We start from the raw sequence: 49,088 nt of genomic DNA on the forward strand, positions 1-49,088 counted from the left end.
CTCAGACAATGCTTGAAGTCGCGGATAACAGCGGTGCGCGTCAGGTGATGTGCATCAAGGTCCTGGGCGGTTCACACAGGCGTTATGCTGCTATCGGGGATATTATCAAGGTGACCGTTAAGGAAGCCATCCCCCGCGGTAAAGTGAAAAAAGGCCAGGTACTGAAGGCTGTAGTAGTGCGGACCCGCAAAGGTGTGCGTCGTCCCGATGGGTCGTTGATCCGTTTCGACGGTAATGCGGCTGTACTTCTGAACCCTCAGGACGCACCTATTGGTACCCGTATCTTCGGACCGGTTACCCGTGAACTGCGTAATGAAAAGTTCATGAAAATTATCTCACTGGCACCCGAAGTACTTTAAAGGACCAGAGGCCGGTTATGAAAAAGATCAAACGAGATGACGAAGTAATCGTCACTACGGGGAAAGACAAAGGCAAACGTGGTAAAGTCCTGAAGGTTCAGGACGACGGTCGGGTGATTGTTTCTGGCATCAATATGATGAAGAAGCACACCAAACCGAACCCGATGCTGGGCACCCAAGGTGGCATCGTCGAGAAAGAAGCACCTATTCAGGCTTCCAACGTGGCTATTTTTAATCCGCAGACCGGCAAAGCCGATCGTGTCGGCTTCCAGAACAAGGAAGACGGTTCAAAAGTGCGGATCTTCAAAGCTACGAAAGAAGCTGTCGATAACCAGTAAGCGGTGGTGGTTACGATGCTTAATATGAAAGAGCAGTACAGCAAGGAAGTGGTACCCGCCCTGCAGAAAGAGTTCAGCTACAAGAACATCATGCAGGTGCCGCGTATCGAAAAGATTACCCTGAATATGGGTGTCGGCGAAGCCGTTGGCGACAAAAAGCTGATTGAGAACGCAGTGGCGGATTTAGAACGCCTGGCGGGTCAAAAAGTGGTCGTTACCACGGCGCGTAAATCTGTAGCGGGCTTTAAAATCCGTGAAGGTTGGCCGATTGGTTGCAAAGTTACCCTGCGCGGTGAGCGCATGTGGGATTTCTTTGATCGCCTGGTTCACATTGCGGTTCCCCGCATTCGTGACTTTCGTGGTCTGAATCCCAAGTCCTTTGATGGGCGCGGTAACTACAGCATGGGTGTGCGTGAGCAGATTATCTTCCCTGAGATCGAATACGACAAAGTCGACAAGATCCGTGGGCTGGATATCACCATTACCACCAGTGCCGATACCGACGATGAAGGTCGTGAGCTTTTAAAAGCTTTCGGTTTTCCGTTCAAGAAATAAAGGAACGAGTGTAATGGCTAAGGTTTCCATGAAAAACCGTGAGTTGAAGCGCGAGAAAGTTGTTGCGAAGTATGCAGCGAAGCGTGCAGAACTCAAGGCGATTATCAAAAACCCGAATACCAGCGATGATGACCGTTGGGATGCGCAGATGAAGCTACAGCAGCTTCCTCGCGATGCGTCTCCTTCGCGTCTTCGTAATCGTTGCCAGGTGACTGGTCGTCCCCATGGCGTTCTTCGCAAGTTCGAACTTTCACGGATTAAACTTCGTGAGTACGGCATGCGCGGTGACGTTCCGGGCCTGACTAAAGCAAGCTGGTAAGATAGGCCGCCTGACCAAGGTCAGGTGCCTGTTGGTAAGCGGTGCGGCAAGCCGCTGCACAACTAAAAAGATCAGGAGCCTCATACCAATGAGTATGCAAGATACGCTTGCGGATATGGTAACCCGTATACGCAACGCCCAGATGGCATCTAAAACAGACGTTACGATGCCGTCTTCAAAGATGAAGATCTCAGTAGCCCAGGTCCTGAAGGACGAAGGCTATGTTGGGGAGTTTTCCGTTTCAGCCGACGTAAAGCCCGAGCTGACGATCAACCTCAAATACTTCGGTGGCAAGCCGGTTATTGAGCAGATCAAGCGGGTTAGCCGTCCAAGTCTGCGCCAATATAAAGGTGCTGGGGAACTGCCGAAAGTATCCGGTGGTTTGGGAGTCGCGATTGTTTCTACGTCCAAGGGCGTAATGACAGACCGCGCCGCACGAGCTGCTGGCGTGGGTGGCGAAGTCATCTGCACCGTATTCTAGGAGAATCACATGTCCAGGGTTGCCAATAATCCTGTCGTGCTGCCTTCCGGTGTTGAGGTTAAGCTGAACGGACAGGAAATTAGTGTTAAGGGCTCCAAAGGAGCGCTTGAGTTTTCAATTCATCAGGCGGTGGAAGTAAAGCAGGACGAAAACGTTCTTCGCTTTACTGCCCGTGATGGTGCCCAACAGTCCCGCGCTCTTGCCGGCACAACCCGCGCGCTGGTCGGTAACATGGTGACCGGCGTATCCGCAGGCTTCGAGCGCAAGCTCCAGCTGATCGGTGTAGGTTATCGGGCCCAGGCGCAAGGTAAGAAGCTCAATCTCACGCTGGGTTTTTCTCACCCGGTCGAGTATGAGCTGCCCGAGGGGATTACCGCAGAAACTCCGTCAAATACGGAAGTTGTCATTCGCGGTATCGACAAGCAACAGGTTGGCCACGTCGCTGCGGAAATCCGCGCGTTCCGTCCACCCGAGCCTTATAAAGGCAAAGGTGTACGTTATGCGGATGAGCAGGTAAGACGCAAAGAAGCCAAGAAGAAATAAGGCGGGACTATGAGCGCGAATAACGAAAGATTGCGTCGCGCACGCAAAGTGCGCATGAAGATCCGTGAACTGGGTACGACACGCTTGTGCGTTCACCGCACCCCGCGTCATATGTACGCCCAGGTTACGACAGCAGATGGCAGCCAGGTAATTGCCACTGCCTCCACGTTGGATAAGGAATTGCGCCAGGGTGCAACCGGTAACGTGGACGCCGCTAAAAAGGTTGGGCAGCTAATCGCTGAACGTGCCAAGGCGGCAGGTGTTGAGCAGGTCGCTTTCGACCGCTCCGGTTACCGTTATCATGGTCGCGTACAGGCTTTGGCCGATGCAGCCCGCGAAGCTGGCTTGCAATTCTAAGAGGTGGAGAAAATGAGCGTTAACGATCAAAAAGCGCCTGAGCTCCAGGAAAAGCTGGTTCAGGTGAATCGCGTCGCCAAGGTGGTTAAAGGTGGTCGCGTATTCGCGTTCACTGCACTGAGCGTTGTAGGTGACGGCAAGGGACGCGTTGGCTTCGGTCGCGGCAAAGCACGTGAAGTGCCTGTTGCTATCCAGAAGTCGATGGAAGCTGCACGTAAGAACATGGTTGATGTGCCTCTCGACGGTACAACCCTGCAGTATGCTGTTAAAGCCCAGCACGGTGGCTCCAAGGTATATATGCAGCCCGCTTCTGAAGGTACAGGCATCATCGCCGGTGGCGCGATGCGTGCGGTACTCGAGGTCGCCGGTGTTCAGAACGTACTGTCGAAGTGTTACGGGTCTACCAACCCGGTAAACGTGGTGCGTTCCACCATCAAGGGTCTTCAGGCTACTCAAGCACCTGAAGATATTGCAGCCAAGCGCGGTAAATCCGTCGAAGAGATTCTGGGTTGAAGTCATGGCGAACGCAAAAATGATCAAAGTAACTCTGACCCGCAGCCCGATCGGCTGCCAGCCTAAGCACAAGCTTTGTGTAAAGGGCTTGGGTCTTCGTAAAATCGGTCATACCGTGGAGGTGGAAGATACGCCTTCTATGCGCGGCATGATCAACCGGGTGAACTACCTGGTTCGGGTAGAGGAGAACTAAGATGCGTCTGAACGAACTTAGTCCAGAGCTCGGTTCACGTCCTGCAGCCAAGCGCGTTGGTCGTGGTATCGGTAGCGGCATCGGTAAAACCGGTGGTCGCGGTCACAAGGGTCTGAAATCCCGTTCCGGTGGCAGTGTTGCCCCTGGTTTCGAGGGTGGTCAGCAGCCTTTGGCTCGTCGTTTGCCGAAATTCGGCTTCACATCGCGCCAGCAGCGTTATGTGGCTGAAATTCGTCTGAATGAACTGGCGAAGGTTGAAGGTGATACCGTGGATCTTGCGGCACTTAAAAAGGCCGATATCGTCCGCGAGGAAATTCGCGAAGCCAAGGTTATTCTGTCGGGCGAGATCGATCGTGCAGTAACCGTGAAAGGACTTCGGGTAACCAAAGGCGCGCGCGAGGCAATTTCTGCCGCGGGTGGCAAAGTCGAAGACTAAGGCGAGTCGAGGACTAAATGGCCAAGAACGCATCATTGCCTGCGGGCGCGGGAAAAGGACTGGCAGAGCTGCGATCGCGGCTCTGGTTTGTCTTCCTGGCATTGCTGGTGTACCGAATTGGTGCCCACATTCCGGTGCCGGGCATTAACCCAGATCGTCTGGCAGCACTGTTCGAGCAAAATCAGGGCACGATCCTGAGTATGTTCAACATGTTTTCAGGTGGTGCGCTTGAGCGCATGAGTATCTTAGCACTCGGTATCATGCCGTATATCTCTGCCTCGATTATCATGCAGCTCATGACTGCGGTCAGTCCGCAGCTTGAGCAGTTGAAAAAAGAGGGTGAGGCTGGGCGTCGAAAGATAAGCCAGTACACTCGGTATGGTACGGTTGTCCTGGCCCTTGTTCAGGGTTTTGGTATTTCTGTTGGCCTGGCTTCTCAGGGCGTTACCTTCAACGATAGTTTCAGCTTCCACTTTGTGGCGGTTGTTTCCTTTGTGAGTGGTGCGGTCTTCATGATGTGGCTGGGCGAACAGATTACTGAGCGAGGTGTCGGCAACGGCATCTCCCTGCTGATTTTCGCAGGTATTGTCGCCGGGCTTCCCGGCGCAATTGGTCAGACTCTGGAGCAGGCCCGTAACGGTGAAATGAGCCTGTTGCTTGTTCTGGGTATTGGCATTCTTGCGGTTGCGATAGTTGGCTTCGTGGTGTTCATGGAGCGTGGTCAGCGTAGGCTCACCATTAATTATGCAAAGCGACAGCAAGGGCGCCGTGTGTTTGCCCAGCAGTCCAGCCACTTACCTTTGAAGGTAAATATGGCCGGTGTGATTCCGCCCATATTTGCGTCTTCCATACTGCTTTTCCCGGCATCACTCGGGCAGTGGTTTGGCCAGGGTGAGGGTATGGAGTGGCTCAGTGACGTTTCCCAGGCACTGGCTCCAAGTCAGCCGTTGTACATAATTCTGTTCGCTGCGGCAGTGATATTTTTCTGCTTCTTCTATACAGCGCTTATGTACAACCCGAAGGAAGTTGCGGATAACCTCAAGCGCTCTGGCGCCTTTATTCCGGGCATTCGTCCGGGCGATCAGACCGCCAAGTATATCGACGGTGTTCTGACTCGCTTGACCCTGTTCGGTGCAATGTACATTGCAGCGGTCTCCCTGTTTCCTCAGTTTCTGATGGTTGCCGGGAATGTGCCTTTCTATTTGGGTGGCACATCACTGCTGATTGTTGTAGTCGTGGTGATGGATTTCATGGCCCAGGTTCAGTCGCACCTGATGTCACATCAGTATGAGTCACTGATGAAGAAGTCCAATCTCAAGGGCTATAGTCGGAACGGTTAACCCCGTTCCCCTTGAAAACTGGAGTCGACAATGAAAGTACGCGCTTCGGTAAAGAAAATTTGCCGTAACTGCAAAGTAATTCGTCGCAATGGCTCGGTACGAGTCATTTGCTCGGAGCCTCGCCATAAGCAGCGTCAAGGCTGATTCCTAAGGGAAGCATCTTGCACTGCCATAAGGGGTAAGAATACTAGCGCTTGACTCAGTAGCGGGTCAGGCGCTATTATTTCGCGCCCGTATTTAGTGGCGGAAAATTCACACAGCATAGCTTTGAACGCGGAGTAATTTGGATGGCACGTATAGCCGGTGTCAATATACCCGATCACAAACATGCTGTTATCTCGCTGACCTACCTTTTCGGTGTTGGTAAGACGACAGCTCAGAAGCTTTGCGATGCAACCGGCGTTAAGCCGGACGTCAAGGTTAAAGACCTTTCAGACGAGCAGCTTGAATCACTTCGTACTGAAGTGGGTAAGGCGATCGTTGAAGGCGATCTGCGTCGTGAAGTACAGATGAACATTAAGCGTTTGAAGGATCTCGGATGTCACCGTGGTCTGCGCCACCGTCACGGGCTTCCAGTCCGCGGCCAGCGCACAAAGACCAACGCGCGCACCCGTAAAGGTCCACGCAAACCTATTCGCAGGTAACAGGTAGGCAAACATGGCAAAGCCAGGTACACGTACCCGTAAAAAGGTGAAAAAGACCGTTGTTGATGGCGTCGCGCACGTTCACGCGTCCTTCAACAACACTATCGTGACCATTTCTGACCGTCAGGGCAACGTCCTGTCTTGGGCTACCTCTGGTGGTTCCGGTTTCCGTGGGTCACGCAAGAGTACACCTTTTGCTGCGCAGGTAGCAGCTGAAAGAGCCGGTAACGCGGCTGCTGAATACGGCCTTAAAAACCTGGACGTAGAGGTTAAGGGTCCCGGGCCCGGACGTGAGTCTGCAGTTCGCGCTCTTAATGGGTGTGGCTACAAGATCACTAACATCACAGATGTGACGCCGATTCCCCATAACGGTTGTCGTCCGCCCAAAAAGCGCCGCGTCTAACACAGGAGACAGTGAAATATGGCTCGTTATATAGGCCCGAAGTGCAAGCTGTCTCGTCGTGAAGGGACAGACCTCTTTCTGAAGAGCGGTGTTCGCGCACTGGATTCAAAGTGCAACATCGAGACTCCGCCAGGTATGCATGGCGCGCGTCGCAGTCGTCTGTCCGAGTACGGCGTACAGCTTCGTGAAAAACAGAAAGTCCGTCGTATTTACGGCGTTCTTGAAAAGCAGTTCCGCAACTACTACAAAGAGGCGGCTCGCCTGAAAGGTGCAACCGGTGAAAACCTGCTGCAACTTCTCGAGACGCGTCTTGACAACGTTGTATATCGCATGGGATTCGGTTCTACCCGTGCAGAGTCCCGTCAGCTCGTCTCTCACAAGGCGATCCTGGTTAACGACAAAGTAGTGAATATTGCTTCCTACAAAGTTAAGCCGGGTGACGTTGTGGGTGTACGTGAAAAGGCCAGAAACCAGTTGCGTGTTAAAGGCGCTCTGGACCTGTCTGCAAGCCGTGCACCGGTGAGCTGGGTAGAGGTCGACGCCACCAAGATGTCCGGCGTTTACAAATCAGTGCCTGAGCGGACTGAATTGCCGGCCGACATCAATGAGAACCTCATCGTCGAGCTTTACTCCAAGTAAAGCCTGATTTGCAACGTAAGTAGCAACGATAGCAGATAGGGGCGTCTATGCAGCGTTCAGTTCAAGAGTTATTGACACCTCGTACGATTGATGTAAAGGAATCGAGCGAAGTGCGTGCCAAGGTAACGCTTGAGCCCTTGGAAAGGGGCTTTGGCCACACTCTGGGTAGCGCGTTGCGCCGTATTCTTTTGTCTTCGATGCCGGGTTGCGCCGTAACTGAAGTGCAGATTGATGGTGTTTTGCACGAATACAGCGCCATTGAGGGTGTCCAGGAAGACGTCATTGAGATTCTTCTGAATCTTAAGGGCGTTGCGGTCAAGATGAACGGTCGGGATGACACTGAGCTCACGCTCACCAAGAAAGGCCCGGGCGTAGTGACAGCCGGTGATATCAAGCTGGATCATGACGTTGAGATTTCCAATCCGGACCATGTGATCTGTCACCTGAGTGAGAACGGTGAAGTGAACATGCGCCTGCGCATTGGACGCGGTCGCGGCTATGAGCCAGCGGACCAGCGCGGTCTCGAGGAAGATGAAACCCGCGCCATCGGACGTCTGCAACTGGATGCAACCTTCAGCCCGGTTCGCCGTGTAGCCTATTCCGTGGAAAGCGCGCGAGTAGAGCAGCGTACCGACCTGGACAAGCTGGTTATTGATTTGGAGACAAACGGCACAATTGATCCGGAAGAAGCAATTCGCCGGGCAGCCACCATTCTCCAGCAGCAACTGGCAGTATTTGTCGATTTCGATCATGAGAAAGAGCCTGAGCGTGTAGAGGAAGAGGAGGAAATCGATCCTATTCTGCTGCGCCCGGTGGATGATCTGGAATTGACAGTGCGTTCAGCTAACTGCTTGAAGGCTGAAAACATTTACTACATCGGCGATCTTATCCAGCGCACAGAAGTTGAGCTGTTGAAGACGCCTAACCTTGGTAAGAAGTCGCTCACTGAGATCAAGGACGTTTTGGCGTCCCGCGGTTTATCTCTTGGTATGCGCCTTGATAACTGGCCACCGGCTAGCCTTCGTGGCGACGACCGGGTGTTGGGCGGTTGATTGCCGATTAGTTTAAGGTAAGGAATCAGAGCAATGCGTCATCGTAAGAGTGGTCGTAAGTTTGGTAGGACCAGTGCGCATCGCAAGGCCATGTTTCGTAACATGACTGCGTCACTGGTTGGTCATGAGCTGATCAAGACAACGCTACCGAGGGCGAAGGAACTTCGCCGCGTAGCCGAGCCTTTGATTACGCTCGCCAAAAAAGATTCGGTTGCGAATCGTCGTCTGGCGTTTTCCCGCCTGCGCGACGAAGCAGCGGTTGCCAAGCTGTTTGATGAGCTTGGCCCCCGTTACAGCGAGCGCCCGGGTGGTTACCTTCGTCTTCTGAAGTGTGGCTTCCGTGCAGGCGACAATGCGCCTATGGCCTTTGTTGAGCTTGTGGGTCGTCCGTTGGACATCGAAGCTGAAGAAGTAGACGAAGACGGCAAGTAATATTGCTGTTGAGTTGAAAAAACCGGAGCCGGAAACGGCTCCGGTTTTTTTGTGCCGGTTAACCCTGCAGTATAGGCTTTAAGTACCGACCTGTGTGCGAGGCCGGGTTTCTGGCTATATCCTCTGGCGTGCCCTCGGCAATAATGTAGCCACCGCCCGAACCGCCCTCCGGGCCTAGGTCGATGACCCAGTCTGCGGTCTTGATGACATCCAGGTTGTGCTCAATCACGACCACGGTGTTGCCGTGATCTCTCAGGCGCTGAAGCACGTTCAGCAGTTGCTGGATATCGTAAAAATGCAGCCCGGTAGTGGGCTCATCAAGGATATACAAGGTTTGCCCGGTGTCTCGCTTGGATAGCTCCTTGGCAAGCTTTACCCTCTGCGCTTCGCCGCCAGACAGAGTGACGGCGCTCTGGCCAAGGCGGATGTATGAAAGCCCCACATCGATCAGTGTTTGCAGTTTTCTGGCGAGAAACGGCACAGCGTCAAAAAATTCTCGACCTTCCTCCACAGTCATGCCCAGCACTTCATTGATGTTCTTTCCTTTGTAGCGCACCTCGAGGGTTTCCCTGTTATAGCGCTTGGCTTTACACACATCGCAGGGAACGTACACGTCTGGCAAAAAGTGCATTTCCACCTTGATCATACCATCGCCCTGGCATGCTTCGCACCTGCCGCCCTTGACGTTGAAAGAGAAACGGCCGGGCTTGTATCCTCGCGAACGTGCTTCCTGAGTGCCCGCAAACAACTCCCTGATTGGCGTGAATAAACCAGTATAGGTCGCTGGATTGGAGCGAGGGGTTCGACCGATTGGGCTTTGATCTATGTCGATGACTTTATCGAGCTGATCGAGGCCTTTCAGTGCGGCGTGGGGGGAGGCGGTCAGACTGGTGGCTTTGTTGAGTTTGGCCGCAGCTACGGGGTACAGGGTGCTGTTTATCAGAGTGGATTTTCCGGAGCCGGAAACGCCGGTGATGCAGGTCATGATCCCCAGGGGTAATGTCAGGGTCACATCTTGCAGGTTGTTGCCCGTGGCGCCGGTGAGGGTTATGTTCTGACCTTTCCCCTGGTTTCTTGTGTTCGGGATAGCTATTTCTTTGACACCACTGAGATATTGACCTGTTAGCGAGTTCGGGTTTTGAAGAATCTGGTCAGGAGTGCCCTGGGCAATGATTTCGCCGCCGTGGACGCCGGCTCCAGGGCCTATATCAATCACGTGATCAGCTGCCCGAATTGCGTCTTCGTCGTGCTCAACGACGATGACCGTATTGCCCAAATCGCGCAAATGGGTAAGGGTGCTCAGCAAGCGGTCGTTATCCCGTTGATGAAGGCCAATGGAGGGTTCGTCCAGAATATACATAACCCCCACAAGGCCCGCACCTATCTGGCTGGCCAGCCGTATTCTCTGCGCTTCACCGCCGGATAGCGTGTCGGCGCTGCGCTCAAGAGTTAGATACTCCAATCCTACATTGACCAGAAATTGCAGCCGTTGCCGCACTTCCTTGGTGATTTTTTCAGCGATCTCACCTTTTCGCCCGGGCAGTTCCAGCGTATCGAAATAGCTATATGCCTCACCGATGGGAAGATTGGTCAGTTCCGGCAGGTTGTGCTTATCGATGAACACGTGGCGGGCGCTGCGTCTCAGGCGCGAGCCATGGCACTCCTTGCAGGCTTGGGTGCTGAGATTACGCGCCAGTTCTTCGCGCATACTCTGGGATTCTGTTTCCCGGTAACGACGCTCCAGGTTAGGAATAATGCCCTCGAAGGAGTGGGACCGTTCCATAATATGGCCGCGGGAGTTGACGTAGTTAAACGTTATTTTTTCCGTGCCGGAACCGAAAAGAAGCGTGGTTCGAAATTCCTCCGGCAGGTCTTCCCAAGGGGTTTCCAGATCAATGTTGTAGTGCTCGGCTACGCTGCCAAGTAGCTGGAAATAATATACCGCGCGGCGATCCCAGCCTTTTATGGCTCCGGCGGCCAGAGTGGCTTCCGGGTGCTGTATGATTTTGTCTGAATCGAAAAACTGCTTTACTCCCAGGCCGTCGCAGGTAGGGCAGGCGCCGGCGGGGCTGTTAAAGGAGAAAAGCTTTGGCTCCAGTTCGCTCAGAGCATAGCCGCATTGCGTACACGCGTATTTTGCGGAAAAGGTGTGCTCCTCACCGTCGCTCGCGGTATCCCCCTCCATTGGTGCGACCAGTGCGATGCCGTCAGCAAGACCCAGGGCGGTCTCGAAACTTTCGGCAAGCCGTTGCTCCTGGCCAGGTTTTGCCTTGAAGCGATCAACCACAACGTCTATCTGATGTTTGCGCTTCTTGTCGAGCGCCGGTATGTCGTCTATGTCGTAAACTGTGCCGTCCACCCTTAGCCGGATAAAGCCCTGGCTGCGCATGGTCTCAATGATCTGCAGGTGTTCACCTTTTCGGTCCCGAATAACCGGCGCCAGGATCATCAACTTGCTGTCTTCGGGCATTGCGAGCACTTGGTCGACCATTTGGCTTACCGTTTGTGCCGACAACGGCAGATCGTGGTCCGGGCATCGAGGCTCGCCCGCTCGCGCAAACAGGAGTCGCAGGTAATCGTAGATTTCGGTGATGGTGCCAACTGTCGAGCGCGGGTTGTGGGATGTGGATTTCTGCTCAATAGATATCGCAGGAGACAGACCCTCAATGTGATCAATGTCGGGCTTTTCCATCATGGAAAGGAACTGGCGGGCATAGGTGGATAACGATTCCACATAGCGCCTCTGACCTTCAGCATAGAGCGTATCAAATGCCAGGGAGGATTTACCGGAACCGGACAGGCCGGTTATGACAATCAGCTTGTCCCTAGGGATATCCAGGTCGATGTTCTTAAGGTTGTGGGTCCGTGCCCCTTTGATCTGGATATGGTCCATAACACCTCGCTTGGGAAAAAAACGTAAATTATACCGTGTTACGCCGGCTGCGGCGAAAGTGTAGATAAAGTTGTAGCTGTGCCCCGCTGGATGACCTTCTGTTACAATGCGCCGCCCGCGGAAAATATGCTCTTTCGCCCGGCGACACTTTCACACCCGGCAAAGGAGCCAACGACCATGAATACCCTGGAAAAACGCTCCGTCTTTGCGTTGGCATCGGTCTATGCCATGCGCATGCTCGGGCTTTTTATGGTGATGCCGGTATTCGTGCTGCTGGGCGATGGGCTCGAAGGTGCAACCCCGGCACTGCTCGGCTTCGCTATTGGCGCCTACGGGCTAAGCCAGGCTCTGCTACAAATACCCTTCGGTTTGCTCTCAGACCGGGTTGGTCGCAAGCGCATGATTTATATTGGCCTGGTCCTTTTTGCTGCGGGTAGCATACTGGCTGGCTCCGCAGAGTCTATATACGTGGTGATTGCCGGTCGGATCCTTCAGGGGGCAGGGGCGATCGCGAGTGTGCTTATGGCACTGCTTAGTGATTTGACCCGAGAGGAAGAGCGTACCAAGGCTATGGCAACGGTGGGCATCTCCATAGGTCTTTCATTCTCCGTGTCGTTGGTGCTGGGGCCGCTGCTGGGTTCTATATGGGGACTGTCCGGAATTTTTTATGCCACCGCCATACTGGCTATGTTCGCGTTGCTCGTTGTCAGCCGTGTTGTGCCTACGCCGCACCACAAAAAAACCAGCGCCGACACCCATCCAGCGAAAGACATGCTAGGGCGAGTGTTGTCTGACAAACGTCTGTTGCGGCTGGATTTCGGAATTTTTGCCCTGCATCTGGTGCTGACGTCGCTCTTTTTGGTGTTCCCTTCTGTGCTGCAGGATCAGTTGGGGCTGGCGAGTAGCTCACACTGGTGGTTTTATCTGAGTGTGATGGTCACCTCGTTTTTTGCCATGGTGCCGTTTATTATTGTTGGCGAGAAAAAGCGCAGAATGAAGCCGGTACTGTGCGGTGCGATTGCGCTGCTCACGTTGGCTGCAGCGGCGCTGTCTGGCGTATCGGGCAGCCTGGTTTTTGCCTGGGTTGTGCTGTTTTTCTTTTTTATGGCCTTTAATCTGCTTGAAGCCAGTCTGCCATCTCTGATCAGTAAGGAAGCGCCGGCTGCAAGCAAGGGAACGGCCATGGGTGTGTATTCTACCTCCCAGTTCATGGGCGCATTTCTGGGCGGGGCCCTGGGTGGCTTCTTGCTGCAGCAAGTGGGAATTGCAGGTGTTGTGTGGTTTATGGTGACTGTTCTCGGGCTTTGGCTGTTGATAGCCTTAACTATGCCAGCGCCAGGCTACACCTCGGGTTTCGTGGTACAGTTGCGGGATATGGTCGGTGTTCAGTACGGCGATGTGGATGGCAGCCTGCGCCGTTTGCCGGGTGTGCAGGATGTGGTCATTGTTGAAAACGCTGCCACCGCCTATCTCAAGGTGGATCGACAGCACTTTGATGAGGCGTTACTCGCGGATTTTCCGTTTGTCCGGCAGAGTAGCAGTTCTTGAAATCCGGAGGTTTGCAGGGAATGCAGGCGTCCATGAAAACAGAATCGGGAGCAGAACATGGCAAGAGGCGTAAACAAAGTTATTCTTATCGGGAATCTCGGGCAAGATCCGGATACCCGTTACACTCCCAACGGCAATGCCGTAGTTAACCTGAATATTGCTACCGACGAGAGTTATAAAGATCGCCAGACGGGCCAGTTGGTTCCTAAAACGGAATGGCACCGGATCGTTATGTTCGGCAAGATTGCCGAGATAGCGGGGCAGTACCTGCGTAAGGGATCCAAGGTTTATATTGAGGGCAAGCTACAAACCCGTAAGTGGCAGAACAAAGAAGGCCAAGATGTTTACACGACGGAAGTTGTGGTGGACATTAATGGCCAGATGCAAATGCTTGACAGTCGCGGCGACGGCGGCGGCGCCAGCCAGGGTGCACCTGCAGGGCGGCCGCAACAGCAGACTGCGCCGGCAGCTCAACCCCGGAACAACCCGCCGTCTCAGCCTTCCGGGGGCTATAATCAGGGTCAGCCAGCGCAGGGCGGCAGCATGCCCGAGCCGGTTGACGACTTTGATGACGATATACCGTTTTAGAATCTGATTTATGTAAACTGTAACGTTTATTCGTTACGTTTATCTCAAAAGCCCCACTGATGCGGGGCTTTTGTGTGTGGAAGCGTGTCGCCCGCAGTTGGCCCTATTGCGTAATGTCTATGCCCAGCTCATTAATCTTGCGTGTCAGTGTGTTCCGCCCCCAGCCAAGCAAAATCGATGCGTCCCGGCGGCGTCCTGCCGTATGTTTGAGGGCAGCCTCGATCATGATTTTTTCAAACTCCGGCATGGTTGACTCGAGAATTGCCTTTTCTCCTCTTTTAAGCGCCTGATCTGCCCAGCTTCTCAGTCCTTCTTGCCAGGTGGATCCCAGAGCGGGGGTGTCGCTTTCATTGCGGCGTAACTCCGGGGGCAAGTCTTCAATATGAATCTCTCTGCCACTTGCCATCACGGTGAGCCATCGACAGGTGTTTTCAAGCTGCCGCACATTGCCGGGCCAGGGCAGGGTGTTGAGGTAGTTCTCAGCCTCTGGTCGCAGGTTTTTGGGCTCAACTGCCAGTTCTCCCGCAGCCTTATTGAGAAAGTGCTGCATCAGTCGGGGTATATCCTCGCGGCGCTCGGAGAGCTTTGGCAGGTGCACGCGGATGACGTTCAGCCGGTGGAAGAGATCCTCCCTGAACAAGCCGGATTGAACAAGATTCTCCAGATTCTGATGGGTGGCCGCGATGATGCGCACGTCCACAGTTATAGGGGTGGTGCCGCCAACCCGGTAAAATTCGCCATCAGCCAGAACACGCAGTAGCCGGGTTTGAGTAGCTTCAGGCATGTCGCCAATCTCATCAAGAAACAGGGTGCCATCGTTGGCTTGCTCAAAGCGGCCTTGGCGCACTGCACTTGCACCAGTAAAGGCGCCTTTTTCGTGGCCAAAAAGTTCCGACTCGATAAGGTCTTTGGGAATCGCCGCCATATTCAGGGCAATAAACGGCTTCTTGGCCCGGGGGCTGTGATTATGAAGTGCCTGAGCCACTAGCTCCTTGCCGGTGCCGCTGTCGCCGTTGATCAGTACGGTAATGTTGGAGTGTGAAAGTCGGCCGATAGCGCGAAAGACCTCCTGCATGGCGGGGGCTTCGCCGATTATGTCAGTGCTGTGCAGAAGAGGTTCTGCTTCCGGTTGATAGGTCGACCGCTTTTCACGGCTGTGGGCGACGGCCCGTTTAACCAGGGTGACAGCGTCGTCTACGTCAAAAGGCTTCGGCAGATACTCGAAAGCACCGGCCTGATAACTGGTTACAGCGCTTTCCAGATCAGAGTGCGCGGTCATGATTATGACCGGAACATCCGGGTAGGTCTCAACTATCTGTGACAGCAGTGTGATGCCGTCTACACCAGGCATGCGGATATCGCTGATGATAGCCTCCGGGTGTTCATGCTCTAACCGTTCCATGATGTGTTCGCCGCTTTCGAAGGCGGTAGGTAGCATGTTCGCCTGGGTCAGGGCACGGTCCAGCACCCAGCGTATGCTGCGGTCGTCGTCAATAATCCAGATTTTGGCGGGCTTTTCGCTCATGGCGTGCACTCCAGGGGCAGTAAAATGATGAAGGTGGTTTTGCCAGGCTCACTCTCACACTCAACCAGTCCGCTGTGCTGGCCTACGATGCTCTGGGTGATAGATAGGCCGAGCCCGTTACCGTTAGCACGGCCGCTGACCATAGGGTAGAAAATGTTCTGACGCAGTTCCGGGGAGATGCCGGGGCCGTTGTCGATGATGTCTATCCGGCATCCAAGCCGGTGGCGTTTGGGGCCGATAGTGACCTGCCGCATTGCACGTGTGCGAAACGTTATACTGGGCATTTCTGCCTGTTTGCTGTTGCTCGTCCGGTGTTCAAAAGCTGCCTCCATGGCATTGCGTGCAATATTCAAAAAAGCCTGAATTAACAGCGACTTGTCGCCAAAAAGTTCTGGCAGGCTGGGGTCGTAGTCGCGCTTGAACAGCACCTGGTCTTTACTCTCTGCCTCCAGCAGGGTGCGTACCCGCTCAAGGATTTCATGAATGTTGGTGAGCGCCGGTTTAGGTGCCTTGTTGGGGCCCAGCATACGATCTACCAAATCGCGCAGGCGATCCGCTTCTTCAATAATAACTCGCGTGTATTCCCGTTGGTCGGCGCTGCCCAGTTCACGATCAAGCAGTTGAGCCGCACCTCGAATGCCGCCGAGTGGATTTTTAATTTCGTGGGCCATGCCGCGTACCAGGGTTCGCGTGGTTTCCTGCTGGGCGATAAGATCTTCTTCCCGGCTTATCCGTAGCAGGTGATCCCTGGGTTGCATTTCAATCAACAGTGTCGCCGGGTGCTGCTCAAGGAGAGAGACAGAATAATCCACGGTTCTGCGTGAACCGCTAATAAGCAAAAACTCGGATTCGCGGCGCGTATAAGGCTGCCCGGTTTCAGCGGCTTTACGTAAAGTTTTGAGGGCGCCGTCAGAGTCCAGCAGTATGTCGTTGAGCGCCAGGCCGGTACTGCGTGCCATACTGGTTTCAAACAGGCTTTCGGCCGCCGGGTTCAGGTAGCGGATGGCCAGATCTTCCCCCAGCACAGCAACGGCTGTGGCGAGATTATCCAGCATATTTTTGTATGTGCCTGCCTGGGCCGATGTGAACGCCATGGGTATTTCCTGTTGGTTGTCACAGGATTGAGCAAAAACCGAACCAGCCTTGGTGCGTTGGCTGTCTGTCGGCAGGATGGGCTGCAAACGTTCGGGCAACAAGCGTGCCCTTAAGGTTCTGCTGCGGAGCGGGCAGCGTGAGACAACCGGACAGCCCAGGCTTTTTTAGCCCTTGCTGTCCGTATTGTTGCACTTTTGTGGTGCGAGCGCACTAATTTGGTGCGTCGGTGGGAGGTGTCAGTTCTGGGTTGACGGGCGGTGAACGGTAAAGCGAACAGGGCTGCCGGTTTTAATTTGCACGCCATTGCTGTCGACAATATGAATACCGGCTTCGTGGGTGCCGCGATAAACGTTGTTAACTGTGACTGTGCCCGACGTACTCTGGCCTACCGGTTGGCCGTCGAGAGTTACCTCGTATTTATGGCCCGATTCAAGCCCGGGGGTGCTGCGCATTTCAAAGCGCACATCGCCACTGCCACTATGGAATGCCTGCTCATCCTCAGGGTGGGTAAACGAGACGCTTTCATAGACTGACCCTTCCCGTTTAACGTCTTCGCGAAGCTTGTCGGTTTCCCTGACATTTTTCGGCTTGGGGAGAGTAACAGTGGTAACAGGCTTTACCTTTACCGTTTCTGCGCCTTTGGATGGCTCGTCAGAGAAGGTTACATTGCCCTGTGCATCCACATTGCGGTAGACCTCGGCGGTAACCGGCCCTGCGATCAGGAGTAATAGCCCTGCGGTGATTCCAAGCCTTGGGTTCATAAGTAAAACCTGCAGTAATGTTTAATGTAATTATCAATGGCCGGGCAGGCCTTTTCAATGTGGCAGAGTAGAGATGATGGTTACATATCGTTAACGGCGCATAAAAAAGCCCCGCTCGACGGGAGTGGGGCTTCTGGTATTGCCAAGGCGGCTTTTAGCAGGAGTAGTAAAGTTCGAACTCTACCGGGTGGGTGGTCATGTTGATCTGCTCAACCTCGCCACGTTTCAAGTCGATGTAGCCCTGGATCATGTCCTCGGTGAACACCCCGCCGCGGGTCAGGAACTCGTGATCTTCTGCCAGGCAGTCCAGAGCTTCTTGCAGGGTTTCGGCTACCTTTGGAATGCTCAGGGCTTCTTCTTTTGGCAGATCGTACAAGTCCTTGTCCATGGCATCGCCAGGGTGAATCTTGTTCTGGATGCCATCAAGACCCGCCATCATCAGCGCTGCGAATGCCAGGTACGGGTTGGCAGCGGCATCCGGGAAACGTACTTCAACACGGCGAGCCTTGGGGCTGGTTACGTATGGGATGCGAATGGATGCAGAACGGTTACGGGCAGAATATGCCAGCATCACCGGAGCTTCGTAGCCCGGAACCAGGCGTTTGTAGCTGTTAGTGGCCGGGTTGGTAAAGGCGTTAATGGCTTTTGAGTGTTTGATAATGCCACCAATATAAAACAGGGCCATTTCGCTCAGGCCAGCATAGCTGTCGCCGGAAAACAGGTTCTTGCCATCTTTGTTGAGGCTCATGTGTACGTGCATGCCAGAGCCGTTGTCCCCGACAACCGGCTTGGGCATGAAGGTGGCGGTTTTTCCGTAGGCGTGAGCCACATTGTGTACGCAGTATTTGAGAATCTGTACCTCGTCGGCCTTTTTGGTTAGCGGGTTGGGGCCAACACCAATTTCACACTGGCCGGCGGTACCTACTTCGTGGTGGTGCACTTCAATGTCCAGCCCCATGGACTCCATAGCGGCGCACATGGCTCCCCGCAGGTCGTGCAGGCTGTCTACCGGTGGTACCGGGAAATAACCGCCTTTAACGCCCGGGCGGTGGCCAATGTTGTTACGGTTAAAGTCGTCTCCGGAAACCCAGGCGGCCTCTTCAGAATAGAGCTCATACATAGAGCCCTGCATGTCTGTTTTCCATTTTACGGAGTCGAACACAAAGAATTCAGGCTCCGGGCCAAACAATGCGCCATCTGCGATGCCTGTGGATTTCAAATACTCCTCAGCCCGGCGCGCCACAGAGCGGGGGTCCCGCTCGTAACCTTGCATGGTAGAAGGCTCGACAATGTCGCAGGTGATATTAATGGTGCTTTCTTCGGTGAACGGATCAAGCACAGAGCTGCTGTCATCGGGCATCAAAATCATGTCGGATTCGTTGATGCCTTTCCAGCCAGAGATAGAGGAGCCGTCAAACATCTTGCCTTCAGTGAAAAAATCCTCATCTACCACGGTGGCAGGCAGAGTCACGTGCTGCTCTTTACCTCTGCTATCGGTGAAGCGCAGGTCAACCCATCTGACCTCGTGCTCTTTGATCAAATCAACTGTCTTGGACATTGTGCGTGCTCCTTAAGTAGTCCCGCGCCGCGGGTGCATTCGTGATCTGTGATCCGGGTGATTCCTGGAGGCCGAATTCCGGTCTGTTATACAGGTCTGCGCAGCTTAGCAAAAGCCGGTGATCCTTACCTTCATATTTCGGCTGCATAAGTGGCTAGAAGCCTGATGTGTATATCAAAGCAAGGTGCTTGCCAGTTTTGGTTGCCGGCTTTGTGGCGGGCAGGCATCTGGCGGGGCAAAGGGGGCTGTCGCAGGCTTGCCGGGAAGATTGGCAAAAGAATGCAGCTGTGAAAGTGGGAAAATGCACCAAGTTGGTGCGCTGTTGTCAGATGGCTTCCAATGTCGCGTTAAAGTGGTGCGTTGGGACTGGCCGGCGAAAATTGTTTAAGAAATAGACGGTCTTCCTCGTATAAACGGTGCTGGGTTTTCGATATACTGCGCGCCGCTTCATTTTTCTCCTCATGCGTCCGGGTTATCGATCTGGTTGGCGCATGTGAGGCTCCGGGCCGCCAGGCTCTGGTGGATGAGTTCATTTTACAGAGTTGAGATGGCGTTGTCGGTGTTGGCCTTTAACCCGCTGTCTCAGGTCATTGAGTGCATTTCGCAGGAATAATTTTGTGATTGAAAAACTTCGTAATATCGCCATTATCGCCCACGTTGACCATGGTAAAACCACGCTTGTAGACAAGCTGTTACGTCTATCTGGCACGCTGGATCGCAAAGAGCTCGAGAACGAGCGCGTTATGGACTCCAACGATCAGGAAAAAGAGCGGGGCATTACCATTCTTGCCAAAAATACCGCTCTTAAATGGAACGGATACGATATTAATATCGTAGACACCCCAGGCCACGCAGATTTTGGCGGCGAAGTAGAGCGGGTCATGAGCATGGTCGATTGCGTGCTGCTGGTGGTTGATTCCATCGACGGCCCCATGCCACAGACCCGGTTTGTAACCCAGAAAGCCTTTGCGGCAGGGTTGCGCCCCATTGTGGTCGTGAACAAAATTGACCGCCCGGGTGCTCGCCCGGATTGGGTTGTGGAACAGGTTTTTGATCTGTTTGACAGCCTTGGTGCCACCGACGACCAGCTGGATTTCCCGATTGTTTACGCCAGTGCTCTTAACGGCGTTGCTGGCCTTGAGCACGAGGAACTTGACGACAACATGGATGCTGTATTCCAGGCCATCGTTGATCACGTACCTGCGCCTTCCGTGGACCCTGAAGGCCCCTTCCAGATGCAGATTTCCCAGCTCGATTACAGCAGCTTTCTTGGGGTAATTGGCATTGGTCGCATCGCCCGCGGCAAAGTGAAAACCAACTCGCCAGTGGTTGCCATTGGCGCCGACGGTAAAAAACGCCAGGGTCGGATTCTCAAGATCATGGGGCATTCCGGTTTACAGCGTGTAGAAGTCGATGAAGCCCAGGCTGGTGATATTATTTGTGTCAGTGGCCTGGATAGACTGTTTATCTCGGATACCCTTTGCGATATGAACAATGTGGAGGCTTTGCCTGCCCTAACGGTAGACGAGCCCACAGTATCCATGACCTTCCAGGTTAATGATTCACCGTTCTGTGGTAAGGAAGGCAAGTTCATAACCAGCCGGAACATTAAAGAGCGCCTGGAAAAAGAGCTGCTGCACAACGTAGCTCTGCGGGTTGAAGACGGCGAAACCATGGACAAGTTTAAAGTGTCTGGCCGTGGTGAACTGCACCTGTCGGTTCTGATCGAAAACATGCGCCGTGAAAACTTCGAGCTGGCGGTGGGTCGCCCTGAAGTGGTTATCAGAGAAGTGGACGGCGAAAAGCAGGAGCCCTACGAAAACGTCATTGTCGACATTGAAGAGCAGCATCAAGGCCCTCTGATGGAGCAAATGGGGTTGCGTAAAGGCGAGCTTACCAACATGGTTCCGGATGGCAAAGGCCGTATGCGGCTTGAGTACACGATTCCTGCCCGTGGTTTGATTGGCTTCCGTAACAGCTTCCTGACCATGACATCTGGCACAGGTATTCTTACCTCAACCTTTAGTCATTACGGGCCCATCAAGGGAGGTGACGTAACCAGTCGTCAGAACGGCGTGCTGATCTCCATGGCAACGGGTACAGCCTTGACCTACTCTTTGGAAACACTCCAGAGCCGCGGCAAGCTTTTCCTCGACCCGGGTCAGGAAGTCTACGAAGGGCAACTTTGTGGTATTCACAGCCGTGACAGCGACCTCGTGATCAACCCCACCAAGGGCAAAAAGCTCGATAACATGCGTGCGTCCGGTAAGGATGAAGTCATTGCGCTGGTGCCGCCCATCAAGTTCACCCTTGAGCAAGCGCTGGAATTTATCGACGACGAGGAGCTGGTGGAAGTAACACCCAAGTCTATTCGTCTGCGTAAGAAGCACCTTACTGAAAACGATCGCAAGCGCGCGAACAAGAAGTAAGGTTCCCGCTTGAAATGAGGCCGGCGCTGGTGACAGCCCCGGCCTTTTTTGGGTTTGGATTTTCTCTGAAGACGACTCCCCCCTTTGGCAACTCCGCTACAATGTTATACAACCTTACCCGAACTGCGGAGTAGCCCATGCTCACCTTGTATCCAGAAATTAAGCCCTACGCTACACACAGGTTGGCGGTGGAAGATCCCCACGAACTGTATGTGGAAGAAAGCGGCAACCCGGAAGGCATACCGGTTTTGTTCGTACATGGCGGGCCTGGTGGAGGATGTGAGGGGTATCATCGCCGCTTCTTCGATGCCGAGCGTTTTCGAATCATTTTGATGGATCAGCGTGGAGCCGGCCGCTCAACACCTCTGGCTGAGTTATCGGGCAACAGCACCGACAAGTTGATTGGCGACATGGAAACCATTCGTTTATTTCTGGGCGTTGATCGCTGGCTGTTATTCGGTGGCAGTTGGGGTTCGACGCTTAGCTTGGCTTACGCTCAAGCGCATACCGAACGGGTGCTGGGCCTTGTGCTTAGGGGCATTTTTCTGTGTCGTTCGCGGGATATTTCCTGGTTTTACCAGGATGGCGCAAGCCGAATTTTTCCGGATTATTGGCAAGACTTTGAGGCGCAGATTCCCGAGGGTGAGCGTGGCGAGATGGTAAGCGCGTACTATCGCAAGCTGACCAGTAGCAACGACCTGGAGCAGATTCAGGCAGCAAAAGCCTGGTCCATTTGGGAAGGGCGCTGTGCAACGTTGCAACCGAATCCGCGGGTGGTAGAGCATTTTGGCCACCCACACGTCGCAATTGCGCTGGCGCGAATTGAGTGCCATTACTTCATGAACGCCGCGTTTCTTGAGGATAATCAAATCGTGAGAGATGCCCATAGGCTTCGCGACATACCCAGCATTATTGTGCATGGTCGTTACGATATGGTGTGTCCGTTGGATAATGCCCTGGCACTCAGCCGGGCTTGGCCAGAAGCGGACTTACGGATTATTCGCGACGCCGGGCATTCGGCGTCTGAGCCCGCCATTGTAGATGCGCTCATACGAGGCGTTGAGGAAGTTGTTGCAAAAGCTGAAAAAAACGCCAGCTAACACAAGCTACCAAGGGAGGGTTGCTAGAAGTTGCCCGCATGGATACACTCTTGCCTGATTTTAATTCTCATTTGGCCAGGGTTTCCAGAAAAGCGAATGAAAGGGCTTGTACAGCGGGTGTCGGGCGCGAGCGTAGACGTTGGTGGTTGCGAAATATCGCGTATAGAAGCCGGCATCTTACTGTTTTTGGGTATAGAGAATGGAGACGGACAAAGTGAGGTCAGAGAGCTTTGCCGAAGAGTTCTTTCATATCGTATCTTCCCCGACAATGCAGGTCGCATGAATCTGAGTGTGCTCGATACAGGCGGTGCGCTGCTTGTTGTTCCCCAATTCACTCTCGCAGCCGATACTTCTTCTGGTGCCCGCCCCGGCTTCTCCCGGGCAGCAGCGCCGAAAGCGGCAAAAAACCTATACCTCGATTTTCTTGAGCTTGCACGCGCAAATGCAGGCGCAGAAAGAGTGAGAGAAGGGCGTTTTGGTGCAGACATGAAGGTGAATCTGATCAATGACGGGCCGGTAACGTTCATGCTTTCAGCCGGGCAAGGCCAGTGATTCAGTTGTCGCGATCTGAGCGTTAATGCGCCTGTTGCCGGCCTTGAAGGGCGCGGTAAATAGAATTCGGGAATAAGGGTTTATGCCTCTGTTACCAAAAGAGCTAAAAACGCAACATTAAAATATTGCAAAATAAGCGTTCCTGTATTACAACATAGACATGATGCAGCACTTTAAGAGATAACCGTAAGTGGCTGAACTATAAAGATCCCGCAAAGCGTGGATCTCAATAATAAGAAAAGTTGCCGGCATGTCACAGGTTTGACATGTGGCGACCCTAAAATCGGAGCCATCCAGTTGAACTGGGGCACCAAACAGAAATCGGGATTAACCCGTTGTTAAAATCTGAAAAAAACTCGCAAAAGGACATACAACATGAAAAAAACACTCATCGCGACGGCTATCGCTGCAGTTGCTTTCTCCGGTTCAGCATTCGCTGCTGAGGGTGATCTGTCCGCTTCTGAGCTGGCGGCGAAGATGGATTCCATGCCGCAGGTGTACGGCAACATTCAGTACGCTCTGATTTACAACGATGTCAAAGATGGTGATCATGAATTCAACCATCGCGATAACGGCACAACCCTGGGCTTCAAGCATGATCATGAAATTGCGCCTGGAATCACTGGCTTCCTGAAAATCGAGCTGGAAGGCATTGGTGCAAACAACAAGGCTGGCAGCAGCGGCATTGACAGCCTGGATGAAGCCTACATTGGTGTTAGGGGCGATAACTTCGGTCAGATCTGGATTGGTTCAGACGACTCCACTTATGAGTCCGCCATCGATACCATCGCAAACTTCTACGAAGCTGCGGATCTGAGCATCGGTGGATCTTACAGCACAGGTGAAGGCGACCTGATTCAGTATATGTCTCCATCATTTGGTGGCTTGACTCTGGGTGCAGCTGTACAGGTCAATGGCGACAGCACTGAAGGTGGCAAGTCTTACCCGTACCAGTTGGCGGCCATCTACGCCGTAGATAGTCTGGAGCTGGCGGTCGCTATGGACTCCAATGACGGCACTACTGGATACTCCAGTAATGATGCTGGCATCGACAACGAAAACACCTATGGCTTGCGTGCCACCTACGCTGTTGACAGCCTGAGCCTGACCGGTGAGTACCAGACTCGCAAAGACTTTGGCGACACTTACGGTGTTCAGGGCGTTTACACACTGGGCGCTAACCAGTTTGCCCTGTCATACGAAATGTTCAGTGCTGATGCTGATGATTCTGACCGGAATACCGTTACTCTTCAGGCGTTGCACAACCTGTCTGATCACATGTACGTGTATGTTGAAGGCTATCTTGGTGGTGGCGACGACAACGTTTGGACCTACGAAGATGAAGACGGAAACGTCACTTCGGCCTCTGACGAGCGCTCTGTCGCTGCAGTTGGCGCAGTATACTACTTCTGATCAGCTAACCAGCTAATCAGTTAGTACTGAAAACCGGTGGCCCTTTGGGTCATCGGTTTTTGTTTTTGGGGTTTGTAAAATGTAGAGGTGCGAGCAGTATGGCGGAAGAGCTGGAAATCAAGCTGAGTCTTGAGTCTAACGGTTTGGCAAGTGCTTTAAGCTGGTTACAGGCTCAGCCCGGAGCGACAAATGGCGGCAGGAAAACCCTGGTAAACCGCTATTACGATACCCCTGCCGCCGAACTGAACCAGCAGCGTGCCGCTCTGCGTGTTCGGCAGGCTGGTGACAGGTACATCCAGACACTGAAAACCCAGGGCGAGCTTGTTAATGGCGCACATCGACGCCAGGAGTGGGAATGGCCGCTTTCAGGGCCTTCACTTTCGCTCGGCCTGTTGGCGGATACACCTCTGGCAGATGGCATTAATCTGGCACAGCTCTCGCCAGTTTTTGAAACCAACTTTACCCGGCAAGTCGTGATGCTGGACGATGGCGAAGCCGTCATTGAGTGTGCATTGGATAACGGAGTAATTGCCGCGGGTGAGCAAGAAATACCGCTTCATGAAGTGGAGTTCGAACTCAAGACTGGCGACGCTTCCCGCTTGCTTGTTTGGGCAGAAGAACTGGCCCGGCAGTGCCCGGTTTTTCTGAATCTGATCAGTAAGGCAGAGCAGGGCTATTATCTGGCCGGCATGCACGAATCTGGCGATAGTGCAGGCAGCACCGCCAGTGAGTACGACGATCTTGACCAGCTATTGCACCAGCTTAGCAAGGCATGGTTAGAGCAAAGAGTGGTTGAGCTTGAAGGTATCGATATTCAGTCGCTTAACGCTCAGGCGAAAATCAGTGGGTTAGAGCAGGTGTTTTCTACGCTGATTGAGCGTTTGACTCAGGGAGAGTCCCCCAGCCAGTTGCTGGGAGAGCCAGAGCTTGGCCAGTGCCAGCTTGGTTTGCTGGCTAGCCGTGAAAGGCAGCCTTTCGGCTAGGGCGCTAAGGCCCTAAAATTGCCGATGCGATTGTGAAATAGATCATTACACCGCTTACGTCGGCAATGGTGGTGATAAGCGGTATGCTCGCCGCCGCCGGGTCAACCCCCAACCGGTTAAGCAGCAGTGGCAGCAAGATACCTATCAGGCCGCCTGCAAGCACAACCGCAATCATGGTTATGGCTACAGTGGTGGCAATGGCGATCTCTGTGCGGAACATACCCACCACCCACACGGTCAGTGCCATGGTAAGGCCGAGGGCCGTTGCTACCAGCAACTCCTTATTAAACAGCCGAAGCCAATCGCTGTTTACCACGTCGCCCGTGGCAATACCACGCACCACCAGCGTGGCGGACTGGGCGCCGGCGTTGCCTGCACTGGCCACCAGCAGTGGCATAAAGAACAGAAGGGCCAGGTGGGCGCCAATAATATGCTCAAAATGTGCGATGCCTGCGCCGGTAAAAATGTTGGCAAACACCAGAATAACCAGCCATTGAATCCGAGATCGGTATAGTGAGAACGGGGAGGCTGTGGTAATGCCGTATTCCAGATTACTGACCGAGCCGCCTTTATGAATATCTTCCGTTGCCTCGGCCTCAATGACGTCCATGGCGTCGTCGTATGTGATAATCCCAACAAGATGGTCGTTGTCATCCAGCACAGGCAGAGCGAGCAAATCGTACTTGGCGATCAATCGGGCCACGTCGTCCTGGGAAGTGTCCGTATGAGTCGACACAAGGCCGGTGGCAAGTAGCGAGTCAATAACCGTGTCTGGCTTGGCTATGATCAGGCGGCGCAGGGATACCACGCCAATGAGCACCTCATCCTCGTCAATCACGTAAGACTGGTAAATCGTTTCCTTGTCTTCTGCTGTTTTGCGCAGAATATCAATGGCTGCGCTGGCTGTGATGCCAGAATCAAAGACCGCGTAATCTGTGCTCATCAAGGAGCCGGCGGTGCCCTTGTCGTAAGCGAGCAGCGCCGTTAAATCGGCTCTGTCATCCTCGTTGAGCTGCCTGATGAGCTGTTTCTGGCGGGGCTGCTCCAGCAGATTAAAAAAACCAACCCGATCATCAGACGGCATTTCTGCTGTCAGCAGCGCCAGCTCACCCAGAGGTGTTGTCTGCGTTAGCAGAAGTTGTGTCTCGGGATTCGTATAGCCCAGAACCTTTGCGCGCAGGGCCAGGGGGAGGTTCTGAAATAGCGACGGCCCGGTTTCATTTTCCAGGTTTTGCTCTATAAATTCGGCAAGATCCGCAGCATTGAATAGATTAGCTGCGTCGACAGCGGCCTGGGGCTGGCCGGATGCAAGTGCATCCACCAATGGCTGGAAAAGTACGGATTCCATAGACGATGCCTGGTAAAAATGTTCAGTGGGCAGTGTTGCCTGGAGCGTCAGGTAGGGCCGCATCATCCTGCAAGCCCCGCCATTTCTCAAGAAACGTACGATAGCGATCTAATGCATCTGTGACCACTTCAAGATCTGGCGGTTCGTTTGATTTAACCAGCACGATAAGTCCTTTTCCCTCGATCTCATCGGTCACAGGTGGGTGGCAGATAACATCGTCGTTATCATCAATATACGCCAGTGCGGTTCCTATGCCGTGGCGGATCAGTGCGCTGACAATATCAGCCCAGTTCAGGTCGTCAAGCACCAGATCGTAGCGGTGTGGGTGATCGTGCTCATAATTGAACATGTCCTCCAGTACTTTTTCTGATCCGGGGGCTACCACAGAGCGCACCATAATCTCCGGGTAGGTGCGAACCGGGCGGATGGTGGCGCGCATGCCCAGAGTTTTGAAGCGGCTGCGATTGGCATCCGTAACACACTCAACGGTGGTTTTATGGGCAAGATTGAGCTCACTTAGCCGGTGGGAAATATCGAAAGTCAGGCTGTCTGAATGCGGGTCGGCTTCGTTAGCCGCCAGCACCACAATGTGGCGTGCGCTCCCGGCATGCACTGCTTTCAGCGCATCCGGATCAAACCCCGACCCATGAAAATGCACCAGGCCCAGATCAGACAGCTCAACCGGAAGGCCGCCCGGGAACTCCCGCGTAAGCAGCATGATAGGGATGGTATCATACCCCTGTATAGCGCGTACCTGTGTGGCAAAACGCATGAAGTAGGTCATGCCGCCATTTTTTGGGGTATTTATGATGACAATGTGATCGTTCATCTTGTAAATCCAGCGTCCGGTGAGAATACGTTCCCGGCGGTAAAACCGGTATTCAATGAAATCGCTGACAATCAGCGTCAGCAAAGTGATTGCGCCCACAAACATGATCAGGATAGTACTGATCCGGCCAACGTAGGTTACGGGCGCGTAGTCGCCGTAGCCTACGGTAGCGATTGTGGTCATTGTCATCCACAGAGACTCAAACAGCGTTAGTTCTTCGACTCCCCAAATAATAAGCACCTGGGTGATCAGTAGCGCTAACAGAATCAAAAACAGGCGCTTTGCCCGCTTCCGGATCATCCCGCCCATGGGCAGTTGGCTTGCCTGGTGTTCCGGGTTAAGGGGAAGGCGATTTCTCAGCATCCGGCGTTGGCCTGTTCAGTCTCGGTTAAGTTCGTTATACAGTAGCGGAAATATAACAGAGAAACAGGGGTTTGCCTTATGTCCGAGCCATGGAGTTGTCTTCCGTTGCCGCTCGCAGACGATGTTGCTGGCCATTGGGCGTCGGTTTTCCCGGAAGGGGTGCCCGATTGGCTGCTTGAGGATGACCAGGTTTCGGCTGCAGTCGTTGCCCAGGCGATGGCACGGAGCCCGTTTTTAACCCAGACCCTTGAACGACACCCGGCGCAGGTGCAAGTCTTGCTGGAGTCCCGGGCTTTGAGTGAGCCAACGACACCGGATTACCTTCAGGTCCGTTGCGGTGAGTATCTTGCTAATGTAACTAACGAGCCAAGCCTGCACACGGCATTGCGTCGTTTCCGCAGAGAAGTGCAGTTTCGCATTATCTGGCGGGATCTGATGCGCTGGGCCGATCTATCTGAAACCATAGCCGCAACCAGTTCGTTTGCAGAGGTGTGCATTCAGGCCGCACTAGACTGGCTGCACCAGGCGGCCTGCGAGCAGTATGGCACGCCATGGGGTGTTGATCCGGTATCAGGTGCGGAGGCACCGCAATCGATGATTGTTATAGGCATGGGGAAGCTGGGCGGGCGCGAGCTGAACGTGTCGTCGGATATTGACCTTATTTTCGCCTTTCCCGGAAAAGGTGAAACAAGAGACGGGCGGCGCTCACTTGATAACCAGCAATTTTTTATCCGGCTGGGCCAAAGGCTGATTCAGGCTCTGGACCAGATTACCGCAGATGGCTTTGTGTTTCGCGTGGACATGCGACTGCGCCCCTACGGCCAAAGCGGTGCCCTTGCACTGAGCTTCGCGGCCCTGGAAACCTATTATCAGGACCAGGGACGGGATTGGGAGCGCTATGCCATGGTGAAGTCCAGGGTGGTGGCCGGAAATCCTGAAGCAGGGCAGGTTCTCATGGAGAGCCTCCGCCCGTTTGTGTATCGCAGATACATCGATTTCAGTGCATTCGAGTCGTTGCGCAATATGAAAGCGATGATCAGCCGCGAGGTGCGCAGGCAGGGGTTGGAGAACAATATCAAGCTCGGCAGCGGGGGTATCCGGGAGATCGAGTTTGTGGTTCAGGCATTCCAGCTTATTCGCGGTGGCCGTGACAGGGAACTGCAGCAGCGGGAGCTGTTGGTTATTTTGAATGAGCTTGAGGCGCTTGAGCTTCTACCCTCGCCAGTCGTGAACGAGCTCCGGGAAGCCTATGTTTTTTTGCGTAATCTGGAGCACGCACTACAGGGGATGGAAGACAAACAGACCCAGTTATTGCCGGAGGATGAGCTTTCGAGAGCCCGGGTTGCGCTGATTATGGGTTATGACAACTGGCCAAGCTGCCAGGAAACTCTGGCGCAACACCGGAAAAACGTAGCCACCCATTTTGCCAATATTATTGCCACAGAAGAAAGTGACGAGAGCGCCCAGGCGGCACTGGACGAGGGGTGGTGTGAGCTTTGGCTGGCAGAAATAGATGAGGTCTCCGGTGCCCAGTGGCTTGAAACCCAGGGTTATGAAGACCCGGCTGCCAGCTTGAAGTTGCTCGCCAGCTTGCGAGATAGTCGTACCATTCAAACTATGCAAACCCAGGGGCGTAAACGGCTGAACCAGTTTATGCCGGTATTACTGGAAGCTCTGACCGAGGTGGAGAACCCGTCTGAAACCCTGTCCCGAGTGCTGCTTCTGATTGAGGCCATTTTGCGCCGAACCGCATACATGGTGTTACTGCTGGAAAACCCCGGCGCGCGCGCGCAACTGGTCAACCTGTGCAGTGAAAGCCCCTGGATTGCTCGCCAGCTTGCAGAAACGCCACTGTTGCTAGACGAACTACTGAATGCCGAGAGCCTTTATCACCCGCCTGCCAAGGACGAGTTACAGGACGATTTGCGCCAGCAAATGCTGAGAATTCCCTATGATGATTTAGAAAATCAGATGGAATCGCTGCGGCATTTCAAAAAGGCTCACACGCTCCGGGTGGCTGCGTCTGAGCTGAAGGGCACCTTGCCTTTAATGAAGGTGAGTGATTATTTAACGTGGATTGCCGAAGTTGTGCTTGATCACGTGGTCGATGTCGCGTTTTCCAACCTGGTTGCTCGCCATGGGTATCCGGGCCACGCTGGCGGCTCTACCAGTGAAACCGGCTTTGCGGTAATTGGCTACGGCAAGCTCGGGGGGATTGAGCTTGGTTATATCTCGGATCTCGATTTGGTGTTTGTTCATACCGCAGACCCTGAGCTGGCAACCGATGGTGACAAATCTATTGATAACGCCGTTTTTTACACGCGTTTAGGGCAACGAATTGTCCATATACTGAATGCCCAAACCCCTTCGGGCCAACTGTATGAAGTTGATATGCGGTTGCGGCCATCAGGCAACTCCGGCCTGCTGGTGAGCACACTACACGCATTTGAAAAATACCAGCGCAACGATGCCTGGACCTGGGAGCATCAGGCTCTTGCCCGGGCCCGAGGGGTCGCGGGAAGTCCAAAAACGCTTGCCAGCTTCGAGACAGTGCGCCACAACCTGCTTTGCCAGAGCCGTAACAAAGAGTTGTTGCGGCAAGAAGTTGTAGAGATGCGTGAAAAAATGAGAGCCAATCTGGGCACGCCGGAAAGCCGGCGTGAAGAAACCTTTCATATCAAGCACGATGCAGGTGGCATTGTGGATATGGAATTTATGGTGCAATACCTGGTGCTGGCGTGGAGTGAATCGCATCCCGAACTGACCGGGTGGTCTGATAATATCCGGCAAATGGAGGAACTGGGCCGGGCTGGCGTGTTGCCGGTGGAAGAAGCTGAGCAGCTGCGGAAAGCTTATATTGCGCTTCGCTCAAGTATCCATCGAAGAGCTTTGCAAAACCTTAATGACCAAGTTGCGGGAGATACATTTTTAGACGAGAGGCGTTACATACAATCTGTCTGGCAACAAATCATGGCCCGGTAGTGTGTTGGGTTCGTACCGTTAAAAATTCCTGCTAGAATGCATTATCCTCAAAAACCGCATTCTAGGAGCAACGAAACATGTCGATGGCTGACCGCGATGGCGTTATCTGGCTGGATGGTGAAATGGTTCCCTGGCGGGAAGCCAAAACCCACGTCCTGACCCACACCCTGCATTATGGCATGGGCTGTTTTGAAGGAGTGCGCGCCTACAACACTGCGAACGGCCCGGCTATTTTCCGCCTGAAGGATCACACTGATCGCTTGTTCCGGTCTGCTCACATCCTGAACATGAAAATGCCGTTCACCAAGGAAGAGCTGAACGATGCCCAGTGTGCGGCTGTCCGTGATAACAAACTGGATGAAGCCTATCTGCGCCCGATGGCTTTTTTGGGCTCCGAAGGCATGGGTCTGCGCGCAGACAACCTGAAAGTCCACGCGATGGTGGCTGCCTGGAGCTGGCCTTCGTATATGTCGCCAGAGGCTAAAGAAATGGGCATCAAGGTGCGCACCTCGTCTTATACCCGCCACCACGTTAACATCACCATGTGTAAGGCCAAGGCGAACGGCAACTATATCAACTCCATGTTGGCGCTGAATGAAGCCATTGCCAGTGGTTGTGAGGAAGCGCTGTTGCTGGATAACGAGGGCTATGTAGCTGAAGGCTCAGGCGAGAACATATTCATCATGCGCAATGGCGTTCTGCATACGCCAGAGCTGACCTCTTGCCTGGAAGGCATTACCCGCCAGACTATTCTGGATTTTGCCGCCGAGTTGAACATCCCCGTCAAAGAGCGCCGTATTACTCGCGATGAAGTCTACGTTGCCGATGAGGCGTTCTTCACAGGCACGGCGGCAGAAGTACTGCCGATTCGTGAACTGGATGGTCGCGCGATCGGCGCAGGCAAGCGTGGGCCGGTTACCGAGAAACTGCAGGCTATGTATTTTGATGCGGTGCAAGGGAAGCTGCCCCAACACAGTGATTGGCTGACGCTGGTTTAAAGCTGGGATTGACAGTTTTATAGCCGTCCTCTGCTATCCGGCAGCAGGGCGGTTTCGTTTGTATTCACATTCATCAAATTGACAGGTACAAAAAATGGCAGATGTCATTAAAGTTCCGGTTTCTTTCGGCGAAGTCCTCGACAAGATTACCATCCTTGAAATTAAATCCGAACGTATCAAGGATGAGGCCAAGGTTCGAAATGTCCAGCTGGAACTGAACGAACTCAGTGCAACCTGGAACGATGCCGTTAAAGACCAAAGCGCCATTGCAGATCTGCGCAAACAGCTGAAGGCTGTGAATGAAGAGCTTTGGGTTATCGAGGACGATATTCGCGACGAAGAGGCCGCGCAGGATTTTGGTTCAAGGTTTATTGAGCTGGCTCGTGCTGTTTACGTGACTAATGATAAGCGAGCGGCGCTCAAGAAAGACATCAACCTGGCACTTGGGTCGCGGTTTGTAGAAGAGAAGTCTTACCAGGACTATACTGCCAGAAACTAAACCGGCTTCCGCTGCTCGCAATTAAGCGACTTACCCGGGCCTCAGCCGTAATTCCCTCTCCCCTCGCGGGAGAGGGCTAGGGAGAGGGGGAGAGTCACTCTGTGTGCTCAACCACCCACAGATCCAACATCCTTGTCGCATCCTCAACCGTAACCATCTCCATAGCCCCTTCGAACTCCGCTTTGGCCCCCCAGCGAGCTTCAGCCACTGTTTTGCCGGTAAATTTTTGCAGTGCCTCAGGGTATCGATTAACGCACCACTTGAGCGAGTTATACGGGCCAGACCGGTTTGGATTGCTGGCGGCAAATATGCCCAGCACGTCTGTACCCGCTGCGCTGGCGATATGAGCAGGACCCGTGTCTGGCGCAACAACAAGATCAGCGCCAGACATAAGTGCGGTTAATTGTTTCAGTGTATCCTTGCCACAAATGTTGTGAGCCTCTTTCGTCATTGCGGCTTCAATGGCCGCGCAATACTCAGCCTCAAACGGAGCCGGGCTGCCAACTAGAATCACCTTCATTCTATGCATGCTGGCCGCGTGATCCGCGAGTTGCGCATAACGCTCTGGTGGCCAGTTTCGCAGCATGTGGCTCGCGCAGGGGCTTATGACCAAGTTTTTTCGTTCTGAGGCGAGGTGTTTGCGGGCGAACTCGTGGTCACTCTGAGCCAGTGGGATCAGCCATTTTGGTGGTGCTGTTTGTAAGCCTAAGGGTTCAAGGAAACTGGCCAGGCAATCACGAACGTGCTGTTCTGCAGCAGGCTTAATACGGCGATTGATGAAAAGGCTGTGGAGGTCTTTGCTGCGAGCTTTGTCATAGCCGACTTTGATCTCCGCCGGAATAAGCGCAGCAGCCAAGTTTGCCCGCAGTGCTACTTGCATGTGTAATAGAGCATCAAACCTCCGGCCCTTCATGCTTTTTCGAAGGTTCGCGTAAGCTTTTCGGCCCCCTTGCTTGTCGAAGGTGATGAATTCCACGCCGGGTAAGTTACCAACGAGTTTTGCTTCTGTTTTCCCTATGACCCAGGTTATCTTTATTTCTGGGGTTTGTTCCTGGAGGCTGAGTATCACAGGGATTGCATGGGTTACGTCGCCAATGGCGGATAGGCGAAGAATGCAGATAGACTTCATCTATTGATAATCCGTTACAGTTTGAAAAAAACAGCTAGTGGAGCTTTGCGGCTATTCATTGATAAACTAATGCCTATCCTATCTGAATTGCGCGTCGCCGTCCTGCGGGCTGCACGAGTGTATGGGTAGCTTCTCATTGCTGTTCCAGGGGTTACATGGCCGAGTCTGAAATTTGTAAGCGTGAAAATAGCTCTTTTTTTCTTGTTAACTCTGACTTCAGGGGAGACGTGACATCGGACTGGTTTGTGCCGGAATACTGGGGAAGTGACGCTGCGCCCGTGGACAGTGGCGGCCGTGGTGGCGCTTGGTTTATCAATACTCATGGCCGGCAACTTGTTTTACGTAAGTACTTGCGCGGAGGGCTTGTCTCTCGCGTTTCCCGGAAAACCTACCTCTATACTAACGAGCACAATGTTCGGTCGTTTTCAGAGTTTCGAGTTCTTAGCCGTTTAAATTCGCTGTCCTTGCCTGTGCCCACGCCTATAGCTGCCTGGTATCGAAAAGTCTCTCCCCTTCAATACCAGGCCGCGATCATTGTTGAGCGCATACAGAATGCAGTCCCCTTGGCAGACCGGATCAGCACACTCAATGATGCTGACTGGCATGAGCTTGGGCAGACAATTCGTTGCTTTCATGACACCGGAGTGCGACACGCAGATTTGAACTGCTTTAATGTTTTGGTTGTGGGGAGCGACTTTTTCCTGATTGATTTTGACAAAGGGTGTTTTATGCCGCCAAGCTCACGGCCTCTCTGGAAAAATGATAATCTGAATCGTTTTGCACGCTCGTTGAAAAAGGTTGCGGGTGATGCGGCATTGAATCAAGTTTGGGGCGCATTTTTGAACGGATATGAAGGGAGCATGGTCTCTTGAACGATCAAACTGAACAGCGGAAAATGCCAGCAATTTTATGCTTGACGGATGCCTGCGATCGCCCCGAGAGCGAGCTCTTCATCGGCCTCAAAAATGCTGGGTTCGACGTAGATGTTATGTGTAACCCAAAAGGCCGAAACTATCAGCGCCTGGATGATGAGGGTTTGGTGGCGCAGTCCATGGCACTTAAAAGCCGGTTTGATAAAGAAGGTACTTCTGCGATCAGAGCGCAGCTGGAGAGCAAGAGCTACGATATCATACACGCATACAATCCGAGGGCATTGGCTTGTGCTCTTCGGGCTTCAAAAGGAACCGATATCAGCATCGTGGCGTATCGAGGTGTCATCGGTAATATCAGCTTTCTGAACCCGGAGTCGTGGATTACTTTTTTGCATCCGAGAGTAAGCAAAATTGTTTGCGTGGCAGATGCTATCAAAGACTATCTGGCGAGCCTGAAGTTTCTTTGGATGCACGTTCCGGGTGAGAAGCTCACGCGCATCTACAAAGGTCACGATCTTGGGTGGTATCAGTCGGTGCCTACGAGCCTTGAGCCCTTTGGAGTGCCTGCCGGAGCCTTCGTTGTGTGCAGCACCGGGCGCAACAGTCCCAGAAAGGGATATGATGACCTGATTGAGGCGATGAGTCGCTTGCCGGATGACGTAAATGCACACTTGGTGTTAGTTGGTGACGCAATCGATAATGAAGAGCTGAAAACTCAGGTTACGCAGTCAAAACACCCTGAGCGCATCCATTTCACCGGGTATCAAAATGACGCACCGGCCATAGCCGCGGCAAGTAATGTATTCGTCCTGCCTTCAAAGGATCGGGAGGGTTTGCCCAGAGCCGTTATTGAAGCAATGGCTTATGGAGTGACGCCAGTGGTCACCAATGTCGGCGGGATGCCCGAGTTGGTTGAGGATGGTGTCAGTGGCTTAGTGGTCCCTTCGAAGAATTCTGTAGCCCTGTCTTCGGCGGTTGAGCGCTTATACCGTGACAAAAAATTGCTCGATCAGTTAGGATCTGCAGCCAGGGAACGAATTGCGAGCAATTTTCACACGTCGCAAACGGTCCGCGAGACCGGTGAGCTCTATAAAACACTGACGAGTAAACATTGAATGCGTCGGTACCTGTTTTTCGTTAACCAGCCATATTCCTACTCCATTCTGCGCCCTCTCCAGGATGAAATCCGCCGTCGTGGCGATGAAGCTGCCTGGTTTGTCGCCGGCTGTTCTACGGCACCTTTGCGCACAGATGAACAGCACCTGAAAACGGTGCGAGACGTAATGGACTACAAAGCGGACGCTACTTTCGTCCCAGGCGACTGGGTGCCCTATTTCTTTCCGGGTATCAAAGTAGAGGTTTTCCACGGCATGGCGCGAAACAAGCGTGGCCACAGCAGTGAAGACGAGAGCGATCATTACCGTATACGGGGGTGGTTCGATCTCTACTGTACACAAGCTGCAAGTGATACTGCAAAGTTTCAGGAGCTTGCGAAGCAGCATCAACACTTTGCTGTGGCTCACACCGGTTGGCCGAAACTCGATCCTCTTTTCTCTCAGCCGCATGAGGACAGGCGTCACCGCGCTGAAGGTGACCTGCCTGTTATTTTTTACGCATCAACTTTCAGCCGCTCTGTAACTTCTGCGCCCGTTCTTGTTGATAAAATCGCTGAGTTGGCGGCGAGCGGGCGCTGGAAATTTATTGTTACCCTGCATCCGAAAATGGATCCCTTGGTGGTTCACCAGTACCGGCGCCTGAAGGGAGACAACCTGCGGTTTGTCGAGAGTGATGAAGACCTGCTCCCAATCCTGCCCGAGGCCGACGTGATGTTATGCGACACCTCGTCAATCATGTTCGAGTTCATGTTTTTGGATCGACCAGTGGTTACCTTCAGAACCAGGATGCCCGGACCTTACCTGATTGATGTGAATAGGGTGGAGGAGTTGGAGCCAGCTTTGGCAAAAGCTTTGGAGTATCCTGATCCCTTGATGTCTGCTGCAAGGAATCTTTGTGATGATTTGCACAGCTTTCGCGATGGTTGCTCCAGTGCCCGTATTCTTGATGCGGTAGATGACTTTCAGGCAAACAAGAAACTTGGGTTGCGCAGCAAGCCGCTCAATCTAATTAGAAAGTTAAAGGTGAGGAGGCGCTTGCGTAGGGAGTTGCGAAAGCCCTGAACAGATTCTCATAATCAGTCGTCTCAGATATTACCATTGCTATAATCCATGCGCAGTTTTTTTACCTGTTCACAGAGTTTTCTGGTTATCTCTTCTACTTTTGCGTCTGAGCTCAGTGTTGTTTTTGCTTCCGTATCTAGGGATTTTAATGCTAAGACTAAACGGCTTACTTCGGTGCTAGAGGCTGCTCTAAAGGATACGGGTAAGTCTTTCCATTTTTTAGTTTTTGAAACGAAGCTAGGAGTGCTTCTTTTAATATAGTTTTCAAAAGATCTGTAGAAGGGTGGCCGCTTTTGGTAAACGGTAGGGAGAGTATGAAGCTTGAGATTAATGTCTAACGCCTCACTCCAATCTAGCCATTTTTCGTCGTTGAAGTTAGGTGCGAACCGTGTTCCTACCCAAGGTATTCGGAAAGCGTCAGCGGCAATAGCGCCATGCATGGCTTCAGAGATTACTTTTTCGCAGCGACGAATTTTTGAAATGAATGTATCGACAGGCTGGCGTGTTGATATGAACTTGAGGCCTGCGGCATCACAAATCGTTTCCCAGTCGACGTATTGTTCACTTCGATGATGAGGTATGAAAGCTGTTTTGAGGTTTTTCTCTGAGGGGCCTAACTTTAGGGTCCTGAGAAGATAGGCGCCATCACCCACAACAAACTCTTCCGGAATGCCGAGTCTTCTTGCTGTTCTGGGGCCCCGCACACCATAGATCACTGCCCTGTCATCGAGTAGCGGGCAGTCTCTATCCCATGCGCCCGAAGAAAGTATGACAATTTTTTTTGCCTTGGAGAGTGTTTTCTCAAATCGCTTTGAGGTAAGAAGGGTTCCTATTCCTACTAGATAAATGTTGTCCGACGAATCCAGACAGCCTTCAAGCAGCGTGGGCCAAAACCAGTTATTGAGGTCGTCACCAAAATTAAAATCGTCATTGCGACAGTACTCTACGATCATGTTTTTACTCTTTAGAGACTTTAGATAGAGTCCATAAGCCTGCATACTTATTGAATGTGACCTGCGCATAGGTCACCGCTGTTAGATACCCCATAGCCCCATCCAGAAACCCGAAGCGGATAAAATAAACCTGCACAAAAGTCATCAAGCCCCTGAGGGTAGGGTAGACCATAGTACGGGTTCTCTTACCTTTCCGGTACTTTTCCAGCGATCCCAGCCAAGCATATTTGGCGCTCTTTTCCAGCGAGTGGCCAAAGTCCCGATGCGTGTAATGGGTGAGGCGGCCACGCAACGTTCGGGTTTTTCGCCCCTCTGGGATCAGGATCCGTTCATGAACCAGAGCGTCGGAAAATCGAACGCCCTCCCTCCGGAATAGTCTCAACGGCGCCCGGCCGCTGCGACCGAAATCCAGGCGGCTGCCATAGATGGTGACCGCCCAGGGAAGCTTATAAGCGTCTGCATCCGGCTCTGCAAGTCGATGGTTGATTTCACGGGCAAGTTCTGCCGTGATGCGCTCGTCGGCATCTAGAGACAGTACCCAGTCGCCCGTGGCTTTTTCCAGTGCTCGCTGCTTTTGTATGCCAAAGCCTGGCCAGTCTGTGACTTCAACTGTATCCGCGTACTGCTTTGCAATCTCAACGGTCCTGTCTGTGCTTCCGCTATCCAGAACGATCACCTCGTCGGCCACCAGTCTGGCCGATTTCAAACAGTCGGCGATGTGGTCTTCCTCATTCATGGTGATGATCGTTGCCGATACTGTTTTCGACCGCTGCCGCACGTAAGAGGCGCTCAGCTCATTGAGCAGTGCAGCCGCAATACCTGCAACGGATAGCAAGTAGAATGTTAAAAACAGCGTTCGGTTGAAGGTGGCTTCGGTCAGCCCAAAGAGCAGGTAGCCAATGCTGACCATAGAACCTGCCGCTGCCAGGTGCGCCGTTGCGATGTGGCTGCTGAACAGGTGTCGTGAAAAAATAGCCAAAGGTATGAAAATTAGGAGCGCCCAGCTTAGAATGCCTGGAACTCCGCTAGAAGCAGCAGCGTTAAGCAGATCATTGTGGGCATGGCCGGTGCAGCAATCGAGCAGCATTGCAGAGGCATCTCCGGATGCGACGGATGCTTCTATTCCTCGCGTATAACCTCCGAGGCCCACTCCTGTCCACGGAGTGTCTGCAAACATGCGCCAAGCCTGTCCCCAGACTTCCAGGCGGCTCGTGATGCCGGCCCCCTGAACGTCGTTACTCAGGATTTTCTCAAGCGACGCGGACATACGTTCGTTAGTAGTAATTGCGGTAGCCAGTACCACAGGAATTACGGTCAGACTGATGGTGCGTAACTTTCTTCTGAGTAGCGGAACCAGAAGTAGTAAAAAAAATGGCAGAGCAACAAGGTTACTCCGGGTTTGCGATAACATGGCAATGACGGCAGCTATTACGCCCATAGTGATAAAAAGAAATGCGAGAGAGGGTCGTTTGCTGCGGTAAAAAAACAACCCACCTGCCAAGGTCAAAAAACTACCTAGCAACGCGATATTTCCGAAACTGATTGGGTTTATGCCACCGCCGAAGCGGCTGCTAAGTAGTGCGCCCAAAGAGCCTGGATTTGTGATAAGTGCTGAGCCCAGCATGCCAATAACTGATATAGCCATCAGCCCTGTCCCGGCAAATAGTGTGTTCGCGCCCAGACGAACATAACTCAGTGCGATAATCAGCGGCCAGAACAGGATAAAACGAGCGTGAGTGCCAAGGGTTTTGCCACCCTCGTAACTGAAGCCTTCAACTGCCCAAGAGTAAAAGCTCACGAGTACGAAAAACCAGAATGCGAAATGTAGCAGACGCAACTCTTTAGGCTTATCCCATCCGGCTAGATAGAGGGACTTTCGGTAACTGATCGCAAGGCCTGTGAGTGCAAGTAGCAGGGTTGCGCCTGCCAGGATACTAGACGATATAAGCGCGCCTGCAACACCGAGTACAAAAAGCAGGTGGATTGGCTTTTTGATGTAATTGGTCATGTTGTAGTGCCCGCGCGGTATAAGGATACGTATCGGTTTAAGGTGGTTCGTGAATCGTGTTCCGGCATATTAAATCGTTAACATACCCGGTCTGGATTATAGGGATTAATTTCGCCCGCTGGCCTGTGCCGCATGCGCTTATACTCCCATTGGTACTGCCCGGGAATATTCCGGATACAGCGCTCGATAGACAGATTCATTGCAGTGGTTGCTGCTACGGCATCTTTGCTGTCTAGACCTGGTTCAGTTTGGCGGACTACAATCCGAAAGCCTTTAGCGTTCTCCAGCCTTTCGGCATACGTAATTAGAGCCTTGGCGCCGGTGCGCTGCATGAGCTTTGATACCAGAGTCATGGTTTTGACTTCCATGCCAAAAAACGGAGCAAAAGCATTGCCTTTGCCGCGAGGGGATTGATCTGGAAGGATGCCGGCAACACCACCTTCCCGAAGAATTGAGGCCAATCTTACAAGCCCGCGCCTGTCGCCGCGCACCAACTCTGAGCCGAGCCTCCCTCGGACCTGAATCATATAATCTTCGAATTCCGGCATGTTTGGCGGGCTGTACAGTGCGGCCATTTTGTAGCGGGATGAGAAAAACAGCCCCGCTAGCTCCCAGTTTCCAAGGTGCGGCGCGAGCAGGATCAGCCCGCTGCCGTCAGCCATTGCCTCATCAATTAGCTCAAGCCCTTCTGTTTCACGAATCAGACCAAGGCACTTTTCAACAGACCACTCCCACATCAAAGGAACTTCAAACATCGTCATCCCTGTGTTTATCAGCGACTCTTTCGCCATCGCAGCGCGCGCCGCCGGAGGGAGTTCCGGGAGGCAGATCGAGAGGTTGATGTCAGTCACTTCACGAGGCTTGTTTGGTGATTTCCACATAAGTAAGCCCACGAACTTGCCAATTCTTTGCGCGTTTGCAAGGGAGAGCAAGCCGGCGATACGCAGAAGGCCTGCGACGAAAAAGTATTTCAGCTTACTCATTTTCTACCGTACCGATCTTCGTACCTGACAATATCATCTTCACCAAGATAGGAGCCCGATTGCACTTCAATCAGCTCTAAGTCAATCACCCCAGGGTTCTCCAAGGAGTGCACTTGTCCTATGGGGATATATGTAGACTGGTTTTCTGTGACCAGATAGGTTTTTTCGCCATTAGTCACCCTTGCCGTTCCGCTGACAATTACCCAGTGCTCGGCACGGTGGTGGTGCATTTGGACGGATAATTTGGCTCCGGGCTTTACCGTAATGCGTTTGACCTGGTATCGGGCGCCGTTATCTATAGAGTCGTAGATGCCCCAGGGCCGATAAACCTCGCGGTGATTCATATGTTCGTGCCGCCCGTCGCTGCGAATTTTTTCAACCACCGACTTCACATCTTGTACGCTGTCTTTGTGGGCCACAAGGATGGCATCTTTGGTTTCGATGACTACCAGGTTATCGACGCCAATGGTCGCCACCAGCCGGCTGTCTGCACGAACAAGCGTATTATGGGTTTGCTGCGCAATGACATCGCCTCTGAGGTTGTTGCCGTCCTGATCTTTTTCACTAACATCCCAAAGTGCCGACCAGGAGCCAATGTCGCTCCATCCTGCGTCCAGTGCGACAACCGCTGCATGGTCGGTTTTTTCCATAACCGCGTAATCGACGGATTCGGACGGACAGGTGGCGAACAGATCAGAGTTCACCCGAATAAAATGCAGGTCTTCGCTGATATTTGTCATCGCCCCGCGACAGGCGGAGAGAATGTCAGGGCGATGCTGTTCCAGTTCAACCAGATACTGTTTGGCGCTGAATAAAAACATACCGCTGTTCCAGAGATACTCTCCGGAGGCAATATAGGTTTTGGCGGTTTCCAGGTCAGGCTTTTCCACAAAGCGGTCAACTGAATAGCTGTCGGCAGAAAGCTCATCACCGCGGTGAATATAGCCGTACCCGGTTTCGGGCTGGTGCGGCACAATGCCAAAGGTGACCAACTTGCCCTTTTGGGCCAGGGGAATGGCTTTTTCGACGCCCTTTTGGAAGGCTTGCACGTCCTGGATCAAGTGGTCGGCGGCAAGAACCAGCATTAATGGGTCGGTGCCCTCAGCGCTCTCACACAACTGAAGCGCCGCCAGTGCAATGGCAGGTGCGGTGTTGCGACCACAGGGTTCAAGAATAATGCGGCTATCTTCATGGCCTGATTGCCGCATTTGTTCTGCTGCCAGGAAGCGATGCTCTTCGTTGCAGATGAGCAGAGGTTCTTGGGCGCTCATACCGTCAAGCCGGGCAACCGTTGATTGCAGCATCGAAAGCGGGCTGTCCGTCAGCTTAAGAAATTGCTTCGGGTTTAATTGTCGCGACAGTGGCCAGAGCCGAGAGCCGGTGCCGCCAGCCATAATAACGGGATGAATCATGTGTTTACTCCGAGTTCGAGTTTGTGAAAGCTAGTGAAAAGCACCCAGCTGAGACGAACTACTTTACCATACTGGCATCGCAATATTGGATTGGCTTTGGCCAGAGTCGATTGTTTTAATACTGGGAGCTGCAATGAAACTACCGCTATCCGTTTATTACATTACACAAAACGAAGAACTCCGCTTGCCTGAGTCTTTGGCAAAGGTAGTTGGCTGGGTTGATGAGATTATTGTTGTGGACTCAGGCAGTGTGGACAAAACCCGAGAAATTGCTGAATCTATAGGCGCACGGTTTGTATATAACGATTGGCAGGGCTTCGCATGCCAGAAAGCATACGCAGCAAGTCTTTGCCGAAATGACTGGGTGCTGGATCTGGATGCCGACGAGGTGCTCTCAGACGAACTTGTGGAAAATATTAAAGCGCTCTTCGTGAAGCCTCTTTCAGAGGGCGTCGCAGGGTTCAGAATGCGCTGGGTACTCTCGCAGCCTGACCCGAGGCATCCTTTTCGGCATGATAAGACAAAAAAAATCCTAAGGTTATATGATCGTCGAAAAGCTGAGATTATCCCCGAAAAACATAGCAACAACGATCGGCCCCAAGTACGTGAGGGTAGGGTGTTGGATATTAAAGGAGACGTTCTGCATCGAACGTTGATCTCCCTTGAGCAAATGGAGCAAAAGTACTGCCAGCTTTCCTCGGAACAGGCGCATTTTATTGTAGCCAGCAGAAGAAAAATATCCGGTGGTCGCCTATTTGTCGAGTTTCCCCTGAAGTTTCTTAAGTATTACCTTGTGCACCGACAGATTCTGAATGGTTGGTTTGGTCTTAGCGTTGCTATTACAGGGGCCAACCGCAATTTCATGCGATTGGCGAAAGCGAAAGAAATGCAACTGTTGGCAGAAATCGAAAGGCAGCGTCAGGCTGAATGATTCAGGCACTCTGAGTAAACGCAGATAGTGCACTCAATCATGTTGGCCATCGAAAGCGAGCCACGGGCCTTTTTGCGACTACCTGATTGTTCCCGGTGAAGTTCTTCCATATCGGTCATCAGAAGGTTGGCAAATTTTTTTGGGGCGAATTCGTGATGAATAAATCGTGAATCGAGAAACTCATTTGCAACAGGAACATCAGTCGCAACCACGGGCTTCCCGGCCAGCAAGGCCTCGGCAAACACGTAAGAAAATCCCTCCCTGCGAGAAGAAATAACAACCCCATCAGCTAAAGCCATCAGTGCCGGAATATCATCCCGGTGGCCTAAAAGAGTGATTTTGTCGTGTTGGGAGGTTGTTCGTATTTGCTGCTCCAGGCTTTTATGGTTCGGGCCAGAGCCTGCAATAAGCAAAGTGCCGTTTACGTACTGGAATGCATCGATCAGAAAATCAAAGCCTTTTGCCGGGACAAGGCGGCCGACTGCTAACCACACCGGGTGGTTAGCGTGATCCGGTAAGGGGCCGGACAAGTTGGGCGCTGGCGGAGGTATGATGCCGTTGTACACAACACTGACATTGTTATGGCCGATATCAGCGGCGAGCTTTTTACTGACGGCTATAATCCGGCAAAAAGCCTTGGCTTTGGGGTAAGTGGATTTGAAACCATGAATTGTCGCAACGGTTTTCACGCGGCGCAGCAATGGGGCGAGCAGTTGTATCACAGCTGCAGCTTTGCTTCCCTGGGCATGTACGATATCGAAATTACCGCTCTTGATGGTTTTCATTACCGCCTTTAGCAGGCCCGGGGAAAGTCGTGAGGCCCTGGGGTTCAGTGTGACGGTTTTCACCGTCTCATTGAGTTGCGATTGGTGATGGGTGGATGTAGCGCAGGTAACGTCGTGTCCCCTTGCGCTCAGGCCATTTGCAAGTTCCTGGCAGTGTTTCTCCATTCCGCCAGTGCCTTCACCCTTGGAAATCATCAGCAACAGAATGTTCATGGCTTGCGACCGGCCGCAGCCATCTTATGCTTCAACACGCTCGCATAAACCTCCAGCGACGACTCGGTTTGCGCCTGCAGCCGAAACCGGTGTGGAATGCTTATGTTTGGTGCATCGTCGCTTAGCAAATCAAGTGCAACCCGGGCAAACGCTCCAGTATCATCAGGCGTTACCAGCCCGTCCCGAAAGCAGGCCTGCAAGGTCTCAGCGGCGCCACCCCGGTTAAACGCCGCAACGGGCGTACCAGATGACAGTGCTTCGGTGACCGTGCGACCGAAGGGTTCCGGTTTTGTGGACATGTGGCACACCAGATCCGCAAAGAGATACAGCTCTGCCATGTCGTCGCGCTGCCCAAGGAAGGTCACTTTATCTGCAAGGCCGAGTGTTGAGCGCTTCTGTTGAAGCTCGTCCAGGAAGCGGTCTTTGCCCGGCTCCGCGCCCCCCACAATAATGCCATGACAGTCTGGCTCTTTGCGGGTGATCTCTACCATTGCCTCAAGAAACTCCAGCTGGCCTTTCCATCGGGAAATGCGCCCCGGCATCATCAGAATGCGCTTGTTTTCGAGGTGCGGGTACTGCATAAAAAAGCGTTCTTTCCATGTATGGCTCAGCTCCCTGGGCTGAAAATAATCCACATCCACGCCACGCTGTATCACGGTCAGGTTTTGGTCCGGAACCTGAAAGTGTTCAAGAACATAATCACGCACGCAGTTTGACACCGCAATCACATGGTCAGATTTGGCCATGATGGCGCTGTAGGGGTTCACCGAGTACATGCCGTGGAACGTAGACACAATGGCGGGCCGCTGCTGCGTTGGTAGCCCTTTCCATGCCAAACGCACAATCCAGGCAGGCATGCGCGAGCGCACGTGGATAATGTCCGGTTGTAATTCGCGAATCAGATTGCGCATGGGGCGGATCTGCCCGAACGATGCGGGCGATTTACGGTGAATCGGCATCTGGATATGAGTGGAGCCTTGCTCCTCCAGCCGCTTAACCAAGGGGCCGCCGCTGGAGACCACAAACGACTCATGGCCGTGCCTTGCAAGGTCTGACGCGAACTCAACGGTTCCCCTTTCTACACCGCCACTGTAGAGGGCCGGCAGTGCCTGCAGAATTCTCAAGTGTTACTCCTTGCTTGTTCTTTGCGCGGGTCCGCTGGTGTAAGCCAGTGCTGGATGATCCAACGGGCAGCCCTGTCAGCCTCCCAAAGGGGTGTTTCCTGGCCTGTTTTGCCACCCATTACCGTCGCATGATCACTCCAGCGAGCCACGTGGCCGGCTTCAACCAGCTGCTGCACACCGGCAGCAACGCGGCTGCCTGTGTGCGGTGGCAATTGAAGCAGGCCGGTTGGTAAGCCGGATGTTGCCGCTTCGCATACCATAGACATACTGTCTGGCGTAACCCAAATGGCCCGGGATGCTGCAACCTGTTGGCTTAGCCAGTCTTCGTGGGTGCTGTCCGGGTCCGCAACGGTGATTTTGGGGCCTGCAAGTTCATTAAGCCGTGCCTTGAGCGCCTCCGGAGTGCGCCTTGAGCCGCTGATCGTCCAGCGCCATTGAGTGTACTCGCCGATCAGGTGGGTAACCTGCCCCAAAATAACGTCATCGTCCCAGTCAAAATGGGGCGAGGGTCCGCCAAGCAATAACAATGCTTCCGGTTTATCTGTCATTCTGGCAAGCGGGGTGACAGTATTTATAACACCCTCTGTTATCAATGTAGTTGGGTTTTCTGAAACCCCGTCATGGGCGGGAATAATGGCTCCGTCGACCCAGTTACGTGGAAACCCGGGTTTCATGATAACCAGTGTTCCGGTTTTTTTAAGTCGCCGCAAAGAAAGCAGAAGTTTGTGGGTGCCAGTGCCGGCAGCAATGATCAGGTCCGGATGCGGGAGAGCTTTGTCCATAGTCGGGGGTATCGCCAGCAGTGCGCGCCACAAAGGGGCGGCTACCTTTTCCGCATTGATCCAATGCAGGCTGGCGCCCACCTTTACCCGCAATCGGTTACCCAGGCCCTTCAGCTGGTTCCGGTGCCCGGGCTTGTTGTCTGTAAGCAGCCATATTACAGGTGCCCGGGACATACTATTCGCCACCATAAAGGTCTGGATCGTCTATGTCCGGCCGCGTTTTAAAGCGCCGGTGCATCCACAGGTATTGGTCGGGGGCGCGGCGGACTTCTCTCTCAATAATCTGGTTGATGGCGGTGGCATCCTGCAGGTCGTCACCACTTGGGAACGGATCAAGAGGCGGATGAAAGTAAATGTCGTAGCCTGGTTTGCCTTCGCGCCGGAAGTGGCTGAAAGGCACAACCTTGCAGTGACTGCGGGCGGCGAATCGGGATGTTGCCGTGATGGTGCCCGCCGGAATGCCAAAGAAGGGGGCAAACACAATGTCTTTTCGACCGTAATCCTGATCGGTGGCGTACCAAACCGTGCGGTTTTTTTTCAGGCTTCGGAACATGCCCCTGATATCCCGTGCGCCAAGAACGGTTTCATACCGACGTTCCCGGGCCCGGGTCATTACGGCATTCATCAGTGGGTTATTGTGATCCCGCTGCATTACATCGGCTTCAATGTATTCGGTAATCAGGCTGCCCCCAAGGTCCAGAGTGCTGTAATGCCCGCCAAGCAGGAGTACGCCTTTGCCCTCGGCCAGAGCGTTATCAAGATGCTCTTTGCCATGAACCCCGGTTATGTTTGTGAGCTTTGCCGGGTTCCGAAACCAGGCTATGCCCAGCTCCATCAGGCCAATTCCATTAGCAATGAAGCTGTTGCGAACCAGTGCCGTCTGCTGGGTTGTTGTGAGCTCGGGAAAACACAACCGAATGTTAACGTCGGCAATATGTCGGCGTCGACCCGCAAAATGCCAGGCCAGCAGGCCCACCTGTTTGCCTAGCCACCACTGAAAACGGATGGGCAACTGGGCCGTCCACCACATAACAGCAACTCCGGCCCAGGTAGGCCACCAACGGGGGTGGCGATATGCGGAGAAGTCTGTGTTGCGTGGCTGCTTGCGGTATTTCTTTTTCACTTGAAATGTATCCTGCTAACTCATTGGGTTGCTGGCTAGTGTCCCGTCTGGCTATGTTGCCCGGCAGAGTGAGTCGTAAGCAAATGATTAGGGTTTGCTATATGATACCGCACTGGTTTGTTGGGAGTCTTGCGTGCTTCAATTTATCTATTCACAACTTATACGGTTGGCGTTGCCGTTTATCCTTTTGCGGTTATGGTGGCAGGGTCGGCAGGCGCCCGAGTTGCGCGTTAACTGGCAGCAACGGTTAGGCTTTGTGCCGCGCACCAGCGGCACAGTGGTATGGGTACATGCGGTGTCTGTTGGCGAAACCATTGCAGCGGCGCCCATGGTGCGGCGCCTGCGTGCCCGCAATCCTGACATCACTATTTTAATGACGGCCATGACCGACACAGGTCTGGCCCAGGCCATGAAAATGTTTGGCGATCAGATTCAGTATGCGTACGCGCCTTACGATACGCCTGGCTCAATACGCCGCTTTCTGAATCGGGCCAACCCCGGAATCCTGGTTATCATGGAAACGGAAATATGGCCGAACATGATACGCCAGAGCCGGTCTCGCCGGGTTCCCGTTTTTCTTATCAATGCGCGGCTCTCTGAGCGCTCTGCCCGAGGTTATGAGCGCATTAAAAGCCTGGCAGCACCTATCATGCGCAGTATCAGTTGGGTGGCTGCGCAAGCGGAGAAAGACGCAGAGCGCTTTCGCCGCATTGGGGTGGCAGCACCCAAGGTGGCCGTTACAGGCAGCGTTAAGTTTGATGTAGATATTCCCGATTCTGTGCGCGAGGCATCGCTGCGGCTTAAGGCGTCTTTGTCAGATCGCCCGGTATGGGTGGCTGGCAGTACCCATGAGGGGGAGGATGCCCAGCTGCTGGCGGCGCATCGGCAGCTGCTGGGGAAACACCCGAATGCGTTGCTGATCATTGTCCCGCGCCATCCCGAGCGCTTTGACTCCGTGGCCGACAAAATCACCAAACAGGGATTTACCCTGGCACGCCGGTCCAGAGGCGAAGAATTGGGCAGCGCAGAGGTATATCTTGGCGATACCATGGGCGAGCTGATGATGCTTTATGGTGCAAGTGATGTCGCGTTTGTTGGCGGGTCACTGATCGAGCGGGGTGGCCACAACCCGCTGGAACCCGCAGGCTGGGGTATTCCGGTTATCTCCGGCCCCAACGTGTTCAACTTTGAAACCATTTACCAGCGTCTTCGTGATGATCGTGGTGTGGTTATCGTTGAGGGGGTTGATGAATTGCACCAGCACCTTTCAACACTGTTTGATGATGACGTTGAGCGTGGCGCTAGTGGTCAAAGGGCGTTGTCGGTGGTCAACAAAAACCGGGGCGCACTGGACAGGGTAGTTGATGGAATTATTGAACGGGTTTAGGTGCACATTCTAAACCCGCGGTTTACTGCGTTTCCAAGCACCCTATAAGGCAGGGTCTTGGGCAGGGTCGTCCAGAGTTTCTTCATCATTGGCCAGAGCTTCAATGCCTGGTGCGCTGGCACTAAGCCAATTGTTCAGCTCGATCAGATCTTTGGGGCTGAGTGTGCCAGCCGCCTGCTTCAATTGAAGTGTATTGTTCACGTAGTCGTACCGGGCGTTGGCGTAGTCCCTCAGCGCAACATAATAAGCCCGCTCGGCATCCAGCACCTCAACAATGTTCCGTGTACCTACATCATAACCGGCGCGTGTGGCATCCAGCGCACTGCGGCGTGAAATAATCGTACGCTCCAGAGCAGAAGCTGTTTCAATATTGTTGTTGACCGTCAGGAACAAACTGCGAGTATTTACCCGCACATCACGGCGCACCGTGTTCAGTGACTGCTCAGCCACGGTCACCAGGGAGCGTTGCTGGCGCACACCGGCTTGAGTGCCGCCGCCTGAATACAGAGGCACCTTGAGGTTCAGTGCGATAACACCCTGGGTGGTTTCGCCGTCACGCTGGCTGAGAGGCGATACGCCCGGGCCATTTTGTTCCATTCCGTGAATATCAGATTTACCGTAAGAAGCGCTCAGATCCAAAGTTGGATAATGGCCAGCCTTAGCTTGCTTCAGTCCGGCTTCGCTGGCATTCAGATCATACATTGCAGACTGAATAGACCAGTTTTGCTCCAATGCTGTCATTTCCCAAGACGCCGGGTCCATGGGGTCGGGCCGGCCCAGAGGGAAGTTCTGTCGCAGATTTTCCAGGTCTTCGGAGTACTCACCCGTTAGGCGTGACAACTGTTCCCGGGCAATGTTCGCTTGGTTCTCGGCCGCAATTCGTAAGCTTCTGCTGTCGTCGTAGCTGGCGCGAGCTTCGTATACTTCCGTAATGGCGATCAGGCCGACATCAAAGCGCTCCTGGGCCTGCTCATACTGGCGCTGAATCGCCGCCTCGCTGGCCTTGGCGGTGGTTACCGTATCTTGAGCTCGCAACACGTTGAAGTAAGCCGTAGCCACATCAAGAATCAGTTGCTGTTGGGCCAAATTGTATTGGGCGCGGGCAGAGTCGGTTTGGAATTGGCTGGCGTCATACTGAAAC

At 53.3% G+C, this 49,088-nt stretch carries 49 protein-coding genes; 32 read left to right on the forward strand and 17 right to left on the reverse strand.

All coding sequences use genetic code 11. The features are described 5' to 3' along the window. The 17 genes from rplN to rplQ all read left to right on the forward strand — a co-directional run. Nucleotides 1–359 (forward strand): 50S ribosomal protein L14 (gene rplN, locus ACTHYN_RS08845; RefSeq protein ID WP_441812087.1); only part of this gene is annotated, 359 nt, incomplete at its 5' end. A gap of 17 nt (nt 360–376) precedes the next feature. Continuing rightward, the gene (gene rplX, locus ACTHYN_RS08850) at nt 377–697 is read left to right on the forward strand and encodes a 50S ribosomal protein L24 (protein ID WP_441812088.1); all 321 of its coding nucleotides are present in this window, start codon (nt 377–379) and stop codon (nt 695–697) included. Between the two features lie 15 nt (nt 698–712). Beyond that, the gene (rplE, locus tag ACTHYN_RS08855; RefSeq protein ID WP_441807040.1) at nt 713–1,252 is read left to right on the forward strand and encodes a 50S ribosomal protein L5; all 540 of its coding nucleotides are present in this window, start codon (nt 713–715) and stop codon (nt 1,250–1,252) included. 13 nt (nt 1,253–1,265) lie between these two features. After that, nucleotides 1,266–1,571 (forward strand): 30S ribosomal protein S14, encoded by a 306-nt coding sequence (gene rpsN, locus ACTHYN_RS08860; RefSeq protein ID WP_441812089.1) that lies wholly within the window; start codon nt 1,266–1,268, stop codon nt 1,569–1,571. Between the two features lie 88 nt (nt 1,572–1,659). Then, nucleotides 1,660–2,052, forward strand: a complete 393-nt coding sequence (gene rpsH / locus ACTHYN_RS08865) for a 30S ribosomal protein S8 (protein WP_441812090.1) — start codon at nt 1,660–1,662, stop codon at nt 2,050–2,052. A gap of 9 nt (nt 2,053–2,061) precedes the next feature. Further along, complete coding sequence (rplF, locus tag ACTHYN_RS08870; protein WP_441812091.1) at nt 2,062–2,595, forward strand: 50S ribosomal protein L6; 534 nt, start codon at nt 2,062–2,064, stop codon at nt 2,593–2,595. 9 nt (nt 2,596–2,604) lie between these two features. After that, a complete protein-coding gene (gene rplR, locus ACTHYN_RS08875; RefSeq protein WP_096278067.1) occupies nt 2,605–2,952 on the forward strand; it encodes a 50S ribosomal protein L18 in 348 nt (115 codons plus the stop codon). A gap of 12 nt (nt 2,953–2,964) precedes the next feature. Next, entirely contained in the window at nt 2,965–3,465 is a 501-nt protein-coding gene (gene rpsE / locus ACTHYN_RS08880) for a 30S ribosomal protein S5 (RefSeq protein WP_441812092.1), read from the forward strand. A gap of 4 nt (nt 3,466–3,469) precedes the next feature. Then, on the forward strand, nt 3,470–3,658 hold the full coding sequence (gene rpmD / locus ACTHYN_RS08885) for a 50S ribosomal protein L30 (RefSeq protein WP_441812093.1): 189 nt from the start codon (nt 3,470–3,472) through the stop codon (nt 3,656–3,658). Nucleotide 3,659: 1 nt separating this feature from the next. After that, nucleotides 3,660–4,094, forward strand: a complete 435-nt coding sequence (gene rplO, locus ACTHYN_RS08890; protein WP_441812094.1) for a 50S ribosomal protein L15 — start codon at nt 3,660–3,662, stop codon at nt 4,092–4,094. A gap of 17 nt (nt 4,095–4,111) precedes the next feature. Then, nucleotides 4,112–5,434, forward strand: coding sequence for a preprotein translocase subunit SecY (secY, locus tag ACTHYN_RS08895; protein ID WP_441812095.1), 1,323 nt, complete (start codon nt 4,112–4,114; stop codon nt 5,432–5,434). A gap of 30 nt (nt 5,435–5,464) precedes the next feature. After that, nucleotides 5,465–5,578, forward strand: coding sequence for a 50S ribosomal protein L36 (gene rpmJ, locus ACTHYN_RS08900; RefSeq protein ID WP_008174902.1), 114 nt, complete (start codon nt 5,465–5,467; stop codon nt 5,576–5,578). A 143-nt stretch (nt 5,579–5,721) separates the two neighbouring features. Beyond that, nucleotides 5,722–6,078 (forward strand): 30S ribosomal protein S13, encoded by a 357-nt coding sequence (gene rpsM / locus ACTHYN_RS08905; protein ID WP_441812096.1) that lies wholly within the window; start codon nt 5,722–5,724, stop codon nt 6,076–6,078. Nucleotides 6,079–6,091: 13 nt separating this feature from the next. Next, nucleotides 6,092–6,481, forward strand: a complete 390-nt coding sequence (rpsK, locus tag ACTHYN_RS08910) for a 30S ribosomal protein S11 (RefSeq protein WP_071267319.1) — start codon at nt 6,092–6,094, stop codon at nt 6,479–6,481. Between the two features lie 18 nt (nt 6,482–6,499). Next, nucleotides 6,500–7,120 (forward strand): 30S ribosomal protein S4, encoded by a 621-nt coding sequence (gene rpsD / locus ACTHYN_RS08915; RefSeq protein WP_441812097.1) that lies wholly within the window; start codon nt 6,500–6,502, stop codon nt 7,118–7,120. Nucleotides 7,121–7,167: 47 nt separating this feature from the next. After that, on the forward strand, nt 7,168–8,172 hold the full coding sequence (locus ACTHYN_RS08920) for a DNA-directed RNA polymerase subunit alpha (protein ID WP_441812098.1): 1,005 nt from the start codon (nt 7,168–7,170) through the stop codon (nt 8,170–8,172). Between the two features lie 33 nt (nt 8,173–8,205). Further along, a complete protein-coding gene (gene rplQ, locus ACTHYN_RS08925) occupies nt 8,206–8,604 on the forward strand; it encodes a 50S ribosomal protein L17 (RefSeq protein WP_441812099.1) in 399 nt (132 codons plus the stop codon). A gap of 58 nt (nt 8,605–8,662) precedes the next feature. Here the strand turns inward: rplQ and uvrA are convergent, their stop codons facing one another. Next, the gene (gene uvrA, locus ACTHYN_RS08930; RefSeq protein ID WP_441812100.1) at nt 8,663–11,497 is read right to left on the reverse strand and encodes an excinuclease ABC subunit UvrA; all 2,835 of its coding nucleotides are present in this window, start codon (nt 11,495–11,497) and stop codon (nt 8,663–8,665) included. A 177-nt stretch (nt 11,498–11,674) separates the two neighbouring features. Here uvrA and ACTHYN_RS08935 point away from each other — a divergent pair, with 177 nt between their 5' ends. Continuing rightward, complete coding sequence (locus ACTHYN_RS08935; protein ID WP_441812101.1) at nt 11,675–13,045, forward strand: MFS transporter; 1,371 nt, start codon at nt 11,675–11,677, stop codon at nt 13,043–13,045. A 57-nt stretch (nt 13,046–13,102) separates the two neighbouring features. Further along, nucleotides 13,103–13,633: a single-stranded DNA-binding protein gene (gene ssb / locus ACTHYN_RS08940; protein ID WP_441812102.1), complete on the forward strand. Its 531-nt coding sequence runs from the start codon at nt 13,103–13,105 to the stop codon at nt 13,631–13,633. Nucleotides 13,634–13,736: 103 nt separating this feature from the next. Here ssb and glnG read toward each other — a convergent pair whose 3' ends face one another. The 4 genes from glnG to glnA form a co-directional block, all read right to left on the reverse strand. Beyond that, nucleotides 13,737–15,158, reverse strand: coding sequence for a nitrogen regulation protein NR(I) (gene glnG / locus ACTHYN_RS08945; protein ID WP_441812103.1), 1,422 nt, complete (start codon nt 15,156–15,158; stop codon nt 13,737–13,739). Further along, nucleotides 15,155–16,252, reverse strand: a complete 1,098-nt coding sequence (gene glnL, locus ACTHYN_RS08950; RefSeq protein WP_441812104.1) for a nitrogen regulation protein NR(II) — start codon at nt 16,250–16,252, stop codon at nt 15,155–15,157. The genes glnG and glnL overlap by 4 nt, the downstream gene beginning before the upstream one ends. A gap of 237 nt (nt 16,253–16,489) precedes the next feature. Further along, nucleotides 16,490–17,014 (reverse strand): DUF4124 domain-containing protein, encoded by a 525-nt coding sequence (locus ACTHYN_RS08955; protein WP_441812105.1) that lies wholly within the window; start codon nt 17,012–17,014, stop codon nt 16,490–16,492. Between the two features lie 154 nt (nt 17,015–17,168). Further along, nucleotides 17,169–18,572 (reverse strand): glutamate--ammonia ligase, encoded by a 1,404-nt coding sequence (gene glnA, locus ACTHYN_RS08960; RefSeq protein ID WP_441812106.1) that lies wholly within the window; start codon nt 18,570–18,572, stop codon nt 17,169–17,171. Between the two features lie 617 nt (nt 18,573–19,189). On the opposite strand from glnA, the gene typA reads away from it, so the two are divergent. The 5 genes from typA (at nt 19,190) to ACTHYN_RS08985 (ending at nt 25,049) form a co-directional block, all read left to right on the forward strand. Then, nucleotides 19,190–21,001, forward strand: coding sequence for a translational GTPase TypA (gene typA, locus ACTHYN_RS08965; protein WP_441812107.1), 1,812 nt, complete (start codon nt 19,190–19,192; stop codon nt 20,999–21,001). 137 nt (nt 21,002–21,138) lie between these two features. Beyond that, a complete protein-coding gene (gene pip / locus ACTHYN_RS08970) occupies nt 21,139–22,101 on the forward strand; it encodes a prolyl aminopeptidase (RefSeq protein ID WP_441812108.1) in 963 nt (320 codons plus the stop codon). Nucleotides 22,102–22,197: 96 nt separating this feature from the next. Continuing rightward, complete coding sequence (dtd, locus tag ACTHYN_RS08975; RefSeq protein WP_441812109.1) at nt 22,198–22,653, forward strand: D-aminoacyl-tRNA deacylase; 456 nt, start codon at nt 22,198–22,200, stop codon at nt 22,651–22,653. A 375-nt stretch (nt 22,654–23,028) separates the two neighbouring features. Continuing rightward, nucleotides 23,029–24,066 (forward strand): porin, encoded by a 1,038-nt coding sequence (locus ACTHYN_RS08980; protein WP_441812110.1) that lies wholly within the window; start codon nt 23,029–23,031, stop codon nt 24,064–24,066. 98 nt (nt 24,067–24,164) lie between these two features. Then, nucleotides 24,165–25,049 carry a CYTH domain-containing protein gene (locus tag ACTHYN_RS08985; protein ID WP_441812111.1) on the forward strand — a complete coding sequence of 295 codons (885 nt, stop codon included), beginning with the start codon at nt 24,165–24,167 and terminating at the stop codon, nt 25,047–25,049. A 4-nt stretch (nt 25,050–25,053) separates the two neighbouring features. Here the strand turns inward: ACTHYN_RS08985 and mgtE are convergent, their stop codons facing one another. Both mgtE and ACTHYN_RS08995 read right to left on the reverse strand, forming a co-directional pair. Beyond that, the gene (gene mgtE / locus ACTHYN_RS08990) at nt 25,054–26,397 is read right to left on the reverse strand and encodes a magnesium transporter (RefSeq protein ID WP_441812112.1); all 1,344 of its coding nucleotides are present in this window, start codon (nt 26,395–26,397) and stop codon (nt 25,054–25,056) included. A 22-nt stretch (nt 26,398–26,419) separates the two neighbouring features. Further along, nucleotides 26,420–27,589: a potassium channel family protein gene (locus ACTHYN_RS08995; RefSeq protein ID WP_441812113.1), complete on the reverse strand. Its 1,170-nt coding sequence runs from the start codon at nt 27,587–27,589 to the stop codon at nt 26,420–26,422. Nucleotides 27,590–27,667: 78 nt separating this feature from the next. Here ACTHYN_RS08995 and glnE point away from each other — a divergent pair, with 78 nt between their 5' ends. From glnE to ACTHYN_RS09010, 3 genes are all read left to right on the forward strand, one after another. Beyond that, nucleotides 27,668–30,571, forward strand: coding sequence for a bifunctional [glutamate--ammonia ligase]-adenylyl-L-tyrosine phosphorylase/[glutamate--ammonia-ligase] adenylyltransferase (glnE, locus tag ACTHYN_RS09000; RefSeq protein WP_441812114.1), 2,904 nt, complete (start codon nt 27,668–27,670; stop codon nt 30,569–30,571). 77 nt (nt 30,572–30,648) lie between these two features. Continuing rightward, nucleotides 30,649–31,569, forward strand: a complete 921-nt coding sequence (locus ACTHYN_RS09005; protein ID WP_441812115.1) for a branched-chain amino acid transaminase — start codon at nt 30,649–30,651, stop codon at nt 31,567–31,569. Nucleotides 31,570–31,663: 94 nt separating this feature from the next. Continuing rightward, nucleotides 31,664–32,068, forward strand: a complete 405-nt coding sequence (locus ACTHYN_RS09010) for a DUF6165 family protein (RefSeq protein WP_441812116.1) — start codon at nt 31,664–31,666, stop codon at nt 32,066–32,068. Nucleotides 32,069–32,162: 94 nt separating this feature from the next. Here the strand turns inward: ACTHYN_RS09010 and ACTHYN_RS09015 are convergent, their stop codons facing one another. Beyond that, complete coding sequence (locus ACTHYN_RS09015) at nt 32,163–33,197, reverse strand: glycosyltransferase family 9 protein (protein WP_441812117.1); 1,035 nt, start codon at nt 33,195–33,197, stop codon at nt 32,163–32,165. 155 nt (nt 33,198–33,352) lie between these two features. Here ACTHYN_RS09015 and ACTHYN_RS09020 point away from each other — a divergent pair, with 155 nt between their 5' ends. The 3 genes from ACTHYN_RS09020 (at nt 33,353) to ACTHYN_RS09030 (ending at nt 36,246) form a co-directional block, all read left to right on the forward strand. Next, on the forward strand, nt 33,353–34,069 hold the full coding sequence (locus tag ACTHYN_RS09020; protein ID WP_441812118.1) for a 3-deoxy-D-manno-octulosonic acid kinase: 717 nt from the start codon (nt 33,353–33,355) through the stop codon (nt 34,067–34,069). Further along, entirely contained in the window at nt 34,066–35,184 is a 1,119-nt protein-coding gene (locus ACTHYN_RS09025) for a glycosyltransferase family 4 protein (RefSeq protein WP_441812119.1), read from the forward strand. The genes ACTHYN_RS09020 and ACTHYN_RS09025 overlap by 4 nt, the downstream gene beginning before the upstream one ends. Before the next feature lie 168 nt (nt 35,185–35,352). Next, complete coding sequence (locus ACTHYN_RS09030) at nt 35,353–36,246, forward strand: CDP-glycerol glycerophosphotransferase family protein (protein ID WP_441812120.1); 894 nt, start codon at nt 35,353–35,355, stop codon at nt 36,244–36,246. Between the two features lie 23 nt (nt 36,247–36,269). On the opposite strand, the gene ACTHYN_RS09035 is transcribed toward ACTHYN_RS09030, so the two are convergent. From ACTHYN_RS09035 to ACTHYN_RS09050, 4 genes are all read right to left on the reverse strand, one after another. Next, complete coding sequence (locus ACTHYN_RS09035) at nt 36,270–37,199, reverse strand: polysaccharide pyruvyl transferase family protein (RefSeq protein ID WP_441812121.1); 930 nt, start codon at nt 37,197–37,199, stop codon at nt 36,270–36,272. 4 nt (nt 37,200–37,203) lie between these two features. Beyond that, nucleotides 37,204–39,207, reverse strand: a complete 2,004-nt coding sequence (locus ACTHYN_RS09040; RefSeq protein ID WP_441812122.1) for an O-antigen ligase family protein — start codon at nt 39,205–39,207, stop codon at nt 37,204–37,206. Between the two features lie 77 nt (nt 39,208–39,284). Further along, nucleotides 39,285–40,190 carry a lysophospholipid acyltransferase family protein gene (locus ACTHYN_RS09045; RefSeq protein ID WP_441812123.1) on the reverse strand — a complete coding sequence of 302 codons (906 nt, stop codon included), beginning with the start codon at nt 40,188–40,190 and terminating at the stop codon, nt 39,285–39,287. Beyond that, nucleotides 40,187–41,602 (reverse strand): mannose-1-phosphate guanylyltransferase/mannose-6-phosphate isomerase, encoded by a 1,416-nt coding sequence (locus ACTHYN_RS09050; protein ID WP_441812124.1) that lies wholly within the window; start codon nt 41,600–41,602, stop codon nt 40,187–40,189. The genes ACTHYN_RS09045 and ACTHYN_RS09050 overlap by 4 nt, the downstream gene beginning before the upstream one ends. 133 nt (nt 41,603–41,735) lie before the next feature. Between ACTHYN_RS09050 and ACTHYN_RS09055 the strand changes: the two genes are divergently transcribed. Then, nucleotides 41,736–42,533, forward strand: coding sequence for a glycosyltransferase family 2 protein (locus ACTHYN_RS09055; RefSeq protein WP_441812125.1), 798 nt, complete (start codon nt 41,736–41,738; stop codon nt 42,531–42,533). Here ACTHYN_RS09055 and ACTHYN_RS09060 read toward each other — a convergent pair. Genes ACTHYN_RS09060 through lpxL form a run of 4 tightly spaced genes read right to left on the reverse strand, consistent with a single transcriptional unit; the run spans nt 42,521 to nt 46,560 of the window. Continuing rightward, the gene (locus tag ACTHYN_RS09060) at nt 42,521–43,531 is read right to left on the reverse strand and encodes a glycosyltransferase (protein ID WP_441812126.1); all 1,011 of its coding nucleotides are present in this window, start codon (nt 43,529–43,531) and stop codon (nt 42,521–42,523) included. The two genes, ACTHYN_RS09055 and ACTHYN_RS09060, sit on opposite strands and share 13 nt — an antisense overlap. After that, the gene (locus ACTHYN_RS09065) at nt 43,528–44,655 is read right to left on the reverse strand and encodes a glycosyltransferase family 4 protein (RefSeq protein ID WP_441812127.1); all 1,128 of its coding nucleotides are present in this window, start codon (nt 44,653–44,655) and stop codon (nt 43,528–43,530) included. Before ACTHYN_RS09065 ends, ACTHYN_RS09060 begins: the two co-directional genes overlap by 4 nt. Beyond that, a complete protein-coding gene (locus ACTHYN_RS09070) occupies nt 44,652–45,611 on the reverse strand; it encodes a mitochondrial fission ELM1 family protein (protein WP_441812128.1) in 960 nt (319 codons plus the stop codon). The genes ACTHYN_RS09065 and ACTHYN_RS09070 overlap by 4 nt, the downstream gene beginning before the upstream one ends. Nucleotide 45,612: 1 nt before the next feature. Further along, nucleotides 45,613–46,560 carry an LpxL/LpxP family Kdo(2)-lipid IV(A) lauroyl/palmitoleoyl acyltransferase gene (gene lpxL, locus ACTHYN_RS09075; RefSeq protein ID WP_441812129.1) on the reverse strand — a complete coding sequence of 316 codons (948 nt, stop codon included), beginning with the start codon at nt 46,558–46,560 and terminating at the stop codon, nt 45,613–45,615. Between the two features lie 133 nt (nt 46,561–46,693). Between lpxL and waaA the strand changes: the two genes are divergently transcribed. After that, nucleotides 46,694–47,947 (forward strand): lipid IV(A) 3-deoxy-D-manno-octulosonic acid transferase, encoded by a 1,254-nt coding sequence (waaA, locus tag ACTHYN_RS09080; RefSeq protein ID WP_441812130.1) that lies wholly within the window; start codon nt 46,694–46,696, stop codon nt 47,945–47,947. Nucleotides 47,948–47,989: 42 nt separating this feature from the next. Here waaA and ACTHYN_RS09085 read toward each other — a convergent pair. Beyond that, the coding region (locus ACTHYN_RS09085) for a TolC family outer membrane protein (protein ID WP_441812131.1) at nt 47,990–49,088 on the reverse strand (1,099 nt) is incomplete at its 5' end.

It is taken from the genome of Marinobacter sp. (genome assembly GCF_052091845.1).
GTDB lineage: Bacteria > Pseudomonadota > Gammaproteobacteria > Pseudomonadales > Oleiphilaceae > Marinobacter.

Excerpts from the sequence above, each read along its gene's own strand:
- rplX (WP_441812088.1), top strand. The coding sequence starts at position 377 with ATGAAAAAGATCAAACGAGATGACGAAGTAATCGTCACTACGGGGAAA.
- rplE (WP_441807040.1), top strand. The coding sequence starts at position 713 with ATGCTTAATATGAAAGAGCAGTACAGCAAGGAAGTGGTACCCGCCCTG.
- rpsN (WP_441812089.1), top strand. The coding sequence starts at position 1,266 with ATGGCTAAGGTTTCCATGAAAAACCGTGAGTTGAAGCGCGAGAAAGTT.
- rpsH (WP_441812090.1), top strand. The coding sequence starts at position 1,660 with ATGAGTATGCAAGATACGCTTGCGGATATGGTAACCCGTATACGCAAC.
- rplF (WP_441812091.1), top strand. The coding sequence starts at position 2,062 with ATGTCCAGGGTTGCCAATAATCCTGTCGTGCTGCCTTCCGGTGTTGAG.
- rplR (WP_096278067.1), top strand. The coding sequence starts at position 2,605 with ATGAGCGCGAATAACGAAAGATTGCGTCGCGCACGCAAAGTGCGCATG.
- rpsE (WP_441812092.1), top strand. The coding sequence starts at position 2,965 with ATGAGCGTTAACGATCAAAAAGCGCCTGAGCTCCAGGAAAAGCTGGTT.
- rpmD (WP_441812093.1), top strand. The coding sequence starts at position 3,470 with ATGGCGAACGCAAAAATGATCAAAGTAACTCTGACCCGCAGCCCGATC.
- rplO (WP_441812094.1), top strand. The coding sequence starts at position 3,660 with ATGCGTCTGAACGAACTTAGTCCAGAGCTCGGTTCACGTCCTGCAGCC.
- secY (WP_441812095.1), top strand. The coding sequence starts at position 4,112 with ATGGCCAAGAACGCATCATTGCCTGCGGGCGCGGGAAAAGGACTGGCA.
- rpmJ (WP_008174902.1), top strand. The coding sequence starts at position 5,465 with ATGAAAGTACGCGCTTCGGTAAAGAAAATTTGCCGTAACTGCAAAGTA.
- rpsM (WP_441812096.1), top strand. The coding sequence starts at position 5,722 with ATGGCACGTATAGCCGGTGTCAATATACCCGATCACAAACATGCTGTT.
- rpsK (WP_071267319.1), top strand. The coding sequence starts at position 6,092 with ATGGCAAAGCCAGGTACACGTACCCGTAAAAAGGTGAAAAAGACCGTT.
- rpsD (WP_441812097.1), top strand. The coding sequence starts at position 6,500 with ATGGCTCGTTATATAGGCCCGAAGTGCAAGCTGTCTCGTCGTGAAGGG.
- ACTHYN_RS08920 (WP_441812098.1), top strand. The coding sequence starts at position 7,168 with ATGCAGCGTTCAGTTCAAGAGTTATTGACACCTCGTACGATTGATGTA.
- rplQ (WP_441812099.1), top strand. The coding sequence starts at position 8,206 with ATGCGTCATCGTAAGAGTGGTCGTAAGTTTGGTAGGACCAGTGCGCAT.
- uvrA (WP_441812100.1), bottom strand. The coding sequence starts at position 11,497 with ATGGACCATATCCAGATCAAAGGGGCACGGACCCACAACCTTAAGAAC.
- ACTHYN_RS08935 (WP_441812101.1), top strand. The coding sequence starts at position 11,675 with ATGAATACCCTGGAAAAACGCTCCGTCTTTGCGTTGGCATCGGTCTAT.
- ssb (WP_441812102.1), top strand. The coding sequence starts at position 13,103 with ATGGCAAGAGGCGTAAACAAAGTTATTCTTATCGGGAATCTCGGGCAA.
- glnG (WP_441812103.1), bottom strand. The coding sequence starts at position 15,158 with ATGAGCGAAAAGCCCGCCAAAATCTGGATTATTGACGACGACCGCAGC.
- glnL (WP_441812104.1), bottom strand. The coding sequence starts at position 16,252 with ATGGCGTTCACATCGGCCCAGGCAGGCACATACAAAAATATGCTGGAT.
- ACTHYN_RS08955 (WP_441812105.1), bottom strand. The coding sequence starts at position 17,014 with ATGAACCCAAGGCTTGGAATCACCGCAGGGCTATTACTCCTGATCGCA.
- glnA (WP_441812106.1), bottom strand. The coding sequence starts at position 18,572 with ATGTCCAAGACAGTTGATTTGATCAAAGAGCACGAGGTCAGATGGGTT.
- pip (WP_441812108.1), top strand. The coding sequence starts at position 21,139 with ATGCTCACCTTGTATCCAGAAATTAAGCCCTACGCTACACACAGGTTG.
- dtd (WP_441812109.1), top strand. The coding sequence starts at position 22,198 with ATGAAAGGGCTTGTACAGCGGGTGTCGGGCGCGAGCGTAGACGTTGGT.
- ACTHYN_RS08980 (WP_441812110.1), top strand. The coding sequence starts at position 23,029 with ATGAAAAAAACACTCATCGCGACGGCTATCGCTGCAGTTGCTTTCTCC.
- ACTHYN_RS08985 (WP_441812111.1), top strand. The coding sequence starts at position 24,165 with ATGGCGGAAGAGCTGGAAATCAAGCTGAGTCTTGAGTCTAACGGTTTG.
- mgtE (WP_441812112.1), bottom strand. The coding sequence starts at position 26,397 with ATGGAATCCGTACTTTTCCAGCCATTGGTGGATGCACTTGCATCCGGC.
- ACTHYN_RS08995 (WP_441812113.1), bottom strand. The coding sequence starts at position 27,589 with ATGCTGAGAAATCGCCTTCCCCTTAACCCGGAACACCAGGCAAGCCAA.
- glnE (WP_441812114.1), top strand. The coding sequence starts at position 27,668 with ATGTCCGAGCCATGGAGTTGTCTTCCGTTGCCGCTCGCAGACGATGTT.
- ACTHYN_RS09005 (WP_441812115.1), top strand. The coding sequence starts at position 30,649 with ATGTCGATGGCTGACCGCGATGGCGTTATCTGGCTGGATGGTGAAATG.
- ACTHYN_RS09010 (WP_441812116.1), top strand. The coding sequence starts at position 31,664 with ATGGCAGATGTCATTAAAGTTCCGGTTTCTTTCGGCGAAGTCCTCGAC.
- ACTHYN_RS09015 (WP_441812117.1), bottom strand. The coding sequence starts at position 33,197 with ATGAAGTCTATCTGCATTCTTCGCCTATCCGCCATTGGCGACGTAACC.
- ACTHYN_RS09020 (WP_441812118.1), top strand. The coding sequence starts at position 33,353 with ATGGCCGAGTCTGAAATTTGTAAGCGTGAAAATAGCTCTTTTTTTCTT.
- ACTHYN_RS09030 (WP_441812120.1), top strand. The coding sequence starts at position 35,353 with ATGGACTACAAAGCGGACGCTACTTTCGTCCCAGGCGACTGGGTGCCC.
- ACTHYN_RS09035 (WP_441812121.1), bottom strand. The coding sequence starts at position 37,199 with ATGATCGTAGAGTACTGTCGCAATGACGATTTTAATTTTGGTGACGAC.
- ACTHYN_RS09040 (WP_441812122.1), bottom strand. The coding sequence starts at position 39,207 with ATGACCAATTACATCAAAAAGCCAATCCACCTGCTTTTTGTACTCGGT.
- ACTHYN_RS09045 (WP_441812123.1), bottom strand. The coding sequence starts at position 40,190 with ATGAGTAAGCTGAAATACTTTTTCGTCGCAGGCCTTCTGCGTATCGCC.
- ACTHYN_RS09050 (WP_441812124.1), bottom strand. The coding sequence starts at position 41,602 with ATGATTCATCCCGTTATTATGGCTGGCGGCACCGGCTCTCGGCTCTGG.
- ACTHYN_RS09055 (WP_441812125.1), top strand. The coding sequence starts at position 41,736 with ATGAAACTACCGCTATCCGTTTATTACATTACACAAAACGAAGAACTC.
- ACTHYN_RS09060 (WP_441812126.1), bottom strand. The coding sequence starts at position 43,531 with ATGAACATTCTGTTGCTGATGATTTCCAAGGGTGAAGGCACTGGCGGA.
- ACTHYN_RS09070 (WP_441812128.1), bottom strand. The coding sequence starts at position 45,611 with ATGTCCCGGGCACCTGTAATATGGCTGCTTACAGACAACAAGCCCGGG.